The 57671-nt window shown below is 73.5% G+C and carries 46 protein-coding genes and 1 tRNA gene; 25 read left to right on the forward strand and 22 right to left on the reverse strand.

What is annotated here, in order from left to right; all coding sequences use genetic code 11:
* The first annotated feature begins 44 nt into the window (after positions 1-44).
* A complete protein-coding gene (locus tag ACL02U_RS23250) occupies positions 45-1232 on the forward strand; it encodes an amidase (RefSeq protein ID WP_412792839.1) in 1188 nt (395 codons plus the stop codon).
* A gap of 250 nt (positions 1233-1482) precedes the next feature.
* Here the strand turns inward: ACL02U_RS23250 and ACL02U_RS23255 are convergent, their stop codons facing one another.
* Complete coding sequence (locus tag ACL02U_RS23255) at positions 1483-2169, reverse strand: DNA polymerase beta superfamily protein (RefSeq protein WP_412792840.1); 687 nt, start codon at positions 2167-2169, stop codon at positions 1483-1485.
* A 341-nt stretch (positions 2170-2510) separates the two neighbouring features.
* Between ACL02U_RS23255 and ACL02U_RS23260 the strand changes: the two genes are divergently transcribed.
* The 6 genes from ACL02U_RS23260 (at position 2511) to ACL02U_RS23285 (ending at position 8655) form a co-directional block, all read left to right on the forward strand.
* Positions 2511-3584, forward strand: a complete 1074-nt coding sequence (locus tag ACL02U_RS23260; RefSeq protein ID WP_412792841.1) for a phytanoyl-CoA dioxygenase family protein — start codon at positions 2511-2513, stop codon at positions 3582-3584.
* Positions 3566-4861: a DUF6271 family protein gene (locus ACL02U_RS23265; protein ID WP_412792842.1), complete on the forward strand. Its 1296-nt coding sequence runs from the start codon at positions 3566-3568 to the stop codon at positions 4859-4861. The genes ACL02U_RS23260 and ACL02U_RS23265 overlap by 19 nt, the downstream gene beginning before the upstream one ends.
* Positions 4858-6024: a type III PLP-dependent enzyme gene (locus ACL02U_RS23270; RefSeq protein ID WP_412792843.1), complete on the forward strand. Its 1167-nt coding sequence runs from the start codon at positions 4858-4860 to the stop codon at positions 6022-6024. Before ACL02U_RS23265 ends, ACL02U_RS23270 begins: the two co-directional genes overlap by 4 nt.
* A 3-nt stretch (positions 6025-6027) precedes the next feature.
* Complete coding sequence (locus tag ACL02U_RS23275) at positions 6028-6540, forward strand: GNAT family N-acetyltransferase (protein WP_412792844.1); 513 nt, start codon at positions 6028-6030, stop codon at positions 6538-6540.
* A complete protein-coding gene (locus ACL02U_RS23280; protein WP_412792884.1) occupies positions 6540-7712 on the forward strand; it encodes an MFS transporter in 1173 nt (390 codons plus the stop codon). Before ACL02U_RS23275 ends, ACL02U_RS23280 begins: the two co-directional genes overlap by 1 nt.
* A 178-nt stretch (positions 7713-7890) precedes the next feature.
* Positions 7891-8655 (forward strand): methyltransferase domain-containing protein, encoded by a 765-nt coding sequence (locus ACL02U_RS23285; protein WP_412792845.1) that lies wholly within the window; start codon positions 7891-7893, stop codon positions 8653-8655.
* Positions 8656-8943: 288 nt separating this feature from the next.
* Here ACL02U_RS23285 and ACL02U_RS23290 read toward each other — a convergent pair whose 3' ends face one another.
* The 4 genes from ACL02U_RS23290 to ACL02U_RS23305 form a co-directional block, all read right to left on the reverse strand.
* Complete coding sequence (locus tag ACL02U_RS23290; protein WP_412792846.1) at positions 8944-10434, reverse strand: glycoside hydrolase family 3 protein; 1491 nt, start codon at positions 10432-10434, stop codon at positions 8944-8946.
* A gap of 7 nt (positions 10435-10441) precedes the next feature.
* On the reverse strand, positions 10442-11272 hold the full coding sequence (locus tag ACL02U_RS23295; RefSeq protein WP_412792847.1) for a carbohydrate ABC transporter permease: 831 nt from the start codon (positions 11270-11272) through the stop codon (positions 10442-10444).
* A complete protein-coding gene (locus tag ACL02U_RS23300) occupies positions 11269-12267 on the reverse strand; it encodes a carbohydrate ABC transporter permease (RefSeq protein WP_412792848.1) in 999 nt (332 codons plus the stop codon). Before ACL02U_RS23300 ends, ACL02U_RS23295 begins: the two co-directional genes overlap by 4 nt.
* A 109-nt stretch (positions 12268-12376) precedes the next feature.
* A complete protein-coding gene (locus ACL02U_RS23305; protein WP_412792849.1) occupies positions 12377-13660 on the reverse strand; it encodes an extracellular solute-binding protein in 1284 nt (427 codons plus the stop codon).
* A gap of 294 nt (positions 13661-13954) precedes the next feature.
* On the opposite strand from ACL02U_RS23305, the gene ACL02U_RS23310 reads away from it, so the two are divergent.
* The 5 genes from ACL02U_RS23310 (at position 13955) to ACL02U_RS23330 (ending at position 18870) form a co-directional block, all read left to right on the forward strand.
* Positions 13955-14716: a GntR family transcriptional regulator gene (locus ACL02U_RS23310; RefSeq protein WP_412792850.1), complete on the forward strand. Its 762-nt coding sequence runs from the start codon at positions 13955-13957 to the stop codon at positions 14714-14716.
* Positions 14717-15074: 358 nt separating this feature from the next.
* Positions 15075-16892, forward strand: a complete 1818-nt coding sequence (locus ACL02U_RS23315) for an MFS transporter (protein ID WP_412792851.1) — start codon at positions 15075-15077, stop codon at positions 16890-16892.
* A gap of 28 nt (positions 16893-16920) precedes the next feature.
* Entirely contained in the window at positions 16921-17376 is a 456-nt protein-coding gene (locus ACL02U_RS23320) for a hypothetical protein (protein WP_412792852.1), read from the forward strand.
* 125 nt (positions 17377-17501) lie between these two features.
* The gene (locus ACL02U_RS23325; RefSeq protein WP_412792885.1) at positions 17502-18293 is read left to right on the forward strand and encodes a ribonuclease BN; all 792 of its coding nucleotides are present in this window, start codon (positions 17502-17504) and stop codon (positions 18291-18293) included.
* A 19-nt stretch (positions 18294-18312) separates the two neighbouring features.
* Entirely contained in the window at positions 18313-18870 is a 558-nt protein-coding gene (locus tag ACL02U_RS23330) for an HPP family protein (protein WP_412792853.1), read from the forward strand.
* Positions 18871-18975: 105 nt separating this feature from the next.
* Here ACL02U_RS23330 and ACL02U_RS23335 read toward each other — a convergent pair whose 3' ends face one another.
* Entirely contained in the window at positions 18976-20040 is a 1065-nt protein-coding gene (locus tag ACL02U_RS23335; protein WP_412792886.1) for an MGDG synthase family glycosyltransferase, read from the reverse strand.
* Between the two features lie 234 nt (positions 20041-20274).
* On the opposite strand from ACL02U_RS23335, the gene ACL02U_RS23340 reads away from it, so the two are divergent.
* The 3 genes from ACL02U_RS23340 (at position 20275) to ACL02U_RS23350 (ending at position 23103) form a co-directional block, all read left to right on the forward strand.
* Positions 20275-21111 carry an SDR family NAD(P)-dependent oxidoreductase gene (locus ACL02U_RS23340; protein ID WP_412792854.1) on the forward strand — a complete coding sequence of 279 codons (837 nt, stop codon included), beginning with the start codon at positions 20275-20277 and terminating at the stop codon, positions 21109-21111.
* A 43-nt stretch (positions 21112-21154) separates the two neighbouring features.
* A complete protein-coding gene (locus tag ACL02U_RS23345; protein WP_412792855.1) occupies positions 21155-22075 on the forward strand; it encodes a DMT family transporter in 921 nt (306 codons plus the stop codon).
* Between the two features lie 209 nt (positions 22076-22284).
* Complete coding sequence (locus ACL02U_RS23350) at positions 22285-23103, forward strand: polysaccharide deacetylase family protein (RefSeq protein ID WP_412792856.1); 819 nt, start codon at positions 22285-22287, stop codon at positions 23101-23103.
* 88 nt (positions 23104-23191) lie between these two features.
* Here the strand turns inward: ACL02U_RS23350 and ACL02U_RS23355 are convergent, their stop codons facing one another.
* Positions 23192-24061: a dienelactone hydrolase family protein gene (locus ACL02U_RS23355; RefSeq protein WP_412792857.1), complete on the reverse strand. Its 870-nt coding sequence runs from the start codon at positions 24059-24061 to the stop codon at positions 23192-23194.
* A 110-nt stretch (positions 24062-24171) separates the two neighbouring features.
* On the opposite strand from ACL02U_RS23355, the gene ACL02U_RS23360 reads away from it, so the two are divergent.
* The 3 genes from ACL02U_RS23360 (at position 24172) to ACL02U_RS23370 (ending at position 26633) form a co-directional block, all read left to right on the forward strand.
* Entirely contained in the window at positions 24172-25185 is a 1014-nt protein-coding gene (locus tag ACL02U_RS23360) for a GlxA family transcriptional regulator (protein ID WP_412792858.1), read from the forward strand.
* Positions 25186-25354: 169 nt separating this feature from the next.
* Complete coding sequence (locus tag ACL02U_RS23365; protein WP_412792859.1) at positions 25355-25963, forward strand: SigE family RNA polymerase sigma factor; 609 nt, start codon at positions 25355-25357, stop codon at positions 25961-25963.
* Positions 25956-26633, forward strand: a complete 678-nt coding sequence (locus ACL02U_RS23370) for a hypothetical protein (protein ID WP_412792860.1) — start codon at positions 25956-25958, stop codon at positions 26631-26633. The genes ACL02U_RS23365 and ACL02U_RS23370 overlap by 8 nt, the downstream gene beginning before the upstream one ends.
* A gap of 720 nt (positions 26634-27353) precedes the next feature.
* Here ACL02U_RS23370 and ACL02U_RS23375 read toward each other — a convergent pair.
* From ACL02U_RS23375 to ACL02U_RS23385, 3 genes are read right to left on the reverse strand one after another with little or no spacing between them, the layout of a single operon-like run.
* Entirely contained in the window at positions 27354-30296 is a 2943-nt protein-coding gene (locus ACL02U_RS23375) for a hypothetical protein (protein ID WP_412792861.1), read from the reverse strand.
* A 2-nt stretch (positions 30297-30298) separates the two neighbouring features.
* Positions 30299-32182 carry an HSP90 family protein gene (locus ACL02U_RS23380; RefSeq protein ID WP_412792862.1) on the reverse strand — a complete coding sequence of 628 codons (1884 nt, stop codon included), beginning with the start codon at positions 32180-32182 and terminating at the stop codon, positions 30299-30301.
* A gap of 49 nt (positions 32183-32231) precedes the next feature.
* Entirely contained in the window at positions 32232-33218 is a 987-nt protein-coding gene (locus tag ACL02U_RS23385; protein ID WP_412792863.1) for a hypothetical protein, read from the reverse strand.
* A gap of 242 nt (positions 33219-33460) precedes the next feature.
* Between ACL02U_RS23385 and aac(6') the strand changes: the two genes are divergently transcribed.
* Complete coding sequence (gene aac(6'), locus ACL02U_RS23390; RefSeq protein WP_412792864.1) at positions 33461-33934, forward strand: aminoglycoside 6'-N-acetyltransferase; 474 nt, start codon at positions 33461-33463, stop codon at positions 33932-33934.
* Between the two features lie 106 nt (positions 33935-34040).
* Here aac(6') and ACL02U_RS23395 read toward each other — a convergent pair whose 3' ends face one another.
* The gene (locus ACL02U_RS23395; RefSeq protein WP_412792865.1) at positions 34041-34343 is read right to left on the reverse strand and encodes a hypothetical protein; all 303 of its coding nucleotides are present in this window, start codon (positions 34341-34343) and stop codon (positions 34041-34043) included.
* Between the two features lie 447 nt (positions 34344-34790).
* Positions 34791-34878: transfer RNA gene (locus tag ACL02U_RS23400), tRNA-Leu, on the reverse strand.
* A gap of 138 nt (positions 34879-35016) precedes the next feature.
* Between ACL02U_RS23400 and ACL02U_RS23405 the strand changes: the two genes are divergently transcribed.
* The gene (locus ACL02U_RS23405; protein WP_412792866.1) at positions 35017-36348 is read left to right on the forward strand and encodes a DUF2254 domain-containing protein; all 1332 of its coding nucleotides are present in this window, start codon (positions 35017-35019) and stop codon (positions 36346-36348) included.
* A 79-nt stretch (positions 36349-36427) separates the two neighbouring features.
* Here ACL02U_RS23405 and ACL02U_RS23410 read toward each other — a convergent pair whose 3' ends face one another.
* The 4 genes from ACL02U_RS23410 to ACL02U_RS23425 form a co-directional block, all read right to left on the reverse strand.
* Entirely contained in the window at positions 36428-37375 is a 948-nt protein-coding gene (locus ACL02U_RS23410) for a beta-ketoacyl-ACP synthase III (RefSeq protein ID WP_412792867.1), read from the reverse strand.
* Between the two features lie 182 nt (positions 37376-37557).
* On the reverse strand, positions 37558-38409 hold the full coding sequence (locus ACL02U_RS23415; protein WP_412792868.1) for a class I SAM-dependent methyltransferase: 852 nt from the start codon (positions 38407-38409) through the stop codon (positions 37558-37560).
* Positions 38410-38459: 50 nt separating this feature from the next.
* On the reverse strand, positions 38460-39374 hold the full coding sequence (locus ACL02U_RS23420) for an alpha/beta fold hydrolase (RefSeq protein ID WP_412792869.1): 915 nt from the start codon (positions 39372-39374) through the stop codon (positions 38460-38462).
* 342 nt (positions 39375-39716) lie between these two features.
* On the reverse strand, positions 39717-41384 hold the full coding sequence (locus ACL02U_RS23425) for a LuxR C-terminal-related transcriptional regulator (RefSeq protein WP_412792870.1): 1668 nt from the start codon (positions 41382-41384) through the stop codon (positions 39717-39719).
* A 412-nt stretch (positions 41385-41796) separates the two neighbouring features.
* On the opposite strand from ACL02U_RS23425, the gene fdhD reads away from it, so the two are divergent.
* Positions 41797-42648: a formate dehydrogenase accessory sulfurtransferase FdhD gene (gene fdhD, locus ACL02U_RS23430; protein WP_412792871.1), complete on the forward strand. Its 852-nt coding sequence runs from the start codon at positions 41797-41799 to the stop codon at positions 42646-42648.
* A 47-nt stretch (positions 42649-42695) separates the two neighbouring features.
* Here the strand turns inward: fdhD and ACL02U_RS23435 are convergent, their stop codons facing one another.
* Positions 42696-43820, reverse strand: coding sequence for a bile acid:sodium symporter family protein (locus tag ACL02U_RS23435; RefSeq protein WP_412792872.1), 1125 nt, complete (start codon positions 43818-43820; stop codon positions 42696-42698).
* A gap of 161 nt (positions 43821-43981) precedes the next feature.
* Here ACL02U_RS23435 and ACL02U_RS23440 point away from each other — a divergent pair, with 161 nt between their 5' ends.
* The 3 genes from ACL02U_RS23440 to ACL02U_RS23450 all read left to right on the forward strand — a co-directional run bounded on the left by ACL02U_RS23440 (position 43982) and on the right by ACL02U_RS23450 (position 48285).
* Positions 43982-44845 carry a LysR substrate-binding domain-containing protein gene (locus ACL02U_RS23440; protein WP_412792887.1) on the forward strand — a complete coding sequence of 288 codons (864 nt, stop codon included), beginning with the start codon at positions 43982-43984 and terminating at the stop codon, positions 44843-44845.
* Positions 44846-45468: 623 nt separating this feature from the next.
* Entirely contained in the window at positions 45469-47295 is a 1827-nt protein-coding gene (locus tag ACL02U_RS23445; protein ID WP_412792873.1) for an AMP-dependent synthetase/ligase, read from the forward strand.
* A 153-nt stretch (positions 47296-47448) separates the two neighbouring features.
* Positions 47449-48285, forward strand: a complete 837-nt coding sequence (locus ACL02U_RS23450; RefSeq protein WP_412792874.1) for an aldo/keto reductase — start codon at positions 47449-47451, stop codon at positions 48283-48285.
* Between the two features lie 194 nt (positions 48286-48479).
* Here the strand turns inward: ACL02U_RS23450 and ACL02U_RS23455 are convergent, their stop codons facing one another.
* The 5 genes from ACL02U_RS23455 to ACL02U_RS23475 all read right to left on the reverse strand — a co-directional run bounded on the left by ACL02U_RS23455 (position 48480) and on the right by ACL02U_RS23475 (position 54351).
* Positions 48480-49181 (reverse strand): SDR family oxidoreductase, encoded by a 702-nt coding sequence (locus ACL02U_RS23455; RefSeq protein WP_412792875.1) that lies wholly within the window; start codon positions 49179-49181, stop codon positions 48480-48482.
* An 86-nt stretch (positions 49182-49267) separates the two neighbouring features.
* Positions 49268-50194, reverse strand: a complete 927-nt coding sequence (locus tag ACL02U_RS23460; RefSeq protein WP_412792876.1) for a class I SAM-dependent methyltransferase — start codon at positions 50192-50194, stop codon at positions 49268-49270.
* A gap of 5 nt (positions 50195-50199) precedes the next feature.
* Positions 50200-50523 carry a hypothetical protein gene (locus ACL02U_RS23465; RefSeq protein WP_412792877.1) on the reverse strand — a complete coding sequence of 108 codons (324 nt, stop codon included), beginning with the start codon at positions 50521-50523 and terminating at the stop codon, positions 50200-50202.
* A gap of 438 nt (positions 50524-50961) precedes the next feature.
* A complete protein-coding gene (locus ACL02U_RS23470; protein WP_412792878.1) occupies positions 50962-52791 on the reverse strand; it encodes a glycoside hydrolase family 6 protein in 1830 nt (609 codons plus the stop codon).
* Positions 52792-52848: 57 nt separating this feature from the next.
* On the reverse strand, positions 52849-54351 hold the full coding sequence (locus tag ACL02U_RS23475) for a cellulose binding domain-containing protein (protein ID WP_412792879.1): 1503 nt from the start codon (positions 54349-54351) through the stop codon (positions 52849-52851).
* A gap of 255 nt (positions 54352-54606) precedes the next feature.
* Between ACL02U_RS23475 and ACL02U_RS23480 the strand changes: the two genes are divergently transcribed.
* Complete coding sequence (locus ACL02U_RS23480; RefSeq protein WP_412792880.1) at positions 54607-57528, forward strand: glycoside hydrolase family 48 protein; 2922 nt, start codon at positions 54607-54609, stop codon at positions 57526-57528.
* Positions 57529-57671 lie beyond the last annotated feature (143 nt).

Below are 57671 nucleotides of genomic sequence, written 5' to 3' on the forward strand. Positions count from 1 at the left end.
CGCAGCCACCGGATCAGCGGCTCGGCGCGCGAGGGGGAGGACCGGTGATCAGTCCCATCGAGTACGCCGCCCTGTCCGCCCTGGACATCGCCGGCCTGGTGCGGCGCGGGCAGGAGACGGCCGTCGATGTCGCCATGGCCGCTCTGGCCCGAATCGACGCCCTCGACCCGGAGTTGCGCGCGTTCACCGAGGTGTGGGCGGAGCAGGCGCTGCCGCGCGCCGCCGACGTCGACGCACGGCTCGGCCGTGGAGCGCGCCTGCCGCTGGCGGGTGTGCCGATCGGTGTGAAGGCCGGCGAAGGCCCCGGCTCCTACCAGAACACCCGGCTGGCGGCGGCCGGTTGCGTGCCGCTGGGCGCCACCTCGGTGCCCCGCCCCGGCCCGGGCTGGCAGACCTACGGGGTGACATCCCGGGGCCGCACCCTCAACCCGCTCGACCCGGCCTGGTCGCCCGGCGGCTCCTCCGCGGGCTCGGCGGCCGCGGTCGCCGCCGGCCTGGTTCCCCTGTCGAGTGGATCCGACGGTGCCGGATCGGTGCGCATCCCCGCGGCCTGGTGCGGCGTCGTCGGCTTCAAGCCCACGAACGGCCGGCTCCCCGCCCGCGACCGCGCGGGCCTGAACTCGCCCGGCGTCCTGGTCCGCGACCCGTCGGACGCGGCCGCCTATCTCGCAGCGGTAGACACGTCCCCGGCTGCCGCGCCGCACGACACGTATCCCCTGACGGCGGTCTGGTCGCCCACCCTGGGATACGCCGACACCGACGCCTCCGTCGCCGCCACCGCTCGTCGGACCGCGGAACGGCTCGCCGCCGCCGGACTCGTCACCCTGGACGAACGCGCCGACCTCACACTCCACGACCCGGCCCCCGCCTGGACTGCCCTGCGCACAGCGGCCCGGTCCCCGTCCTCCCGCCCCGGCAGCGACATCGCACGCCTCAACCAAGCGCGCCTAAACGCATGCTTCCGGCACGCCGAACTCATCCTGACCCCGACCACTCCCCACCCGCCCCACGGTCACGACGGACCGGGACGGCGCATGAGCGTCGCTCTGACCTGGGCGTTCAACCTCAGTGGGCATCCAGCGCTGAGCCTGCCGGCAGGGGTGACGGCGCAGGGGGCACCCGTCGGACTCCAACTCGTCGCCCGCCCCCACCAGGACCACCGGCTCCTCGCCCTCGCCGCCAGGGCGACCCGCATCCCGGGCGCGCGGGAGAGTCAGCCCCCTGAACCGTGACCGGTCGGCGGCACGCCCCGCCACCGTGCCCACCGGCGCCGACACACGCGATGCCCTCGGAGGCCGGGAGGTTCTCGTGGGCCGCCGGATGCGACGGCACGGCCATGCTCGAGGAGTCGTCGCGCTGGTATCGGGGCCGCCTGGTCCTGACCGCGGCGGCAGGCGTGGGTGAGTGTTGCCCGGCAGCGCGGGTGGCAGCAGCTCGGGCCGCGCGGCTGCGCGCACCGGCGCCCGGACGGGTCCCGGCCGCTCAGCCGGTGTAGAAGCGGCGGCGGACCCGCCGCAGCCATGCCTCGGCGGCCGACTCGTCGGGACGGTCCGGCAGCGCGCTCGGCGTGCCGGCGAAGGCGTCCTCGAAGCGGCGCAGCAGCGGCTCGGCGGACCGGGGGTCGGCGGCGGCCTGCTCGCCGAAGCGGTGGTAGGCGCCGGGGTCGTCGACCCGGAGGGTGAGCCGGCCGGTGGCGTACAGCTCGAGGCCCTGGGTGCACAGCCGTTTGAGGTGGCGGGCGTGTTTGGCGGTGCGGTGGCGGACGCCGGAGGAGAACGTGCCGTCGTCGCGGCCGAGCAGCTTGCGGAACTGCTGGGTGGCGTAGCCCAGGTAGGCGTTGCGGACGCGGGGCGCGGAGAGGAAGGACCGGCGGATGCCGATGAGTTCGTCACCGAGGGGGGTGCGGACCTCGTACAGCTCCTCGGGGAGCCAGACGAGTTCGGTCACGGTGGGGTTGCCCTGCAGTGCCAGCCGGCACCACTTGGCGGCCTCGTGCAGGGTGCGGTCCGGGGCGGTGCTGACGTGGGACTCCTGGGGCCGGTGCAGTCCGTGGAGTTCCTCGGTGGGCGAGGCGAACAGGCCGAGCCGGTCGATGTCCGAGTCGGCGTGGGCGAGGCCGTAGGCGGTCGAGCCGACCACGCCCGAGAGCAGGATGTTGGTCGCGGTCACAGGTCCCCCCGAGGTGGTGCGGCCGCCCCCGGGCGGGGGTGGGAGGGTCCATGATGGCGGTCCGCGCCGTCGTACACCCGGGATTTTTCGGCGGGCGGCAGTCCGGGCTTCGCCCGCGGCTCACGCTTCGTCAACTCACTTGTCACGGTGAGCGCTTCCTCGTCCTCCTCATCACCGGACTCGCCGGTTCACGCTTGACACACCAATTGGTATAGGCCAATACTCTCATTGGCCTATACCACAGCGGATTCCGAACACGTGCCCTGACCACGCACGACGCGGCGCGCGGCCCCGGCATCGCCCCACCGGCGCACCCCGTCTTCGATCCCCGGAGTGAAAGCATGCCGACCCCCCATCCCTCGCCGTACCTCCACCGAGCACCCTCCGAACGCCCCTACTTCAGCGCCGACGGCGAGTCGTACCTCGCCCCGACACCCCTGCGCGACCTGACGAAGTCGCGGCCGCTGCGCGTGCTGTCCGAGGAGGACTTCGCCTCCTGGCAGACGTACGGCTACGTCGTGGTGCCGGAGGCGATACCCCGGAGTGCGGCGCGGCGGCTGCTGGAGTTCACCTGGGACTTCCAGGGCCTCGACCCGGACCGTCCCGAAACCTGGTACGGAGAGCGGGAGTTCCGCTCCGACCTGGAACGCGACCTGCACGTGTACGGGTTCGTGGAGGCCTACCACCACCAGCTCCTGTGGGACAGCCGGCAGGCGCAGCGGGTCTACGACGCCTTCGTCGACGTGTGGGACTGCGAGGAGCTGTGGGTCACCCTGGACCGGCTCAACCTCAACCCGCCCAACGTCCGGGACCGCGACCGCGCCCTCGTCGCACCCACCGACGAGGGCTTCGACATCGAGCTGCACTGGGACGTGGACAGCACCCTCACCGTGCCTCCGCAGCGGGTGCAGGGCATCATCGCGCTCAACGACACCGCACCCGACACCGGCGGGTTCCAGTGCTGCCCCGAACTCTTCCGCGACTTCGACGCGTGGCGGGTCGCCCAGCCCGCCGGCCGGGACCCGGTGCGCCCCGCCGTCGACCGGTCCGAGTACCCCGTGGTGCGCCCCCGGCTCCGGGCGGGCGACCTGCTGATCTTCAACGGGCTGCTGGCGCACGGCGTGGCCCGCAACACCTCGCACGGCGCGGTGCGCGCGGTGCAGTACCTCGCCATGATGCCCGCGCTGGAGGGCCACGACGGGCTGCGGCGGTCCCGGATCGACTCCTGGCGCCACCTCACCACCCCGGACTGGAACCCGACCCTGGTCGGCGACGCCCGCCGGCCCGAATCCCTCAGATACGGACCGGCCGAGCTGACCCCGCTCGGCGAGCGGCTGCTGGGACTGGCGTCCTGGCGCACGGACAGGACCGCCGAACCGACCCGTGAGGACCTGGCATGCGCTCCGTCTGCCTGACCCTGCCCACGAACCGGGAGTGCGCCGCCACCGTCTCCGCGATCGGCGCGGAGGCCGACCACGCGGCCCGGCACTTCGGCGTGCAGGTGCACCTGCTGATCCTGGACTCGGCCGACCCGCGCGCCCGGGCAGCGCACGCCGAGGTGCTCGCCGCCGAGCGCCGCGCGCCCGGGGTGCAGGTGCACCACCTGGACGAGACCGCGCAACGCGCCTTCCTGCGCCGGGTGATCGAGCGGTCCGGCGCCGTCGAACCGGAGCTGCTGCTCGACCTGATGCTGCCGTCCGGCGTCTCCTACGGCGCCTGCACCAACCGCGCCTTCCTGTACGCCGCCGCGCTGGGCTGCGACTCGGTGCACCGCAGGGACTCCGACAGCCGCTACCAGGTGCGCGACGGCCGGCCGGTGTTCCCGGTCCACCAGGAACTGGCGGCCCTCGGTCGACGGGCGCGGGACGCGGCGGGCGACGTGTCCCGCACGGTGCTCGACGCGTCCCGGGCCGAGCGGCGGGTGGTGCTGGCGGGCGGGTCGTTCGTCGGCGAACTGTCCGTGGACATCGGTGGGATCCAGCGACTCGACCCGGACGTCTACCACGACGTGGTCAGCCTGTGGGCGCCGCTGGACTGGCCGGAGGAACTCAAACGGGACCTGGTCGCGGAGTCCTTCCGCGGGGCCGGGAACGAGCCGTTCACCGGCGACCTCACCACGCTGGGCCCGGTCGACCCGATGCGGGTGGACATGTGCAACATCAGCCTGCACCGGGAGGTGTACGAGCGGGTGCCGCTGCCGCCGGCCACGGACACCATCGGCAGCGACTACTTCCTGCTGCACCTGGTGCACGACGCCGGACTGCCGGGACTGCTGCACAACCGCCACATCGTCAACTACTACACGCCCGAGCGGCGGACGGACTCCGGGTTCACCGCCTACCAGACCCGGCTCACCAAGTTCTTCCTGTCGATGCTGTACCTGAACGCCGTCTACGACCGGATGGCGGAGGCGGGGGCCGCGCTGCTGGACGGGGCGCAGCAGGTCAGACCGGCGGAGGTCGCCCGGCTGGTCCGGGACAGCACGCGCCTGGACCGGGCCGAGAACGAGCGGCGGCTGGACCTGCTGACGGGCTGCTACCGCAGGCTGGGCGGCCGGTACGGGCGGTTCACCGAGCTGCTCGCGGAACGCCGGGGACGCCTGCTGGACGAGGCGCAGCGGGACATGGAGGACTTCGCCCTGCTGATCGAGGACTGGGACGCGCTGACCCGGGCGAGCCGGGGCGCCGCATGAGCGCGGCGCTGCGGCGGGCGCTGGCGGCCGCCGACGACGACCGGATCATCTACGACCTCGCCGGCATCCGGCGGCAGTACACCGCGCTGCGACGCGAACTGCCCTCCGTGGCGGTGCGGTTCGCGGTGAAGGCCTGCCCGGAGGAGGGGGTGCTCCGTTCCCTGGCGACCGCCGGCGCGGGGTTCGACGCGGCGAGCCCCCGGGAGATCGCACTGGCCCTGCGGACCGGAGTGCCGATGGAGCGGATCCACTACGGCAACACCGTGAAGTCCGACCGGAACATCGCGGAGGCCTTCCGGCTAGGCGTCCGGCACTTCGCCACCGACAGCGTGCAGGACGTCGCCGCCGTCGCCGCCCACGCGCCCGGTTCGCGGGTGTTCTGCCGGGTGGCCACGGACGGGGTGGGCGCGCTGTGGGGGCTCAGCCGCAAGTTCGGCTGCTCCGCCTCGGACGCGGTACGGGTGCTGGACTCGGCGAGGACGCTGGGGCTGGTTCCCTCGGGGCTGTCCGTGCACGTCGGGTCGCAGCAGATGACCTCGGAGGCCTGGCACGGCGCCTTCGACTCCCTCGCCGACGTGATCGAGGCGCTGGGGCACCGCGGCATCCGCGTCGACCACGTCAACCTGGGCGGCGGTCTGCCCGCGCTGGGCTGCCTCGACGCCCGGGGCCGGCCGCTCGACCCTCCGCTGGACAAGATCTTCGCCGCGATCCGGGAGGGGACGGAGCGCCTGGCGGAGGTCGCCGGGCACGCACCGGCCTTCCTCATGGAGCCGGGCCGGCACCTGGTGGCCGACCACGGCGCGGTGCGCGCCCACGTGTCGCGGCTGACCCTGCGCCGCCAGCCGGACGGCGTGCGGGAGCACTGGCTGTACCTGAGCTGCGGGAAGTTCAACGGCCTGTACGAGATGGACGACATGCGCTACCGGCTGGAGTTCCCCGCCGCCGGCCCGGGCGCCGAGCTGGTCCCCGCGGTCGTGGCCGGCCCCACCTGCGACGGCGACGACGCCTACGCCCACCACCGGCACCCGGTGCGGGTGCCCCGCACGGCGGCGTCCGGCGACCCGGTGTGGGTGCTGTCCTGCGGCGCCTACGCCCTGAGCTACATGACGCAGGGCTTCAACGGGTTCAGCCCGCTGCCCGTCGCACTCGTCGGAGGGGACTGACCCGTGGACGGCACCGTACGGGTACGGCACCTCGCCGAGGAGGACTGGCCGTCCGTCACCGCGCTGGAGGCGCGCGCCTACGCGGGCAGCGGGCTGTCCGAGGGCCCGGACGCGCTGCGGTCCCGGGCCGCCGCCTCACCGGAGACCTGCTTCGTACTGGACCGCGACCGGCAGGTCGCCGGGTATCTGCTGGCGCTTCCCTACCCTCCCTCGCGCTACCCGGACCCGGAACGCCCCGAGGAGCGGGGGTTCCGCTCCCGCAACCTGCATCTGCACGACGTGGTCGTCGCCGAGCGGCACCGCGGGCAGGGACTCGCCGGCAGGCTGCTGGCCCGGCTGACGCGGACGGCCGCGGCACGCGGCTACGAGCGGATCTCCCTGGTCGCCGTCGGCCGCAGTGCCGCGTTCTGGTCCGCCCGCGGGTTCTCCGCGCACCCGGAGGTCGAGGTCTGTCCCGGCTACGGAGACCACGCCCAGTACATGTCCCAGGCGACACCGACCCCAGGAGTGCCTTGATTCCCGCGACGCCCGTCCGCGACGACTTCCGCCGTGCCCAGCTCGCGGTCGCCGCCCTGTTCTGCTTCCTGGGCTTCCAGTACGCCACCTGGGCGGCGCGGCTTCCGACGCTGCGGACCGGGCTGGGACTGTCCGAGGCGGACGTGGGCCTGCTGCTGACGGCCTGCGGCGCGGGGGCCGCCGTCTCCTTCCCCCTCGTCAGTGCCCTGATGAGACGGCTCGGCTCACGCCGGCTGTCCCTGCTGTCGGCGCTCTGCCTGGCCGTCCTGCTGCTCGCCCTCGGCGCGGCCCCCGACTACCCGGTGGCGCTGCTGGTCGCCTGCTGCGACGGGGTCGCCGTGGGGTGCCTCAACGTCGCGATGAACGCGCAGGGCGCCGCGCTGGAGGAGGTGTACGGGCGCACCACCATGGCCCGGCTGCACGCCACGTTCAGTGCCGGCTCGCTCGCCGCCGCACTGCTGGCGTCCGGGGTGAACTCGTTCACGACGGCGCTCTCCGCGCACTTCGGGATCGCCGCCGCGGTGCTGTTGCTGCTGGTCGGCCTCGCCCGCGGAGGGCTGCTGACGGAGGATCAGCGGCCGGTCGAGCAGCCCGCCGACCGGCGCCGCCGCCTCGTACGGCCGTCCGCCCTGACGCTGTGGATGGGGGCGGCCATGGTGTTCGGCACCGTCACCGAGGGCGCCATGAACGACTGGTCCGCGCTCTACCTGCGGGACGTCGCCGAGGCGACGGCGAAGGTGGCGCCGCTGGGCATCGCGGTGGTGTCCGTGATGATGGTGCTGGCCCGGCTGGTCGCGGACGGCGTGCGCAGCCGGTGGGGCGACGGCCGGGTCGTGCGGGCGGGCAGCGCGCTCGCCGCCGCGGGCCTGGCGCTGGGCCTGCTGGCCGGCGGGGTGGTGCCGGCGCTGGTCGGCTTCGCCTGCGTGGGGCTGGGCATCGCCGCGGTGACGCCGTGCGTGTACGTCGCCGCGGCGCGGCAGGGCGCCGAGGCGCTGGCGCTCGTCGCGGCGATGGGCACGACGGGGCTGCTCGCGGGCCCGGCGGTGATCGGTTTCGTCGCCGGCGGCAGCAGCCTGGCGTGGGGCATGGGGGTGGTGGCCGCCTCGGCGGGCCTGGTCTCCCTCTGCGCTCAGCGGATCCGCTGGGCGCCCGTCGCCGAAGGCGAGGCCTGAGGCGCGCTGCCCCGCCACGGCGGGGCGGCGGGGCAGCGGGGCGGCGGCCGAACGGGTGGCGTGCCCCTCACGAGGCAGCGGTTCAACCGCTTCCGTACGCCGTTCCGGTCAGCGCCGGCCGGCGGCCGCAGCGGAAATCCGCGCGCGTACGGGTGGACCGGGGCGCGATGATGTGGGGATGCCACGTCCTTTCGAAGAGCTTGTCGCCGAAGCCGAGTCGGTCTCCGTGGAGGGTTGGGACTTCTCCTGGCTGGACGGCCGGGCGACCGAGGAACGCCCGTCGTGGGGCTATCAGCGGGCGATGGGGCGGCGGCTGGCCGCGGTGTCGGCGGCGCTCGACGTCCAGACCGGTGGCGGTGAGGTCCTCGCCGGGGCGGAGAAGCTGCCCACCGTGATGGCCGCGACGGAGTCCTGGCCGCCGAACGTGGACAGGGCGACCAGGCTGCTGCACCCGCGCGGGGTGGTGGTCGTCGCCACCCCGGACGAGCCGCCGCTGCCGTTCGCCGACGAGGCGTTCGAGCTGGTGACCAGCCGGCATCCCGCGACGGTGTGGTGGCCGGAGATCGCGCGCGTGCTGCGGCCGGGTGGGACGTACTTCGCCCAGCACGTCGGGCACTCCAGCGTGTGGGAGCTGGTGGAGTACTTCCTGGGGCCGCAGCCCGAGGCGAGCCGGACTCGGCACCCCGACGACGAGAGCGCGGCGGCGAAGGCCGCCGGCCTGGAGATCGTCGGCGTGCGCGCGGAACGGCTGAGGATGGAGTTCTTCGACGTCGGCGCCGTGATCTACTTCCTGCGCAAGGTGATCTGGACGGTGCCCGGCTTCACCGTCGAGCGGTACCGCGGCCGCCTGCGCGAGCTGCACGAGAAGATCGAGGCCGAGGGCCCCTTCCTCGCCCACTCCTCCAGGACCCTCGTCGAGGCGCGCAAGCCCGAGCGCGCGTAGGAGCTCGCGGCGGCAGGCGCGCCCTCGGAGGCACACGCGCCCTCTCGGAGGCGGGCCGGCCCTCGTGGACGGCGGTTCGGCCGGTCGTCCCGGCGGTGAGGGGTCCGTGCCCGGCAGCCCAGGCCGTCCGTGCGCGGCGGATCGGGCCACGGACGGTGGTGAGGGTGCGTGCCCGGCGGATCGGGCCGCGGACGGTGGTGATCGTGTCGGCGAGGGTCGTCCGCCGGTACCTCCGCCGGTGCCCTGGGTACCGGCGGAGGGCCGCTCGTCGTCCGCCGCGCGGGGGTGTCAGCCCGCGGCGATGTGCTCCGCCGCCGCGAGCGCGCACACCCGGGCGGCGCCGTGGGTGGCGAGGTACGCGGCGCCGCGCGGTGCGGACTGCGGGACGCCCATCTCGACCACGACGGTGTCGGGCCGGGCCGCGAGCAGCGTGTCCAGGGCGCGGCGCATCCACGGGTGGCGGTGCTCGTCGCGGACGACCGCGACGATGCGGCGGCCGTCCGCGGCGGCCAGGGCCTCGCGGCCGGCTCCGTCGCCGGTGAAGGAGCCGGTGCGGGTGCCGGGCAGCAGCCGCTCCAGTTCGGCGCCGACACCCCACGGGGTCTCGTCGCCGACGGCGATGTTGGCGACGGGGCTGAAGGTCGCGACGTACACCGGCCCGGAGACCGGCGGCGCGTCCTGCGGGCGGGTGACGGTCAGCGCGCGGCGCGCCGCGACCAGCCCGATCTCCGGCTCCGGTGTGATCCGCGCCCGGTCGCCGCCGCGCGCCTCGGCGGCCCAGCGGGCCAGCCCGCGGACCCGGGCGGCGGCGTCCGCGAGGCGTTCCTCGGGGAGTTCGCCGGAGCGGACTGCGGCGACGAGCGCGTCGCGCAGCTTCAGCACGGTGCCCTCGTCGCACAGGCCGCCGCCGACGCAGATCGCGTCGGCTCCGGCGGCGATCGCGAGGACGACGCCGTTCTCCAGTCCGTAGGTGTCGGAGATGGCCCGCATCTCCATGCCGTCGGTGACGATGACCCCGTCGTAGCCCATTTCGCCGCGCAGCAGTTCGGTCAGGACGCGGTGGGACAGGGTGCCGGGGCGGTGCTGGTCCAGGGCGGGCACCAGGATGTGCGCGCTCATCACGGCGCGGGTGCCGGCCTCGATGGCGGCGCGGAAGGGCACCAGTTCCCGGGCGTGCAGCGTGTCGGCGTCGACGTCGATGCGCGGTACGGCGTGGTGCGAGTCGACGTTGGTGTCGCCGTGCCCGGGGAAGTGCTTGGTGCAGGCTGCGACGCCGGTGGACTGCAGGCCCTGGACGTAGGCGGCGGTGTGCCGGGCGACCAGCCGGGTGTCGGCGCCGAACGAGCGCACGCCGATGACCGGGTTGTCCGGGTCGGCGTTGACGTCGGCGGAGGGCGCCCAGTTGAAGTTGACGCCGCAGTCGGCGAGGCGGCGGCCGAGCTCGCGGGCGACGGACCGGGTGAGGGCCGGGTCGTCGACGGCGCCGAGGGCGTGGTTGCCGGGGAAGGAGGAGCCGGTGCGCACCTCCAGCCGGGTGACGTCGCCGCTCTCCTCGTCGATGGCGACCAGCAGGTCGTCCCGCTCCCCGCGCAGTTCGGCGGTGAGGGCGGCGACCTGCTCGGGAGAGGTCACGTTCCGGCCGAAGAGGGCGACGGAGGCGAGGCCCTCGCCGAGCCTCCGGCGCACCCAGTCGGGTGCGGTGGTGCCGGCGAAGCCGGGCTGGAGGACGGCGAGCGCGTCGCGGGTGAGGATGTCGTCGCCGGTGGTGAGTGTGGTCATCGGGCGGTCATCCCTTCACGGCGCCTTCGGTGAGTCCGCTGACGGCCTTGCGTTGCAGGAAGATGAAGAGGATCAGGATGGGCAGCGCGAACAGCGAGGAGGCCGCCATGGTGGCGCCCCAGTCGTCGCCGAAGGCGGTGCGGAACTGGGAGATCCACAGCGGCAGCGTCTGCTTCTCGACGTCCTTGTTGAGGATGAGGACCAGCGGGTACTCGTTCCAGGCGGTGATGAACCCGAACAGCGAGGTGGCCATCACACCGGGCGCCAGCAGCGGGAAGATCACCCGGATGAACGCCTGCGTCCGGGTGCACCCGTCGACCATGGCGGACTCCTCCAGCTCCTTCGGCACCGCGGCGACGTAGCCGCGGAGCGTCAGGATGGTCAGGGGCAGCACCATCATCGTGTAGAAGACGGTGAGCGGGACCAGGCTGTTGAGCATCTCGCTGTCGCGGACCAGCATGTAGATCGCGATGATCATGACTTCCCAGGGCGCCATCTGCGCCAGCATGAAGACCACGATGATGCCGCGCCGGCCCTTGAACCGCATCCGGGACAGGGCGAAGGCCGCGAGCAGGGCGATGACCATGGAGAAGACCACGGAGAGCGCGGTGACCGTGACGGAGTTGCGGACCAGGGTCCAGAAGTGGTCGGCGTTCACCGCCTTGCTGAAGTGCTCGAAGGTGAAGTCGGTGGGGAACCAGACCGGGTTCTCGGCGATGATGTCGCCGGTCGGCTTGAAGGCCGTGGCGAACATCCAGTAGACGGGGAAGGCGAAGGCCACGCACAGGACGACGGCCGTCGCGTTGGGCCAGAAGCGGCCGAAGATCGAGCGCTTCACAGCTCGTCCTCCTCTTGCTTGAGCACCGTGCGCAGGTAGTACGAGGTGATGACGAGCAGGACCAGGATGGTCAGGAAGGAGATCGCCGCGCCGACCCCGAAGTGCTGGTTGCCGACGCCCTCGACGAAGGCGTAGATCGGCAGTGTCTCGGTGAGCCGGTCCGGGCCGCCCTGGTTGATCGCGAAGAACTGCGGGAACGCCTTGAAGATCCAGATGACCTCGAGGAAGGTCGTGGCGTAGAGGAAGGGCCGCAGGAAGGGGAAGGTGACGGAGGTGAAGTTCTGCCACGCGCCGGCGCCGTCCAGGGACGCGGCCTCGTAGAGCTCCCTGGGGATGGTCGTGGTGGCGGCGTAGAGGTTGATCGCCACGAAGGGGACGGACTGCCAGACGAGCAGCAGCGTGATGACGGCGAAGGTGGAGAACTGGGTGCCGAGCCAGTTGTGGTGGGCCATCGAGTGCCAGCCGAGGTCGTCCAGGACCGCGTTGACGACACCGAAGCGCTGCGCGAACAGCCACTGGTAGACGGTGGTGGCCGCGATGATGGGCATGGCCCAGGCGAGGACCAGGGCCAGCATCAGCACCAGCCGCATCTTCCTGCCCAGGCGGGCGAGCAGCAGGCCGCACAGGGTGCCGAACACCATGATGAGCACCACGTTGACCGTGGTGACGATGATGGAGCGCTCGACGACGTGCCAGAAGCCGGAGGACGACACGACCTGCTGGTAGTTGTCGAAACCGTTCCACTCGGTGAGGTGCTGGATGAGCTGCCGGGGGTTGAGGTTCTGGAACGACAGCATGCCGTTCTTCACCAGCGGCCAGCCGAGCAGGACCGCGGTGGCCAGCAGCGCGGGCAGCAGGAGCAGATAGGGGGCGGCGGCACGGCGGGCGCCGGATCCGCCCGGCCCGCGTGCGTCACCACGCGAAGGGGCCGGTGTTCCGGCCGTGTGGACAGCGGGCTCCCCGGCCGTGTCCGTGCCTTCGGTCTGCACTGACATGAGTTGCCATTTCTTCCGTGGCCGTACGAATACTTCGGTGGCCGTCGGCTGTGCGAACGACACCAGCGGGCCGGGGGCGACCGCGCTGCGGCGCCCCCGGCACGGTCCGTCAGTTCTGCTGGGCCAGGCGCTTGTTGATCTCACCCTCGACCTGCTTGGCGGCCTCCGCGGGCGTCTTGCCCTTGAGGACGGCCGTCATGTAGGCCTTGATCGGGTTCGGGTCGTTCTCGACCGCGGCCCATTCGGGGATCAGCGGGGTGGTGCCGCCGACCGCGGCGCCCGGGGCGGCGGCCTCGGCCACCACGTTGCCCTGCAGGTTGCTCTCCAGGGACTTCTTGTTCGGGATGACGCCGTTGAGCTTGGCCAGCTCGCCCTCGAACTTGTCGGACAGGGCCAGCTTCAGGAACTCCTTGGCGAGCTCCTTGTGCTTGCTGCCCTGGGCGACGGCGAGGTTGGAGCCGCCGAGGAAGACGCCCTCGGGCTTGTCGGCCGTCTCACCGGGGATGGTGAAGTAGCCGAGGTCCTTCTCGATGGCCGCGTTGGCCTTGATCGCCGTACCGGCCTCCCAGCCCATGCCGATGAAGGCGCCGGTCTTGCCCTTGGCGAACACCTCGGCCTGCTGCGGGTTGGCCTCGTCCTTGTCCTTCGGGGCCTGGGAGTAGGAGGCGTACTTCTTGTAGATCTCCATGGCCTTGGCGACCTTGGGGTCGTCCAGGTTGGAGACGTACTTGTCGCCTTCCTTCTTCACCAGGTCGGCACCCTGACCGATGGTCAGGCCGTCGAAGAAGTACCAGTTCTGACCGGGCATGTAGATCGGCTCGGCGTCGGTCTTCTTGCCGATGGCGTCGAGGTCCTTGAAGAACTCGTCCCGGGTCTTCGGGGTGTCCTTGATGCCGGCCTGGGCCCAGATCTTCTTGTTGTAGATGACGACGCGGTTGGCGAAGTACCACGGGGCCGCGTACTGCTTGCCGTCGTAGACCGAGGACTGGGAGACCGACGGGGTCCAGTCGGTGCCGACCGCCTGCTTGACGTCACTCAGGTCGGCGAGGCCGCCGGTGGCCGCGTACGCCGGGGTCTGGGTGTTGCCGACCTCCAGGACGTCCGGCGGGTTGGACTCCGAGAGGGACGTGGTGATCTTCTGCTGGATGCCGTCCCACTGCTGTTCCTCGAACTTCAGCTTGGCGCCGGTCTTCTGCTCGAAGGCGGCCTGAAGGTCCTTGGTCCACTGCTCGGGGGCGGAGCCGGTCATCACCCAGACCCGCAGCGTCTGACCCTTGAAGCTGTCCGGCCCGGCACCCTTGCTGGTGCTGTCCTTGCCGTCGTCGCTGCCGCATGCCGCCACGGACACCATCAGGCTCGCGATTCCGATCGCGGTTATGAGCTTGCGCTTCACGCCACCCTCCTCAGGGATGCCACGGACCCACGCCGTCGACGGTGGCCTGGTGCCTGTCGCTGCTGTACGTGGGGCTGGGGACCTGGCCACTAGTGGTGTAGACCAGTACGCTGGAGCTTGGCCTAGACCTTTGGGGGTGTCAAGGGTCGCCCGCGGCCCAATCCCGTCCGTTATGAGAAAGTCATCAGTCCGCTCTTCCGGCGACGCCGCCCCGCACGCGCTCCAGTTGGCCTAGACCATAGGGCAGTTGGGGGTTATAACGGGAACCCGCCGACAGAGCCGGGAAGGCAGGCCATGACTACCGACGTCAGCAGCGCCCACGGCACGAGGGTGCTCGGGCGCACTGCGCGAGTGCCGAAGTACTACCGCATCAAGCAGCAGATCCTGGAGATCTCGGCGGCGCTGCGGCCCGGCGCGCCGATGCCGGCGGAACGGCTGCTCGCCACCCGGTTCGACACCTCGCGCACCACGGTCCGGCAGGCCCTGCAGGAACTGGTGGGCGAGGGAAGACTGGACCGCATCCAGGGCAAGGGCACCTTCGTCGCACGGCCGAAGCTGTACCGCAGCCTCCGGCTCACCTCGCACACCGAGGACATGCGGGCCCAGGGACTCGACCCCGCCTCGCAGATGCTCGGCATCGGCCACGTCCCCGCGGACGCGAAACTGGCGGCGCTGCTCGGCGTCGGAGTCGGCGGGAAGGTGCTCCGCATCGAGCGGCTGCGGCTGGCCAGCGGCGAGCCGATGGCCATCGAGACGACCCACCTGTCCGCCCGGCGCTTCCCCGACCTGCGTGGGCAGCTCGACACGTACACCTCGCTGTACGCCGCGCTGACCAGGGTGTACGGCGTCCAGCTCGCCGAGGCCGAGGAGACCATCGAGACCTCGCTGGCGACACCCCGCGAGGCCCAGCTGCTCGCCACGGACGTGGGGCTGCCGATGCTGCTGCTGTCCCGGCACTCACGGGACGCCGAGGGCAGACCCGTCGAGTGGGTCCGCTCGGTGTACCGCGGCTCCCGCTACAAGTTCGTCGCCGCACTGATGCGCCCCCGCGAATGACGCCGCCGGCGGTGTCACCTTCCCCAGGACCTCGGGGTTCCCCCGACGACCCCGCAGGTCCGTGAGCCGGGTCGCCGAGCGGCACCGTCGAGGACGTGTTCGGCGCCGGGTGCCGGAAATCGCGGACCCGCAGGTGCGACACCGCTCCCCCGGGGGCACTCAGACGATGCGCCGCCGCACGGCGCTCCGCCGGTCGGCGCTCGTCCGACCGGCACCCCGGAGGAAGAGGAAGCAGACGTCCATGCCGCGTCCCGACGTCTCCCACCGGCCCCGGACCCCGCGCGCGACCGCGGCCGCGGTCCGGCCCGGCCGCCGCCCCTGACCCGGGGGACCGGCGTGCCGGTCCCCCGCACGGGAGGTGAGCACGCTGAAGCGGGACCACGGCCGCCCGGCGGGGCACCCGCCCGGCGGCGGAGCGCGCAATCCGGTGGCCGGTGCCGCCGCAGCGGTGGCCCGTGCCGCCGAACGCTCCGTCGGCGGCCGAGCCCGGCTCCGCACCCTCACGCTGCTCTCCATGGCCGTGGCGCTGGACGGGGCCGACAAGGCGACGGTGGCGGTGAACGCGGACAGCCTGGAGCAGGTCTTCGGCATCGGCCACACCGGCATCGGCCTGCTGGTTTCCGCGACCTCGGCGGCCGGCGCGGCGGCCACTCTGCCCGCCGGCGTGCTCACCGACCGGTTCGACCGCACCCGTCTGCTCAGCATCAGCATGCTGCTGTGGGGGGCGGCGATGCTGGCCGCCGCCACCGCCGGCTCCTACCCCTTCCTGCTGGCGGCACGAGTCGGCCTCGGCGTCGTCACCGCCACCGCCGGACCGGCGGTGGCCTCCCTCGTCGGCGACTTCTTCCCGGCACGGGAGCGGGCCCGGCTGTACGGCTACATCCTGGCCGGGGAACTCCTCGGTACCGGCCTGGGGTACGTGGTCTCCGCCAACATCGCCGAGCTGCTGTCCTGGCGGGTGTCGTTCGGGTGGCTCATCCTGCCCGGCACCGTACTGGCATGGCTGTTCAGCCGGCTTCCCGAGCCCGCCCGGGGCGGCGGGGACCGGCTGCCGCGCGACGACGACCGCGAGGCACCCGCCGGACACGGCGGGGACGCCCGCGGCGCCGGGCACGACGACGACGGACACGGACACGGCCACGGGCGGGGGCGGAGGCGAGGCTTCGGCGACAGCCGGGGCGGGCGGGGCAGCAGACGGGACCGCGGTCCGGAAGGCCACGACGATCGGAGGGCGGGAGACATCGGAGAGGCCCGGGAAACCCGGGAGGACCGGGAGGACCGGGAGGACCGGGAGGACCTTTCCGCGGCGGGCGGCTCCGCCCAGGCGGTGGTGCGCGCCGCCGGCAGCGCACCGGATCCGGAGCGGGTGCTCCGCGAGGACCCCCGGCGCATGTCGGCCTGGCGGGCCTTCCGCTACGTCCTGGGTATCCGCACGGTTCTCCTGATGATCGTCGCCTCCGCGCTCGGCTACTTCTTCTTCGCGGGCGTCCGCTCCTTCGGCATGCTGTACCTGACCCACCACTACGGCGTGAGCAAGTCGACCGCGAGCGGACTGATCGTCGTGATCGGCGCCGGCATCCTGGCCGGCCTGATGGCGGGGGCACGGCTGCCGGACGCGGTGCTGCGCCGCGGCCACGCCGGCGGGCGGGTCCTCGTCCCGGCGGTGGCGCTGCTGGCCGTGGCGCCGGTCATGGCGCCCGGCATCGTGATGACCTCCGCCCTGGCCGCGCTGCCCTCACTGACCCTCGGCGCGGGTCTGCTGGCGGCGGCCAATCCGCCGCTGGACGCGGCCCGCCTCGACATCGTGCCCCCGGGCCTGTGGGGCAGGTCCGAGGCGGCCCGCACCCTGGTGCGGGCGGGCGCGGAGTCGAGCGCGCCGCTGCTGTTCGGGTACCTGTCCGCCCAGGTGTTCGGCGGGCGCGGCTCCACCGGCGGTCTGGAGGCGGCCTTCCTGCTGTGCCTGCTGCCGCTGACCGCGGCGGGACTGCTGGCCCTGCTCGCGCTGCGCACCTACCCCCGGGACGTGGCGACCGCGCTGGCCTCGGCGCAGGCCGACCGGGACCGGGAGCGGCAGTCGACCCCGGAGCGGGAGGCGAGCCCGGACGGCAACCCGGAGCGGGAGGCGAGCCCGGACAGCGGCCCGGAGCAGACCGGGGACACCCGAATGCCGGAATGACCCCTGATGTACTGGTTAACCGAGAAGGATGATGCAGAAGCCCCTCACCGACGGCACCTCACCCCCGGTCCGGAGGCGCACCCGAGTCCGGCCGGGGGCCCTTCGGGCGGAACCGCTGACGGTGCTCATGCTGCTGACCGGCGTCTGGCTGCTCGTCACCCCCTGGTTGCTGCCGTACCCGGTCACCTACCGGCTTCCGCACCTGGTGGAGACGTGTGTGGGCGTCGTCGTGAGCATCGTCGCACTGGTCCGTCTGGCCCACCCCCGAGGCCGGGTCTCGGACCTGGTGGTGACGGTGGCCGGCGCCGGACTGATCCTCACCGCCTACCTCGGCGGCTACGGCGGCGACGACGCCACGCGCGTCATGCGGGTCAACGAAACGGCCGCCGGTTCGGTGCTCGTACTTCTCGCACTGGCAAGTACGCTGCTGCTGACCCGCTCGCGTTCCGGTCGCCCCCGCGCCCCGGACGGCCCGCCGCGGTGAGCGCGGCCGAGGCGTCCGCCGCCGCACCCGCGCGGCCCGTGTCCTCCGAGGGGCCGGCCGCGGGTCACCGAGCCCGCTGTGCGTGCCCCGCGTGAGGAGTCCGCCTGGTGAACCGCATCGTGCGCATGATGCGCCACGCAGTGCGCTGGCTGGACTCCCACCTGCTCTACCGCCGGGGCCGCGAGCTGGAGCTGATGCACCGTGCCATGGGCTTCGCCACCCTCGCCCTGGTCACCCTGGCGCCGCTGCTGATCGTGGTCGCGGCCGCCGACCCGCTCGCCCGGGGCGGCTTCGCGGCCTGGCTCGCCGACGGCATGGGGCTCTCCGGTCGCTCCGAGCGGGTGCTCACGAACATCATCAGCCCGCCGCCCGAGGTCGTGAGTACGACCAGCGTCTGGGGCGGCATCGCGCTCGCCGTGTTCGGCGTGTCCTTCGGCGGCAGCGTCCAGAACGGCTACGAGCGGATCTGGCACCTGCCCTCCGGCCCCTGGCACCGGGTGTGGCGGCAGGCCGTGTGGCTCGCGGTGCTGACGGGGTACCTGTACCAGGAAGTGCAGACCCGGGCGGCGCTGGGCGGGCCGGAGCGGATCGCACTGTCGAGCGCGACGGGGATCCTGTTCTTCTGGTGGGGGCAGTGGTTCCTGCTGGGAAAGCAGGTCCGCCTGCTGAACCTGCTGCCGGGCGCGATCGCCACCATGGTGGGCCTGGTGGGCCTGAGGGGGTTCTCCTACCTGGTCTTCACCCCGCTCATCATCGAGCAGGCGATCAGCTACGGCACGGTCGGCATCGTGCTCGTCGTGGAGTCCTGGCTCATCGGCGTCGGCTTCGTCGTCTACGGCGGGGCGCTGTTCGGGCACTGGGTGCTCCATCACCACGTGCTGACCCGCACCGACCGGGCACGCGGGGACGGCAAGTGACGTGTCGGGAGGAGGACCGGTGACCGGCAGGAGCCCGCGGGCCCGGAGTCAGCGGGCCCGGAGTCAGCGGGCCCGGGTCGCCGACGGCGCGCGCCTGTTCCTGCTGTCCGCCATGCTGCTGACCGCGCTCGGCATCATCGGCCGGAACATCGGCTGGGTGGTCCTGACCACCACCGTCGGCCCCACCGCCTACCTGCTGCTGGCCCGTCCCGGCTCGCTGCCGAGCCGCTGGCGGAGCGCGGCGCGGGCTCACGCCGTCGCCGTCGCGGCCGGTCTGGCCTGCCTGGCCGCCTTCGGCCTGTGGAACCACCCGTCGACCTCCGCCACCGGCCACGAGACGCCCCGGCAGATCGGCGCGCAGGCCCTCGCGGTGGGCGCGACGTTGTTCCTGCTGCACGTACTGGGCGCCGACCACCCGCCGGCCGCGGCGACCGCGCTGCTGATCACCTCCGGCCTGGCCCGCCCCGGCCCGCCGCTGTACGGGATGCTGGCCGGCCTGGCCGTCGTCCTCGCGGCAGCACCGCCGCTCGCCCTGCTGGTACCGCGGCCCCTGGAGCGGCGGAAGCGCGGCGAGTGAGAACTCGCGGCGTGCGGCCGGGATCCGGGGGCAGGTCCGGCATCCGGGGGCGCGGCCGGCATCCGGGCGGGGGCGGGGGTGTGTCGGGGCCGGCGGACATGCCGCTCAGTACCGTGCTCCGGCCGCCAGCTCGAGGACCCGGGCCGAGACGTCCCCCCGGAACAGTGCCCGGCCACGCGCCACCAGGCGCTCCCGTGGCGGGCCGTCGGCCGCGACCGTGTGCAGCGCCGCCCGCAGGGCCGCCGCGTCGGCGGCATACTCCGCGACGCCCAGCTCCGCCATCCGGCGCGCCCCTTCGGCCCCGTGCCCGGGCAGGGGCCGGTAGGCCACCACGGGCAGCCCCGCAGCCAGCGCCTGCACCGCGGTCTGACCGGCCGCGTTGTCCAGCAGCGCCCGCGCCGCACCCATCAGCCCCGGCATGTCGGCGACCCAGCCCAGGGCGAGGACGCCCGGCACCGAGGAGAGGCGGTCGAGCAGCCGCCGGTTCCGGCCGCACAGCACCACCGGGAGGAAACCCGCCTCCCGCAGCAGCCGCGCGGTCTCCGCCGGCCGGGACGCGGCACCCCAGGCTCCGGCCGACAGCAGGACCGGCGGCCGCCCGGGAGCACGGCGCGCGAAGGCGTCCCGCCAGTGCGGTGCGCCGGGAGCGGGACGGAAGAACTCGGGGGCGACCAGCGGCCCGGTCGTCTCGGCCGGCGTGCCGAGGTCCTCGGAGACGACGCGGGCGGCCTCGTCGGTGAGGCAGAGATAGCGGTCGTTGCCGGGATGCAGCCATTGCCGGTGGACGGCGAAGTCGACCAGGAAGACGGCGCTCGGCACCCGCAGCCGCCCCCGCTGCCGCAGGTCGCCGGTGAGCTGGGCCGCCAGGTGGAACACGGGGACGACCACGTCCGGGCGGGTCCGCTCCACGATCGCGGTCAACCGGTCCGCGGCGAGCCGGGCCAGCGGCACCCCGCTGGGACGGCTCCCCGCGCCGGGGCGCAGAAACGCGCGGTACAGCCCCGCGTACAGGACCGGCACATGCCGGACCGAGGCCTGGTAGAAGGCGCGCAGCCCGGTGCCCAGTCCGCAGGGCAGCAGCGGGAGCAGGTCCACCACGTCCGCCCGGTGGCCCCGCGCCCGTACCCGCCGGGCGAGCTCGGCGGCCACGGTGTCGTGTCCGGCGCCCATGCTCGCGCTGACGATCAGGAGGCTGCGGGCGGCGCCCGAACGGGAGGATCGGGACGGCGGCGAGGAGAGGGGCACAAGGTGACGGTTTGACGCCTGCCGCGCCGTCCAAACTATCTTCGCCTAGTTTGGTGGCATGTGATCGGGAAACTCCGTGACCACTCGTTCCGTCCGAGGCCGGGAGGCGTCCGCAGTCGGGCCGACTCCCGTCGCTCGCCGTCGCAGTCGAGGTCAGCCATGTCGCACGCCCCGTCCCGCTCCGCACCCCGACGTCCGGCGGCGGGACCGCTGCCGGACGCCGCTGACCGCGCCGCGACCGGCTCCGACCGTCCGGGGACGGCGCTGGTGACCGGCGCCTCCTCGGGTATCGGCGCGGCCGTGGCACGTCGGCTGGCCGCGGACGGCGGCTGGCGCCTGGTGCTGAACGGGCGGGACCGCGGCCGGCTGGCGGACATCGCCGAGCAGGCACCGGGCTCGGCGTTCCCCGCGGACCTGACCCGGCCGGGCGCCGAGCGGGAACTGGTGGACTTCGCCCTGGCCGGCACCGGCCGGATCGACCTGCTGGTGGCCGGGGCGGGCATCGGCTGGGCCGGGGACTTCACCACCATGCCGCGGCCCGCGATAGAACAGGTGATCGACGTCGACCTGCTGGCCACGATCCGGCTGGTCCGCCAGGTGCTGCCGCACATGGTGGCCGCCCACTCCGGCCGGGTGGTCCTCATCGGCTCCCTCGCGGGTTCCGTCGGGGTGCGCGGGGAGGCGGTCTACTCGGCCGCTAAGGCGGCGCTCGCCGCGTTCGCCGACGCGCTGCGGTACGAACTGCGGGGCACCGGGGTGCGCGTCAGCCATGTCGTCCCCGGGGTGGTGGACACGCCGTTCTTCGAGCGGCGCGGCGTCCCGTACCGGCGGGCCAGGCCGAGGCCGGTGCCGCCCGAGCGGGTGGCGGACGCGGTCCGGGACGCGGTGGCCAGGAACCGGGACGAGGTGTACGTCCCCGGCTGGCTGCGGCTGCCCGTGCGGGTGCGCGGGGTCGCGCCCGGACTGTACCGGCGACTGGCCGCGACGTTCGGATGAGCATCGCGGTGCGCCCGGCCGCGGGCGGGACGGGGAGCGGCCGGTGAAGGCGCTCACGGTCGTCCTGGCGCTGCTGGCCGCGCTCTCCAACGCCTCCTCCTCCGTCCTGCAGCGGCGGGCCGCCGTGGACGAGCCGACCGGCGGGCGAGGCCTGCGCACCGCTCTGCGCTGGCTGGGGAACGTGCTGCGGCGCCCGCACTGGATCGTGGGCGCCGGACTGCTGATCGTGTCCACGGTGCTGCAGGGCTCGGCACTGTCGGTGGGCAGTCTGTCGCTGGTGCAGCCGCTGATGGCGAGCGAACTGCTGTTCACCCTCGTGATCGGCAGTCTGGTCTTCCACCGGCGTCCGGACGGCCGCACCTGGTGGGCGTTCGCGGCGCTGGCCGCGGGCATGGCGCTGTTCCTGAGCTCCGCCGCGCCCTCGCCCGGCCGGGACACCGCCTCCGCGGGGAGCTGGCTGACCGCGGGCGGGACCCTGCTCGGCGTCGTCGTCGCCCTCGTCGCGGTGTCGAGGCCGGTTCGCGGTTCGCCGCGGGCCACGCTGCTGGGCCTGGCCTCGGCGGTGTCGTTCGCGGGGACGGCCGCGCTGCTGAAGGAAGTCACCGGCCGGCTGCCGGAAGGCCTCGGGGCGGTGCTGTCGCAGTGGCCGCCGTACGCGTTCGCCGCCGCCGGGACGGTCGCCTTCCTGCTCCTGCAGGCCGCGTTCCGGGCCGGTTCGCTGACCGCCTCCCAGCCGGCCCTGACCCTCGGTGACGCGCTGACCAGCGTGGCGCTGGGCTGGGCACTGTTCGGTGAGCGCGTCGAGCTGGGGGTACGGCTGCTGCCCGAGGTGATCGGCGCGGCCCTCATCGGCCTGGGCAGTATCGGCCTGGCCCGCGCACCGTCGGTGAGCGGCGAGTGGGACGCGGCCCCGCGGGCACGGGACGGCCCGGAGAGCGAGGCGCAGGCGCACGCCTCCCCGTAGGCCGTGCCGGGAACGCCGCACCACCGCGCCCCCGCGCCCCGCGCCCGCCGGCCGCCGGGCCCCGCCCACCGGCCGCCGGTCGCCGGTCGCCGGTCGCCGGTCGCCGCCACAGCCGCAGCCGCCCCCCGGCCGACGCCGCGCACCTCGGCCCCGGATCTCCACCGCACACCTCAGCCCCGGTCGCCGCCCACCTCTTCGCAAGGAGACCGATGCCCCACCACGCCCGGTCGACCGTCGGCCGTCGCAGCGTCCGTCGCGCGGCGGCCGGGCTGCTGCCGTTCGCCGTGGTCGCCGCCGCGCACATCGTCCCCGCCGCCACCTGGCTGCCCCGGCTGCGCGGGCGCTGCTTCCCCGGCCTGGCCGGCGCCGGCCGCCCCGATCACGTCGCGCTCACCTTCGACGACGGGCCCGACCCCCGCACCACGCCCTGCTTCCTCGACGCCCTGGAGCGGCTCGGGGTGCGGGCGACGTTCTTCGTGCTGGGCGAGGCCGCGGTGCGGCACCCCGAGGTGCTGCGGGACACCGTCCGGCGCGGGCACGAGGTCGCGGTGCACGGCTGGTGCCACGACCGTCCCTGGCTGCCCGCCCCGGTGCGCGACGCCCGCGGTGTGGACCGGGCGGCGCGCGCCGTGTTCGACGCCACCGGCCGGTACCCCCGCTGGTACCGGCCGCCCTACGGCATCCTGACCTCCGGACGCTGGGCCGCCGCGCACCGGGCCCGGCTGCGGCCGGTGCTGTGGACCGCGTGGGGCCGCGACTGGACGGCCGACGCGACGCCCGCGTCGGTTCGCGCGGCGATCGGCGCGGATCTGCGCGGCGGCGGCACGCTGCTGCTGCACGACACGGACCGGGCGTCCGCACCCGGCTGCTGGCGGGCGGCGCTGGGCGCGCTGCCCGGCATCGTGGCCGACTGCCGGGCGGCCGGACTGTCCGTGGGCCCGCTCTCGGAGCACTGGACGGGCCCGGCGGAGGGCCTCGGGACGACGCCGTGGCACCGGCGCACCGGCCGGGGCGGCGGCGCCGGGTGACGGCTGCCACCGGGTGAAGGCTGCCACCGGGTGAAGGCGCGACACCCGGTCGGCGGCGACCGCTGCCGGGCCGGCGGGCGGTGCCCCCTCACCCACCCCCGTGGGGCGGCGGAGCCCCGCCGGTCCGCGGTGCCTGCCGCGTGGCGAGCCGCTCGGCCAGGAAGGCGATGATCTCGTCCCTGGCCCGCGCGGTGGGATGGCCCTCCCGGTCGACGAGGTGGGCCGTCACGACGCTGTGCGCGCAGCCGACGACATCGCGAAAGAAGGGCGGGGGATCCGGGTGCGCGGCCCCGGCGTCGAGTACGCGGCCGTCGAACGCCTCCCCGAGCAGCGCCCGGTACGCGGCGAACCGCCGCCCCGTGCACCAGGTGTCGCCTTCGAAGCGGTAGGCGAGCACCGTCAACCGGTCCCGTTCCACCCGCTCGGCGACGGCGGCCGCGTCCGCTTCGCCGATCTCCAGCTCACCGGGGCTGTCGAGCGGCAGCGAGGGGTGGTTGACCACGGGAGCGACGACGGCCGGCTCGAGCGTCATGCCCAGGGCGAAGTTCCCGGTGAAGCACAGCCCCACCGCCCCGACCCCCGGCCCGCCGCACTCGGCGTGCGCGATGCGGGCCAGTCCGCGCAGCCATCCGACGACGGGGCTGGTGCCGCCACCGGCGAACGCCCGGAACTCGGCGCTCACACACGCTCTCCGGACCACGTCCCGGCCCGCCTCGGTGAGCGGACGGGCTCCGTCGGTACCGAAGAGTGACGGCAGGTAGATGCGGAACCCCGCGTCCCGCATCCAACGCGCGAGACGCGCGACATCAGGACTGATACCGGGCATTTCCGGCATGAGGACGACGGCCGGTCCCGTCCCGATGACGTACACGGTCTTCTCCACGCCGTCGACCGCAACGGTTCGCCGGGTGAAGTCGTCCAGGGGGTCGTCGCGCAGCCGGTCTCTCTTGATCGTCATGCGCACGATGGTGCCGAGGTGCCCGCAGTCCCCGGAAGCGGCGGGATCGCCTGGTATCCGGGTAATGTCGCCAACCGTGCGACGGGGGCCGGAAGATACCGGGGGTGCCTGTGAGTCCGTCGAGTCCCCTGCGGGTCGGTGTGCTGGCCTTCCCCGGCTGCTTCGCCTCGGAGGTGTACGGCGTCCCCGACCTCCTGGCCATGGCCTCGCATGTCTCGGCGGCGAACGGGACGCCGCGGCCGGGCTACGAGATCTCGGTCGTCTCGCCCCGGCTCCGGGTGATCGCGTCCGGCGGCTCGTCCCTCGACGTCCGCGCCGTGCGCCCCGTGGACGTCCTGATCGTGCCGGGTTTCGAGCCGCCGCCCGCAGGCGGCCTGGACGCGGCCCTCGCGGCGCTGGCACCGGAGACCGCGGTGATCCGGGCGCAGGCGGCCTCGGGCACCGCCGTCGTGTCGATCTGCGTCGGCGCCTACCTGCTCGCCGAGGCGGGCCTGCTCGCCGGGCGCCGGGCCACCACGTCCTGGCTGTACGCGGACCGGTTCGCCCGCCGGTACACCGACGTGCGCCTGCTCCGGGAGTCCCTGTTCGTGACGGACCGCGGAGTGACGACCACGGCGGCCTTCAGCGCCATGTACGACTTCGCGCTCCAACTGATCCGCCAGCACGACGGACCCGGCGTCGCCCGCAGCACCGCGCGCATCGCCCTGGTCGACGACGCGCGCTCCACCCAGGCGCCCTACGTCGAGCCGGCACTCGTACCCACCGCGGGCGGGGATTTCTCCCTCGGCGTCAAACGCAGACTGGACCGGGACATCGCGGCGCGCTACGACCTGTCCGGGCTCGCGCGGGAGTTCCACGTCAGCACCCGCACCCTGCTCCGGCGCTTCGGCGACGAGGCGGGCGAGTCGCCGCTCACCTATCTCCACAAGGCGCGGGTGCGCCGGGCCCGGCACCTGCTCGAGACGACCGACCGGACCGTCGCGGCCATAGCGGCCGAGGTCGGATACCGCGACGCCGGGACGTTCGGCGGCATCTTCACCCGGCACACGGGGCAACGGCCGCGGGAGTACCGGGCGAGGTTCCGCCGCCGTCACGACCGCCGTGGTGGTGTCGGACCGGCGTAGCCACGGGGATCCGGGTGCGGCGCGGTCGGCGACGTCCACCGCCGCGGTCGGGGCGCGACATCGGTTCGGATTTCGTGCAACCCTCCCGCAGGGTCGGGCGTGACCAGTTGACGAGAGGGCGCCGCCGCAGCCCTCGCACCCGGAGAACCAGGAGATCGAGGGGGGTCCAGTGCGCGAAGCAGACGACTTCGACGCCTTCTACGCCGGCAGTGTGCGTCGCCTGACCGGACAGATGTACGCGATGACAGGCAGCCGTACCGAGGCGGAGGACCTGGTCCAGGAGGCCTTCGCCCGAGCCTGGCAGAACTGGGGGAAGGTGTCCCGCTACGACGATCCCGAAGCGTGGGTGCGCACCGTCGCCCACCGCCTGCGGGTGAGCGTGTGGCGCAAGGCGGTGAACCGGCTCGCCGCGCATCGGCGCCGCGGTCCGGACGACGACGTCCCGGGGGTCGGCGTCGACTACGTGGCGGTGGTGGCCGCGCTCCGCCGGATCCCCGCTCCGCAGCGAAGAGCGATCGTGCTGCACCACCTGGTCGGCCTCACCGTCGAGGAGATCGCGAGAGAGACCGGCGCCCGGCCGGGGACCGTCAAGGCGCGGCTCTCGCGCGGCCGGCGGGCCATGGCACCGCACCTGACGGAGACGACCGGGGAAGCCGGACTCCCCGCCTCGGCGGGAGCCGCCGCGCCGGCCCGGGCCACGGGGCCGGACCGCCGCCCGGCCGACGGGCGCAACCACGCTCTCGGCCCCACCCACAAGGAGGTGTTCCACCGTGACTGAGGACTTCGAGACCATCCTCAGGGCAGGCGACGCCGAGTTCGCCGCCCGGCTCGCACCCCGTCCCGCCGAGGCCGTCCGCAGCCGCGGCGACCGGCTGCTGCGCCGTCGCCGGTACGCCACCGCCGCCGCTGCCGTGGCCGTGGTCGCCGCCGTCGGCGGCGGAGCGCTCGTCGCGGTGGGCCCCTCCGGCTCCACCGCCCCGCCCGCGTCCGCCACGGTGGGCGGGACGACCGGCAAGCCGACGCCCACCGGCCCGACCACGGGCTCGACCGGCGCCCCCGCGCCCTCGACCACCGCCGCACCCTCGGGCGGGTCCGCCGACCGCTGCCGGTCACTGGTGGTGCCGCAGTCCGTGAAGGACGCCGTCACCGAGGCCTACCGCCGCTCGCAGCAGAACCTGACCCACATCGCCCCGGCGAAGGGCAGCTTCTTCTACGGCACCTGCGGCGACACCGCCTACGCGGCCACCCGGTTCGATCCCACCTCCGGGGTCTCGCCGGGCGAGGAGGTGCAACTGCAGGACGCCGGCGGCGCGATGAAGTACTTCACCAGGAGCCAGGACGGCCAGTGGGCCTACGTGGCCAGTGACGGGCTCCCGCGCGACCCGCGCGGATGCGCGGCCGTCCCGCAGATCCCCGCGGAGCTGGCCCGCCTGTGGGCGGGCTGCTGACAGCGGCGACGAAGAGGCCCGCAGCGGTGGGGGGTGCCGGGCTCCGGCACCCCCCACCGTCGGAAGGAACTCGGCGCCCCCCACCGTCGGAAGCGGCTCCGCGCCCGCCGCGCCGGCCGGCTCCGCACCCGCCGCTGCCCGTCGCGGCTTCGGCACCAGCCGTCGGTCGTGCGGTTCCGCCGCGAACGCGTCCGGCGGCGGCACCGGATCGCCGGCCGGTGCCCACGCCGGCCGCGGCAGCAGGGGCCCTGCGCCGCGGGGTACGCTCGGTGCATCGTCGGGGAGGGCGGCGTGGTCCGCCCCGGTGACGCGATCGAGGCGGAGCTCCCCGCGGGCCCGCACCGGTCCCTCGACCGGGTCTGACCGGCTTCCCGGCGGTCGGGCGGCGCGAGGCAGCGCTTCCCGACTTCCCGGCAGCCCGCGGCCCGGGACGGCGGTTGCCGGCGTTCCTGCCGGCCGCGGTCCGGGGCAGCGGCCTCTTCGACCGTGGCCCGGATGCACTCTGACCGTGGCCCGGCTGCGCTGTGACGGCCCGTGGTCCGCTGCCCGCCGTCCGGCTCACCGCAGCAAACCACGGCTCGTTTTCGGTCCACTGCCGGGCGCGCGCCTCGCGGCGGCGCGCGCCCGGCGCACGCGCGTCCGGGTCGGCGTGCCAGGCGCGTCCGGCTCGGCGGCGTCCCGGACCGCGGCCCGGCCGGGCACGGGGCGGCGCCGACCGCGTCAGTCCCTGTCGCGCAGTTGGGCCGCCAGGGAGGTCAGCGGCTCGGTCTCCTCGGTGTGGCCCAGGGCCTCGAGGGTGGAGACCGCCTCGGCGAGGCGGGTCAGGGCCGGGGCGGGGCGTTCCAGGTAGATGCCCTCCACGGCGGCCGCGAGGCGGATGCACTCGGCCCATTCGCCGGCGTGGTCCGCGTCGGTACCCGGTTCGCCGAGCAGCGAGAGGGCACGGTCCAGAGCGGTCAGGGCGGCCTCGTACTCGCGGGCGTAGGCGTTGACCCGTCCGTACTCGTAGGCGAGGGCGGTGTCCAGGGAGCGACCGCGTGCCCGGTACTCCGCGGCACGGGCCTCGTCGGCGATCCGGCCCGCGTCGGTGAGGAAGGCGAGCGCGGCGGTCAGGCCCTCGGGTCCCTGCCGCTGGGCCTGGAGCCGGGCGAGTTCGCGCAGGCAGTTGCTGAGCTGCTCGTAGCGCGGCGCCCGGGCATGCGCGGCGAGGGCCTGGTCCGCGGCCTCGCGGGCTCGACCGAACTCGCCGCCCTCGGCGAGGGCCACGGCGGTCTCCGCGGCGATCATGGCGTGGCTCCCGGGGTCGTCGTCCCAGCCGGCCGACTCGGCCGCGAGGGCGGCGAACTCCGCGGTGGCGGCCTTGAGGTCCTCCCCCGCGTGCAGCGCACGGGCCCGGGTCAGACGCAGTTGGGCGACGAGCCGGTCGTCCAGCTCTCCGGCGGCGACGTCCGGTTCGGTCAGCACGGAGTCGAGCAGCGCGATGCAGTCCTCGACGCGGCCCTGGTCGAGGCTGAGCTGGGCGACGTTGCTGTAGGTGCAGAACGCGTCGGTGCGGCTGCCGTCGCGCAGTTCCAGTTCTGCGGAGCGCGTGAGGTGCCGCAGTGCCTCGTCGGGCCGGCCCAGGTGCATGCAGGCCTGGGCGAGGTCGGCGTGGAGGCGGGCGGTGTCGCCGGTGTCGGAAGGCAGGTCGGCGGCAGTGCGCAGGCTCTCCGTCAGGTCCTCGTGGGCGGCCTGCGCGTCCCCCATGCCGAGCCGGATCCGGGCGCGCAGGCCGAGCGTGCGGGGCAGGTGCCAGCCGGGGCCGTCCGCCTTCAGCCGGTCGAGGAGTGCGTCGATCTCCGCCGCCGCCGCGGGCAGGTCTCCGGAGAGGGCGTACGTACTGGCCCGCAGCATGAGGGCGCCGGAGACCTGTCCGGCGATGTCGTGCCGGGTCGCGGTGGCGAGGAGCAGCTCCACCTCGGCCAGGGCGGGCGCGATTTGCTCCTCGCTCCTCGACTCCTGCAGACGCAGGGCGAGCGCGGTCGCCCGCAGCCGCAGCACACGGGTCTCGAGGTGGGGGGCGAGGCCGGGCGTCTCCTCGTGCAGTCGTACGAGGGCCGTGTGTGCGCTGGTCAGCGCGTCGGCCTTCGCCTCGGTTCCGTCGGCGTGCTCCGCGGCGGCCTCGGCCGCGGTGAGGAGGGCGCAGGCGCGGGCGAGGGCCGCGTGGCCCGGCGCTCCCGCCTCCTCGTAGAGGGCTGCGGCCTCCTCGTGGAGGGCGGCCGCTTCGGCGAACCGGTCCCGTCGGCCCGCTCGGCTCGCCTCGTCGTCCAGCAGGTCCGCGCGCAGTCGGCCGAGCGGCCCCAGGGCCGGATCGTCGGGGTGGACGTAGTCGGGAGCGGCGACGAGAGTGCGCAGCCGGGCCCAGCAGGCCTCCGCGTCCGGGTGCCCCTGCTCCTCCAACGCCCTTGCCCGGGTGATGAGTTCAGGCAGCGACTCGGGGACGGCGGCGGCCGGCGGGACGGCAGCGGGCGCGGCGACGGCGGGCGCGGCGGCCGGGGCCGCGTCGTCGAGGCTGCGGGTGCGCAGGGTCAGTTCGAGCGCGTCCAGGAGGGGGGCACGGTCGAGGCGGGTCCTGCGCCGGTCGGTGTGGGCCGTGGTGCCGTTGCGGGCGTCGAAGCGGGCGGCCAGGTCGGCGGCGCGGCCGCGCACCTCGGCGCGCAGGCCGGCCACCGTCCAGGTGCGCCCCGCGTATCCGGCGGCGGGCAGCTCGCCGTGGCCGAGGAGCTCCACGCGCTGCAGGAGCACCTCCACACCGGTGAGGAAGCTGAGCAGGTCGAGCGGTGAATCGACGTCGTCGAACAGGTTGCGGTTCTCGGCGAGCAGTTCCAGGCCGCGCGCCTCGTTGCCGGTCAGCGCGCAGAACTCCAGGTGCCGGCCGACCTCGCCGGACATCGACGGGTTGCGGCGGCAGCCCCGGTAGCCGGCGAGGTGCAGCGCGCGGACCTCGTCGGTACGGCCGGTGCGCAGCAGGGGGAGCAGTGCGTGCGAGACGGAGCGGGCCGGCTCCTCCTGGCAGGACTCCTTGCCCGCCAGCACGGGTTCCCAGGTGCGCAGTGCCCGCTCGTCGTCGCCGGCGGCGAGGTGGTGGAGCGCGCGCTCGCAGATCTCGCAGGCCTCGCAGTCGCTGAGCCGGGTGCGGGTGCGGGACGCCCACAGCTCGTAGGCGGCGGCGGTGTCCTCCCCCAGGTGTGCGGCGAGCTGGTACGCCTGGCCGTAGTAGGGCTGGAGGCCGAGGCCGGCCCTCTCGTACCGGTCGCGCATCTCGGCCAGCCACTGGCGCAGGCTGGCCAGGGGTATCTCGGGCAGCGCGCGCAGGGCGTTGGCCACCCACTTGAACCGCCAGAACAGCATGTGCCGCAGGCGCTCGTCGAACACGTCGGGCTGTTCGTCGAAGAGGGTGAGCAGGCGGGCGAAGGCGACGGGCGACTTCCTGGGTTCGGAGCCGTAGGTGTACGCCTCGTGCAGTTCGAGGAGGGTGTGCACGAGCGGCAGGGGGTCGGCGAACTGCTCTGCGGCGTCGACCAGTTCCTCGGCCGTGACAGTGCGGGTGCGGCCGTAGGGGCGCCGGTCGTTCTCCCGGAGCGCCTGGTACAGCTCGTCGATGGTCTGGGGTGCGGTCGGCATCGTCAGCTGTCCTTGCGGAGGGCGTGGGCGAGAAGGTCGAGGAAGGAGCGGTTGATGAGGCTCGACTCGGCGGGCCTGAGCGGGCGGCGGGAGAGCATCGCGGCCTGCCCGTAGAGGGCTTCGGCGCTGGTGCGGGCCAGTTCGGGCTCGTCGATGGTGACGGCCGTACGGACCAGCGGGTTGAGCTGGTTGAGGATCAGCTGCGCCCGGGGCGCCTCCTGGCGCAGGTGGCCGAGGATGTCCCCCCACAGGCCTCCCTGCTGCTCGCGGGCGAGTTGGGAGCGGGTGCGCTCGTGCCGGGCCTCGCGGTTGTCGAGGAGGAGGGCGGGGGCGGAGGCGGGCTGGAAGGTGCGCAGCGCGACGTCGCAGTCGAAGAGGGCGAGGGCGTCCCGGGCCAGCGCCAGGTAGGCCGCGGCGGCCAGTTCGGTTTCCCGGTCGACCGGGTCGAGGTGGGCGGTGAGCGTCGCCGGGTCCAGGTCGGCGACGCTGGTCTCGGGCCTGATCTCCGGCAACCGGTGGACCAGTTCGCGGTCGTAGGTGTAGCCGCCGTTGACGACGCCGAGGCCGGCGGCCGACGCGATCGCGGCGACCTGCCGGAACTCCTCCACGCTGGACGTCACGAGCACGCTGCGGTGGCTGCGGGCGAACTCGTCCAGCGTGGCGTGTCCGTCGGTGGTCTCGAACGGCAGCCACGGCAGCAGCATCCGCAGGATCTCGTCGTCGTGCACCGCCAGCGACTTCACGGCCAGGTGGTGGGCCTGGAGGAAGCGGCCGAGGAGGTCCGGGTCGCTGGCGGCGGTCCGGGCGATCCACGAGCGCAGCCCGTCGGCGAGGGCGTCGCGGACCGCGGCGAGGGTGTCGTCCTCGTACAGGGACTCGCGGGACGCGGTCGGGCGCAGGCTCTCGGCGTCGATGACGCAGCGGACGAAGAACGCCCACTCGGGCAGGATCTCCTCCGCCTGCTCGGACAGCAGCATGCCCTTGACGTGCACGCGGTGGCCGTGGCGGCGCCCGGCCGGTACCGCCTCGGGGAGCACGCAGGCGATGCCCTTCAGGCCGACGGCCGGCAGGTCGAGTTCGATGGTGTCAAGCGGAACGAACCCGAAGACCTCCTCGCCGTACGCGGCGAGCGCGCGGGAGCGGGCTCCCGGCGTGGGGTACGCACGCGTCCAGGGTGCGGGCTCCGGGTTGACGGCCGCGCCCGGACCGCCCGTGCCGTCGTCGAAGGTCACCGGGTGGCGCAGCAGGGAGCCGAAGTGCCGGGCCAGCGCGTGCACCTGCGCCGGACGGGTCCACTCGCCCGCGTCGGCGCGGGGGGTCAGGGTGACGGTGGTGCCGGGGCGGGGCCGGGCGGAGGAGGGCAGGGTGCGGACGGTGTAGCTGCCGTCGCCGCGCCCCCGCCACTCCACGGCGGGGGCGTCGGGGGTGCGGGCGGAGCGGCTCAGCACGTGGATCTCGTCGGCGACCAGGAAGCAGGACAGCAGGCCGATGCCGAACTGGCCGATGAAATCGGCGCGTTGCTCGACGATCGGGCCCCAGCCGGGGACGGGCTCGTCCGCGGGGGCTCCCCCGGCCCGCTTGCTGCTGCGGCCGATCGTGGCGAGGAAGGTGTGCACGTCGGCCTCGGTGAGACCGACACCGTCGTCCTCGACCCGCACCACCGAGCCGTCGGCGAAGAGGCGGATACCGAAGGCGTCGGCGAAGGCGGCCGGTTCGAGACCGCGCCGGGCGGTCAGCGCGTCCACCGCGTTCTGCAGGAGTTCGCGCAGGTAGACGCGGGGGCTGGAGTAGAGGTGGTGGGACAGCAGATCGACGAGACCGCGCAGGTCCACCTGGAAGGCGCGGTCGGCACCTGCGGGGCTCAAGGGGGCGTCGGGCAGAGTCATGGGGCAGTCCGGAGTGGGTCGGCAGGCGGGTGGGTGGCGGCGCGCGGGCTCAGGCGCGGCGCCGGAAGCGGGCGTACGTCTCCTCCGGCTGCGCCATGTACTTCCACGGCCACGGGGTGTACGCGCCGCGCAGTTCGCGGAAGACGCGCGGGGCCAGGCGGCTCTCGCCGGACAGCGCCAGGGCCATGGCGAAGACGTTGTAGTCCTCCTGCCAGCCGGGGCGCAGCTCGTAGTCGTGGTGGAGGATGCTGCGCTCGGCGGCCTTCCTCAACTCCTGCTGGATGACAGGATTTTCGAGGCAGTCCGGGTCGGACGACTCGACCCACTCCTCGATGTGTGCCGTGGCGATCAGACAGCCGAGGCGATGGCCCTCGGGTGCACCGGCGGCGGCCTCACGGGCGAACGCCAGGGCCTGGCCGGGTTCACCGCCCCAGCGGGGCTGGAGCTGCAGCACGCGCTCGACCCGACTCTCCAGGTCCAGCGGGTCGCGGCGCAGGGCGGCGTCGAACCGGGCCTCGTGGACGGCGGGACCGAGCGACATGCCTCGGCCGGAGGTGAGGAGGCCGCACCAGGGCGTGATCCACTCCGGCCGCAGCTCCGCCGCCTGCAGCAACTGCTCCTCGGCGATGTGGAACCGCTCGTGGAACACCCGCCACTGCTCCTGCGTGACGTGGACGGCGCGGGCGGCGGTACGTGCCTGCCAGCCCCATCTGATGTGCCTCGCCCCGGATATCAGCAGGGCCGTGGCCCGGTGCTCCTCGTCCTCCTCGACGGCCCGGCCGATCCAGTCCTGCACTCCGTCCACTTCGGCCAGTTCGGCGAGGACCCGGTGGTCGCGGCCGAGGTCGAAGGGGGCCAGCGCTGTCTTGACCGCCGCCCAGTCGCCCTCCTCGGCCGCCTCCACCAGCGCGAGGACCTGCTCGTCGCCGAGCGCGTACAGCTTGAACACCGCGTTCTTCCGTCTGCGCAGCACGTTGAGGGCGTGCGGATCGTCCGCCGATCTCTCCCCACCTCTGCCGAACAGCTTCTGGAACATGCCGCGCCCTCCCCAGGTCCCGCGTGATCGTCCGGTGCAGCATAGGCGGCACCACCGACACCGCTTCCACAGGGTTTTCACCGCAGGTCCACGGGACGGGCCCGTCCACCGGCAACGCGGCGCACCGAGCCGAAGGGCGGCGGGCGGCGGGCGGCGGGCGGCGGGCGGCGGGCGACAAGGCAGGACGGGGTCGGGGCCGATCGGGCGCTGAAGTCGCTCCGCCGTTACGGGAGTATGGGGGAATGGAGTTGCACGGGGAGAAGGTCGTACTTCGGCCGGTGACCGAGACCGACACCGCGATCCTCGAGAGGATCGTGCGGGAGGCGGAGGTCGCGGCCTGGTGGCCGCCCCCGGACGACTACGGGGACATGCTGGCCGTCGTCTTGGAGGGTGAGGTCATCGGCGCCATCCAGTTCGACGAGGAGACCGATCCCGAGTACCGCCGTGCCGGCATCGACATCTTCCTGACGGCGAGGTGCCATGGGCAGGGGCTCGGTGCCGATGCGGTGCGCACACTGGCCCGCTGGCTGGTGCAGGAACGCGGCCACCACCGGCTGACCATCGACCCCGCGGCGGCCAACACCACGGCGATCCGCTGCTACGGCAAGGTCGGGTTCAAACCCGTGGGGATCATGCGGGCGTACTGGCGCGACCCCAGGTCGGGCACCTGGCAGGACGGCCTGCTGATGGACCTGCTCGCCGACGAACTGACCTGAGGTGAGGGGCGCGGCCCCGCGGGGACCGGGGACACTTCGTCACACCCCACCAGCGCGGCCGCGATTCCAACAGACTCCCTCTCGAAGGTACTGACGGCGGAATCGGTCAGTTGGGGTGCCGAGCAACTGTCCTGAGGTGTTCCAGAAGGAAGGGGTCGTCGAGACGTGCGTCGGTGACGCGGTCGCGTACATCGGTGAGAAGCCAGCCCAGCAGCTCGGCAGTGGCGGAGTACTCACCGTAGAAGCCCATGCGCAGGTCGGTGATCTCGAACTCGAACGTCACGTCGTCAACGAGTTCTGCGAGGTGCGTATCGGCAGCCGGTGTACGGGTCGCGGTCCATACGTTCAGCCAGGGACGCAGGCTGTCGGTGGCGACGGTGATGAGGCTGAGGGCGTCCCTGGCGGGCACCGGGCTGGGGTGGGTGTGCAGAGTGCTGCCCGGAGAGTTCGGCGAGGTCCTGCTCGGCGTAGCAGTACGTGCACCCTGTGACGAGGAAGGGCTCCTCTGAGGCAAAAGCGGCGTCCAGGGCATCGAGAACTGTCATGAGCTGCTTGGAGCAAGACATGGAGACCTGCCGGGGGACTCCGCCGGGCGACCGGCGAAGATCGCAGGCTATCAGTCCGTGCCCCGTCTCACGCTCGATGTCCTGATGGTGCGGGCCGAGCGTGCAAGTAGCCGACCGAGCTGCGTAGTGGCCGTCTGAAGCGCTCGGTCACGAACAACCGATCCGGTCATCCGTGAAACACGGAGCTGGCAGACCGTGCGGGCCGAGATCACCCCCCGATCCGAACGAACGACCGACCGACCGCCACAACAAGAAGTACCCACGCCCTCAGCGAGAACGCGGGTAATCGTTGGTGTCCGAGGGGGGACTTGAACCCCCACGCCCGATAAAGGGCACTAGCACCTCAAGCTAGCGCGTCTGCCATTCCGCCACCCGGACCAGGTGTGCCGCCCGGCGGGGAGCTCCCCGCGGCGACACGGACAACAATACCAAGCTTTGGCACTGCCCCTCACCTCGGTATCCGGGCCTCCGGAGCGGGTCCGCCGGGCCGGAGTGCGGGAGATCTACAGTCTCACCATGGGTGACTGGATGACTACCGGGGGCTTGCGGGAGGGGCGGCGACCGAAGCCGTTGTCGCCGTTGCGGGAGCACCTGCGGGACACGTTCTGGTTCGCGCCCGCGGCGACCATGGTGGTGGTCTTCGTGGTGTGGACGGGGGCCTCGGGGCTGGACACCAGGATCGTCGAGACGCTGCGGGACGCGGGCGAGTACGACGCGATCCGCGATCTGGTCGGTATCGCCGAGGACGCGCGCACGGTGGCCAACACGATCAGCTCGGCGATGATGACGTTCATCGGTGTGGTGTTCAGCATCTCGCTGGTGGCCGTGCAGATGGCGAGCGGCCAGTTCACCCCTCGCGTGGTGCGGTTCTATGTGCGCAGCCGCATCACGAAGGCCACCTTCGCCGTCTTCCTGTCGACGTTTCTGTTGTCCCTGCTCGTCCTGACGTCGGCGACCACGGAGACCGACCCGCGACGGGTGACCTCGGTCCCGCTGGTCCAGTCCCTTCTCATGATCGTCATGTTGGGGCTGAGCCTGGTGCTGTTCGTGATGTACGTGAACGCGACGCTGCGGCTGATGCGGGTCAGCCATGTCATCGACCGGATCACGGTGGAGTCCTTCCGCATGGTCGCGCTGATGCCCACCGAAGGGGCCGCGGACGCCGAGGAGGAGCTGGGGCCGGTGACGGCGTGGGTGGCGCACCGGGGACGGGCCGGGGTGCTGCGCGACGTCAACATCTCCCGGCTGGTCAGGGCGGCCCGGCAACGGGACGTCGTGTTGCGGCTGGTCCCGCGGATCGGCGACTTCGTGGTACCCGGCACGCCGTTGCTCGCCGTGCACGGTGGACCCGTGCCGTCGGCGCGGTCGCTGACCTACACCGTCTCCGTCGGTGTGGAGCGGACCTTCCACCAGGACCTCGCCCTGGGGCTTCGGCAACTGGTCGACATCGGGTTGCGTGCGCTGTCCCCGGGGGTGAACGACCCGACGACGGCGGTGCAGGCCGTCGACCGCATCGTGCAGTTCCTCGCGACGCTGTCACGCCGCCCGCTGAACGCGTCGCTCCACCGCGACCGCCGGCGCGCCGTGCGGCTGGTGCAGCCGGTGCCGAGCTGGTCCGAACTGGTGGATCTCGGATTCGCCGAGATCAGGGGGGCCGCCGTCGGCAGTCCGCAGGTGACCCGGAGGCTCGTCGCCGCGCTGGACGACCTGCTGCTGGTCGCCCCGGAGGAGCGCCGGCCGCCACTGGAACGCCACCGCGAACTGCTGGCCGAGGCGGTGCGGCGGTCGGTGCACGTGGCCGCGGACCGGGCCTTCGCCCTGCGGCCCGACCGGCAGGGGATCGGGTAGGCGCCGGGCAGCCCCGCGTCCCACGGGCCGGCGGGGCGCCGGCCGGGCAGGCGGGGCCGCGGTGGACGGGCCGGGCCGTTCAGGGGCAGCGCACGACCTGTCCCGCGTACGACAGGTTGCCGCCGAAGCCGAAGAGGAGCACGGGGTCGCCGGTGCTGATCCGGCCCTGCTCGACCAGCTTGGACAGGGCGAGCGGGATGCTGGCGGCGGAGGTGTTCCCGGACTCGGTGACGTCGCGGGCCACGACGGCGTCGCGGGCGCCCAGTCGCCGCGCCAGCGGTTCGATGATGCGCAGGTTGGCCTGGTGCAGGACGACCGCGGCGAGGTCCTCCGGTGCGAGCCCGGCCCGTTCGCAGGCCTGGCGGGCCAGCGGCGGGAGCTGCGTGGTGGCCCAGCGGTACACGCTCTGGCCCTCCTGCGCGAACCTGGCGGGCTGCCCTTCGATCCGTACCGCGTGCCCCATCTCGGGCACCGACCCCCACAGCACCGGCCCGATTCCCGGCTCGGCGCCCTCGGGGGAGGCCTCGACGACGGCGGCGCCCGCGCCGTCGCCGACCAGGACGCAGGTGGTGCGGTCGGTCCAGTCGGCCACGTCGGACATCTTGTCGGCGCCGATGACGAGTGCCCGGTGCGCGGCGCCGGCCCGCACGGTGTGGTCCGCGGTGGCGAGCGCGTGGGTGAAGCCGGCGCACACGACGTTGAGGTCCATCGCGGCGGGCTGCGGCACGCCGAGACGGGCGGCGACCCGGGCGGCCGTGTTCGGGGAGCGGTCGACCGCGGTGGAGGTGGCGACGAGTACCAGATCGACGTCCGCGGGCGTCAGCCCGGCCGCGGCGAGTGCCTTGGCGGCGGCGTGCGCGGCGAGCTCGTCGACCGGCTCGTCCGGGCCGGCGATGTGCCGCGTGCGGATGCCCACCCTCGTTCTGATCCACTCGTCACTGGTGTCGACCATGCCCGCCAGTTCCCCGTTGGTGAGCACCCTGGCGGGCTGGTAGTGGCCGACGGCGGCGATCCGCGAGCCGTTCATCGGGTGGTTCCCCCTCGTTGCCTCGGTAGCGGGAGCCACTAGTCTGATCAGTGACTCACGGGTACGAGGGCAGGTGAAGCCACAGGAATCGGGGCGCGACGTTGTCGGCTTCCGTCAGGCCCGTGGCACCGTCAGGCACGTGACACCGCCGGGCGTGGCCCGGCGGCCGTGCCGCCGGCACCTCAGTCCGCCGGCACGGTACCGGTTCCGATGTTCAGCTCGTTGTGCAAGACGGCGCCGGGGCCGCCTACGGAGCGTTCGCGGAGCATGCCCTCCAGGACCTGCCGGATCTCGGCGGACTGCTCCTCGGTGAGTGCGGCGAGCCAACGGGCGCCGATCGGGTTGCTGCCGCGGACCATCTCCAGCAGTGCCTGCGCGGACGGGACGGAGGCGTCCATCGCCTCCTGGCGGACCGTCACGTTCCGCAGGCCGGCCCCGGCCAGTACGGCCGCGAACCGGTCCGGATCGGCGAGCTGGAACGGCAGCGGCGGCGCGTCCTCGGGCAGTGGGGAGGCGCCGGGGACGACGGCCCGCAGGGCGCCCACGGCCCAGGCGATGAACTCGGCCTTCTGCGGCGGGCCGAACGCCGCGACCAGTACGGTGCCGCCGGGCCGGGTGACACGGGCCATCTCGGCGAGCCCCCGCGGGAGGTCGGGGAAGAGGGACACCCCGTTGAGCGACGCGGACACGTCGAAGGCGTCGTCGTCCAGCCGGAGGTGTTCGCCGTCCATGACGAGGACCCGGACCCGGTCCAGGCCTTCCCGGCGGGCGCGGGCCGCCAGCCGCTCCGCCATCGCCGGGGAGATGTCCACGGCGGTGACCTCTGCTCCCCGGCGTGCCGCCGGCAGGGCGAGGGCTCCGCTGCCCGCGGCGACGTCCAGGAAGCGGGTGCCGGGTCCGACGCCCACCGGCTCCAGGATCCGCGTGCCGAAGGGCATGGAGTGCGGGGTGACGAACCGGTCGAAGTCCGGGGCCACGGCGTCCCAGGCGGCGCGGATCGTGCCGGGGGCGGCGTGCTCGGTGGGGGCGTTCATGGCGGCTCCTTCCCTGTCCATGGTCCACCCGTCGTGCCGGGCCTGTGCGGTCAGGCGGCCGGAAGTGCCGTGCGCAGGGCTGCGACGAAGGCGTCGGGGTGCTCGAGGTCGGGGTCGGCGCCGCAGTCGTCGATGACGTGCAGCGGCCAGCCGTACCGGGCCGCGGCGCGCTCCCCGTACTTCAGCCGTGTCTCGGGGTCGTCGCGCCCCCAGACGAGCGTGGTCGGCACCGTGATGCGGTCGAGTTCGGCCTCCGGGATGACGGGACGCACGAACGCCTTCGTCAGGGTTCGGCCGGCGGCCTTCACCTCGGGCGTGCGGGCCCGGTCGAGGACGTAGTCGGCGATGCCGTCCCAGTCCTCCCCCAGGTCGTCCCGGACCGTGTCGAAGTCCGTCATGCACCGGCCGAGCATGCGGTCCCGGGTGCGTTCGGTGGTGTGCGCCTGGAACGCGGCGACGGCGAGCGCGAACCGGGGTGCCGGGCGGAACGGCCCGAGTCCGTGCGCGTCGGCGAGGACGAGTCCGGTGACGAGGTCGCCGTGGGCGGCCGCGAACCGGGCGGCGATCGCGCCTCCGATGTTGTGGCCGACGAGTACCGGCGGGGCGGGGCAGGTGGTCCCGATGAGGGCCGCGAGCCATGCGGTGACCCGGTCGGCGGTGGGCGGGCGGCCGTCGTGGATCTCGGAGGCGCCCTGGCCCGGCAGGTCGGGGACGATCAGGGTGCAGGTGGGCGCGAGTCTCCTGATCACCCGGAGCCAGACGGCGGAGGTCTGCCCGATGCCGTGCAGGAGCACGACGGGTGGGCCGCTGCCGCCCTTGAGGTAGGAGGTCGACACGCCGTCGAGGTCGCTCCGGTGCTCGGTGAGCGGGATGTCCTCCAGCACTCGCCGCCGCGCCTCCTGGGCGGCGGTGTGCTCCGGAGGGTGCGGGGTCACCGTGCGGTCCGCAGCGCGGGTCCTGGTCATCGCTGCCTCCTCTCGCTCCGCGGCGCCGAGGTCTCGGGACCTCCGGGCCTCCGGGCCTCCGGGGCCTCGCGACTCTTCAGGCCTCGGGGCCTCGGGGCCTCCGGGCCTCCGGGCCTCCGGGCCTCCGGGCCTCCGGGCCTCCGGGCCTCCGGGCCTCCGGGCCTCCGGGCCTCCGGGCCTCCGGGCCTCCGGTGCCTCGGCACCTGGTGCCTCGTGCCTCCGCGCCTTCGTGAAGGCACGCAGCCAGCCTCGTCGGGGTGCGCGGCCCGGCGCATCGGGCGAACGGCGCATCTCCGGGCGGGCCCGGACGTGGGTGGAACGACCCATGCGCGCGTACCGCGGTCACACCAGGTCGTGCTCGTAGGCGTACGCGGTGGCCGCGGACCGGGTGGAGACGCCTAGCTTGACGAACATGTTGTTCAGGTGGCGGCCTACGGTCTTCTCACTGATCACGAGCGTGGCGGCGATCTCGCGGTTGGTCGCGCCGCCCGCGACCAGCCGCAGCACCTGCGTCTCGCGCGGTGTGAGCCCGCCGGGCCGGCCGGGGCGCCGCGCGCGGCCCACCGACCTCGCCAGCCGGTCCACCCGCGCCAGCTGCGGGGCGGCGCCGACCTGTTCGAAGACCTCCCGGGCGGCGTCCAGTTGCAGCGCGGCGGTGTCGTGGTCGCCCTGCAGCGCACAGGCCTCGGCGAGCAGCACGCGCACGCGTGCCGCCTCGTACGGCGCCCGCAGCTCCTGCCAGGTCGCCCAGGCGGCCCGCAGGACGTCCTCCGCCGCGGCGGCGTCCCGTTCGGCGAGCAGCACGGCGCCGCGGGCGGCACCGGCCACCGCGCGCAGGTACGGCGAGGCGAGGTCGCCGGCCGCCTTGCCGAGTTCGTCGCAGGCGTCCCGGGCGGCCTCGGCGCCTCCCGCCGCGAGCTCGATCTCCACCTGGGCGGCGAGGATGCGGCAGCGTTGGACCCGGTCGCCGTCGGCCTGGGCCGCGAGCCTGCGGATCGCCGCCTCGGCGTCGTCGGTCCGGCCCTGGGCGAGCCGCAGCAGCGCCAGTCCCGGCTGGGTGGGGTGGCCCCACCGGTCGGCCTGGCGGTACGCCTCCTCGGCGTGCGGGTGGGCGCCGCGCAGCCGGAGCAGTTCGGCCCGCTGGTACTGGGCCATGCCCAGGGCGGGATCGGCGGTCGGGGCCGCCATGTGGGCGCAGGCCTGCTGCGCCTCGGCGAGCGCCCCGGACCAGTCACCGCGCAACTGCATGATCTCCGAGCGGTGGACCAGGCACTGCCCGCGGTAGGGCTTGAGGTCCGGTTGGGCGTCGCACCAGCGGCTCAGTGCCGCGGTCCACTCCGCGGCGCGGTGCACGTCGAAGGTCTCCCGGCACGCGATGATCACGGCGCAGTAGACGAGGCCCGCGGCGATCGGCGAGACCTCGCCGGCCGTGACGGCGACCATCGCCTCGTCGAGCAGCGCCGTGCCCGGTCCGGGGTCGCCGGCGCTGATCAGCGCCTGCCCCTGGCCGAGCCGGGCGAGGGCCGTCAGGTCGGGGTCGCCGAACCGGTCGGCGATGCGGGCGGCGCCGGCGAACTCGGCGCGGGCGGCCTCGTGGTCGCCGCACTCCAGGGCCTGCAGGCCGCGGGGGACGAGGAGGTAGCCGCGTTCGACGCAGTCCTCGGCCGCCTCCTCCAGGAACCGTGCGGCCCGGGCGAACCAGCCGCCCGCCTGGGCGTGGCGTCCGTGCCGGGCGAGCGCGACCCCGAGCCAGAAGGCGCAGCGTACGGCGCGGGCGGTCCGGTCGTCCCGGTGGAAGGCGAGGCAGGCCCGCTCCCAGGTCCGCACGGCCTGTTCGTCGCGCCCGTTGAGGTAGGCGGCCACGGCGAGTCGCTCCGCGTCCGGTGCGGTGAGGGGGGCGAGGTCGTCGGCCGCCGACAGCCGGTCGCAGGCGTCGGCCCAGGCACGCCGCCGGTACGCCTCCCGACCCTGCACGAGGAGGTCGGAGGCCGCTGTCGTCCGCTCCGCCATCGCCTGCTCCTCGGGCGGAGGTGTTCGCTGGTCCTCACGTCCACCGTACGCCCAGCGGGTCGCGGGCCGTGCAGGGCCGCGGGCCGCACCGGGATGTACGGGAGGGAGGTACGGGAGGGAGGTACGGGAGGGAGGTACGGGTTACGGGGGTGCGCGGCGGGGGCGGAGGGTGCGCGGCAGGTGCGGGTGGAGTGCGTCCCAGGGGGTGGGGTAGCCGGGTGCCGGTGCGCGGGTGCGGGTTGCGGGTGCCCCGGGTGCGGGTTGGCGGAGGTGGGGGCTGTGTGCCGGTGGCGGGTGTGCAGGACAATGAGGGCGTGAAGGTCGCCCGGCCGCTCGACCGACCGGCGGCGCGCGGCGCCTTCGGCTTCCAGGGCCGCTTCGGCCTCCAGTACGCACAGGACCGGGACAGGGCATGGGACGAGTCACGGAACGACGCAAGGTGATCCGCGTCCGGGACGGGTCCGTCTCCGCGCGCCCCGACACGCTGGTCGCGGAGGAGCCGCTGGAGATCCGGCTCAACGGCCGGCCGCTCGCGATCACCATGCGCACGCCCGGTGACGACTTCGCGCTGGCCGTGGGCTTCCTGGTCAGCGAGGGCGTGCTCGGCGACCGGGCGGATCTGCGCAATGTCGTGTACTGCGCGGGCGCCACGGGGGAGGGAGGGGAGAACACCTTCAACGTGGTGGACGTCAGGACCGCGCCGGGGGTGGAGCTGCCCGACATCACCCTGGAACGCAACGTGTACACCACCTCGTCCTGCGGGCTGTGCGGCAAGGCGAGCCTGGACGCCGTCCGCACGACCGCACGCTGGCCGATCGCCGACACTCCCCCGGTGCGCGTCGAGCCGGAGACGCTGACGCGCCTCCCGGACCGGTTGCGGGCGGCCCAGCGGGTCTTCGACCGGACCGGGGGCCTGCACGCCGCCGCCCTGTTCGACGAGAGCGGCGAACTGCTCGACGTGCGCGAGGACGTGGGCCGGCACAACGCCGTCGACAAACTGGTCGGCCGGGCGCTGCAGCACGGGGAACTGCCGCTGTCCCGAGCGGTGCTGCTGGTCTCCGGCCGGGCCTCCTTCGAGCTGGCGCAGAAGGCGGTGATGGCGGGCATCCCGGTGCTGGCCGCGGTGTCCGCCCCGTCCTCGCTCGCCGTCGACCTGGCCGCGGAGACCGGCCTGACCCTGGTGGGCTTCCTGCGCGGCAGCTCCATGAACGTGTACGCGGGCGAGGACCGGGTCGCCCTGCGGGCGGCGGCCGCGCGGCACTGAGCGCGGGTCGGCCGCAACCGGCGTGCGCCGGGTACCGCCGGAGCACGTCAGCGGGCGGGCGGTCCGCTGCCGACCGCGGTCCGCGCCGCGCCGGTACCGGGTGCCCCGGCCGGTCCCGGGAGCGGATCGCGGGCCCGGCGCCGCGCGATCACCGCGCACACCATGAGCTGCATCTGGTGGAACAGCATCAGCGGCAGCACCGCCAGCGAGGCGTGCGCGCCGAACAGCACACCGGCCATGGGCAGCCCGGAGGCCAGGGACTTCTTCGAGCCGGCGAACTGGATGGCGATGCGGTCCTCCCGGCCGAACCGCAGGGCTTTCGCGCCGTACCAGGTCAGCAGCAGCATCACGGCGAGCAGCACGGCCTCGACGGCGAGCAGGCCGCCGAGCCGGGCCGGGCTGACCTGGTGCCAGATGCCGCGCACCATGCCCTCGCTGAAGGCGGAGTAGACGACCAGGAGGATCGAGCCGCGGTCGACGTAGCCGAGGAGCCTGCGGTGCCGGGTGAGGAATCCGCCCACCGCTCCCCCGTCGCCGCCCTGCCCCGGGCCGGGTCCCGCGCTGCCGGCCTGCCGCGCGGCGCGGCGGCGGGCCCGGCCGGCTCCGCGGTTCCGCAGGAGCTGGCCCGCGGCGAACGGCACCAGCAGTTGCAGCACGATCTTCAGCAGTGAGTCGGCGGAGAAGCCGCCGGTGCCTCCGCCCAGCAGCAGCGCGGCCAGGAGCGGGGTGACGACGATGCCGACGAGGGAGGAGAAGGAGCCCGCGCAGATGGCGGCGGGCACGTTGCCGCGGGCGATGGAGGTGAAGGCGATGGAGGACTGGATGGTCGACGGTACGAGGGTGAGGAAGAGCAGGCCCTGGTAGAGCGGCTGGGTCAGCAGCACCGGTACCAGAGCGCGGGCGGCCAGCCCGAGCAGCGGGAACACCAGGAAGGTGCAGGCCAGCACGGTGGCGTGGAGCCGCCAGTGCCGCAGCCCGTCCAGGGCCTCCCGGGTGGACAGGCGGGCCCCGTAGAGGAAGAACAGCAGTGCGATCGCGGCGGTCGCGGCCGCGGAGACGACGTCGGCGGCCGTGCCCCGCGCGGGCAGCAGCGCGGCCAGGCCCACCGTCCCGAGCAGTAGCAGGACGTACGGGTCGATCGGCAGCCGACTCGGCCACTGCAGGCGTTTCACGGTGCTCCACGTGCTGTTCGGGCGGTGCGCGCGGAAGCCGTACGGGCTTCCTGCCGAGGCGGGGGCCTCTCCCCCATCGTCTCCCTCGGGCGGGCGATCGGGAATCCGGGATACCGCTCTGACTGTCATCGCATTTCGTGATGAGCGGCTACGGTGGCGGCATGTACGACCCCGCCCAGCTACGGACCTTCCTGGCCGTGGCGCAGACGCTGAGCTTCACCCAGGCGGCGCGGCGGCTCGGGCTGCGCCAGTCGACCGTCAGCCAGCACGTCCGGCGTCTGGAGGACGCCGCCGGACGGGCGCTGTTCAGCAGGGACACCCACTCGGTGGAGCTGACCGAGGAGGGCGAAGCCATGATCGGCTTCGCGCGGCGGATCCTGGAGGTGCACGAGCAGGCCGCCGCGTACTTCGCCGGCACCCGGCTGCGCGGCCGGCTGCGGTTCGGCGCCTCGGAGGACTTCGTGCTGACCCGGCTGACGGACATCCTGGAGTGGTTCCGCCGCGACCATCCGGAGGTCGACCTGGAGCTGACGGTGGAACTGTCGGGGACGCTGCACGAGCGGCTGGCGGCCGGGCAGCTGGATCTGGTGCTGGCCAAGCGGCGCCCGCAGGACCCGCGGGGCGACCTGGTCTGGCGCGACGAGTTGGTGTGGGTCGGCGCGGAACGGCTGCGCCTGGACGTCGGCCAGCCGGTGCCGCTCATCGTGTACCCCCCGCCCGGGATCACCCGGGCGCGTGCCCTGGACGCGCTCCAGCGGCAGGGGCGGACCTGGCGGATCGCCTGCACCAGCGGCAGTCTGAACGGTCTGGTCGCCGCCGCCCGCGCCGGCCTCGGCGTGATGGCGCACTCCCGGGGCCTGGTCCCGCCGGGACTGGTGCGGGTGCCGGAGCGGGCCGGGCTGCCGGAACTCGGCCGGATCGACTTCGTCCTGGTGCACGGCAACGGCCGCGGGTTGGCCCGGGACGCCGCGCAGGCGCTGGCCGCGGCGATCCTGGCGGGCGGGGATCGGCTGCACCGGCACTGAGCGGGACACCGGACGGTTCCCCGGTCGATTCCCCGGACGCCGCCCGATCAGCGGGTCCGGCGGCCGAGCAGCGGCGGCGGAGGCCGAGCGCGGTGGCGGCCGGGCGGGCGGCAGGCGAGTCGCCGGCAGGCGAGCAGCGGCCGAGCGGGCGGCAGGCACGTCGGCGGCAGGCGAGCAGCGGGCGGGCGGCAGGCACGTCGGCGGCAGGCAAGCAGCGGCCGAGCGGACGGCAGGCACGTCGGCGGCAGGCGAGCAGCGGGCGTTAGGCGAGAGGGCAGCGGGCGGGCGACGGTGACGGAATCCGGCCGGACGGCGCTGAGAGAGGTGGAGGCGGGTGGCCCGAAACGGGCGTGCCTCCGCTGTGAGCGGGTCGTACAGATTCCGTGGAGAAAACCGCAACGGTACTCACCGAACCGTCGGTTTTCTGTCCGGCCCTTCCGCATGTGCGCCCATTTTCCTCCGCTGACCAGGGCTGATGCGGGATACCGCCAGGCGTGCGCCCCCTCCCCGCGCCGGGCCGGGTGGGGTAGCTTTCACGGCGCTGTGCGAAGCGTCCGGAAAAGCCCCCGGACACGCGCCGCAGGAAGCCGATCACTTGAGGAGCGGAGAGCGGAGAGCCGGGATTGCGCGAGTACACCAACCCTCCGTCGGCGTCGGCACCGCCGGCGGGTGGTCTGGCCGACGCCGTCTTCCGGCATGCCGAGGAGGAGCCGGAACGCGTCGCGCTGGGCCGCAAGGACGAGACCGGCCGGTGGCGCGAGGTCACCGCGGCCGGTTTCCGCGACGAGGTCCTCGCCCTGGCCAAGGGGCTGCTGGCCGGCGGGATCCGGTTCGGCGACCGGGTCGCCCTGATGTCCCGCACCCGCTACGAGTGGACCCTGTTCGACTTCGCCCTGTGGACGATCGGCGCTCAGGTGGTGCCGGTCTACCCCACGTCGTCGGCCGAGCAGTGCTTCTGGATGCTCCACGACTCCGAGGTCACGGCGGCGATCGTGGAACACGAGGACCACGCGATGACCATCGCGACCGTGATCGACCGGCTGCCTCGGCTGCGCCGGCTGTGGCAGCTGGACGAGGGCGCCGTGCAGGAGCTGTACGACGCGGGCGCACACCTGGACGACGAGGTGGTGCACCGGCACCGGGAGGCGGTCACCCCGGACACCGTCGCGACCGTCATCTACACCTCCGGCACCACCGGCCGGCCCAAGGGCTGCGTGCTGACGCACGGCAACTTCATGTTCGAGGCGGACACCGTCATCGAGCGCTGGCAGCCGGTGTTCCGCTCCGGGCGGGGCGACGAGGCGTCGACCCTGCTGTTCCTGCCGCTCGCGCACGTCTTCGGGCGGATGGTGGAGGTGGCCGCGGTCCGCGGCCGGGTCCGCCTGGGCCACCAGCCCCAGCTCAACGCCGCCGCCCTCCTTCCCGATCTGCAGACCTTCCGGCCGACGTTCATCCTCGCCGTCCCGTACATCTTCGAGAAGGTGTTCGCCGCCGCCCGCCGCAAGGCCGAGCAGGAGGGCCGGGACGGCGCGTTCGGGAAGGCGGTCGAGGTGGCGGTGAACTACGCGGACGCGGTCGAGGCCAAGGCCTGGGGCACCGGGCCCGGGCCGTCGGCGGCCCTGCGGATGCAGCACCAGTTCTTCGACAGGCTCGTGTACGCCAAGGTGCGCGCGGCGATGGGCGGCCGGATCCGCAACGCCATGTCGGGCGGTTCGGCGATGGACCGCAGGCTCGGGCTGTTCTTCGTGGGCGCGGGGGTGCAGATCTACGAGGGCTACGGACTGACCGAGACGACGGCCGCGGCCACCGCCAACCCGCCCGGCCGCACCCGCTACGGCACCGTGGGCCGGCCCGTGCCGGGGGTGACCGTGCACATCGCCGAGGACAACGAGGTGTGGCTGCACGGCGCCAACGTCTTCCAGGGCTACCTCAACAACCCGAAGGCGACCGGCCGGGCCCTGCACGACGGATGGCTGGCCACCGGCGACCTCGGCGCGCTGGACGAGGACGGCTACCTGACGTTGACCGGCCGCAAGAAGGAGATCCTGGTGACGTCCGGCGGCAAGAGCGTCTCGCCGGGCGTGCTGGAGGAGCGGGTGCGCGAGCACCCGCTGGTGAGTCAGTGCCTCCTGGTCGGCAACGACCGGCCCTTCATCGCGGCCCTGATCACCCTGGACCAGGAGGCCGTGGAGCACTGGCTCCAGATGCGCGGAAAGCCGCGCATGGCGCCGGGCGAGCTCGTGCGCGACGCGGACCTGGACATCGAGGTGCGCCGCGCGGTCGTCGCCGCCAACACCCTGGTCTCGCAGGCGGAGCAGATCCGCGCCTTCCGGGTCCTGGCGCAGCCGTTCTCCGAGGAGCAGGGGCTGCTGACCCCGTCGCTGAAGCTGAAGCGCAGGGCGATCGAGAAGGCGTACGAGCGGGAGGTCCGGGAGCTGTACGGCGCCTGAGGCGCGGCGTGACCCGGCGGCGTGACCCGGGCGACGTGACCCAGGCGACGTGACCCAGGCGACGTGACCCGGGCGACGGGGAATGCCGCGGGACCCGTGATCGTTGACGATGGGAGACGTATCCCTGACGGACAACCGAAGGATCAAGAGCCCGTGAGCAGCAAGGTCCCCCCGATCATCCTCAACAACGGCGTGGAGATGCCCCAGCTGGGCTTCGGTGTCTGGCAGGTACCGGACGACGAGGCGGACCGGGCGGTGGCCACCGCTCTGGAGGCCGGGTACCGCAGCATCGACACGGCGGCGATCTACGGCAACGAGGAGGGCACCGGACGCGCGATCGCGGCCTCCGGGCTGCCCCGCGAGGACGTCTTCGTCACCACCAAGCTGTGGAACAGCGACCAGGGCTACGACGCCACCCTGCGCGCCTTCGACACCTCGCTGGCCAAGCTGGGCCTGGATTACGTGGACCTGTACCTGATCCACTGGCCGCTGCCGGGCCGCGGGAAGTACGTCGACACCTACAAGGCGTTCGAGAAGCTGCACGCCGACGGCCGGGTCCGGGCGATCGGCGTCTCCAACTTCCTGCCGGAGCACCTGCGGCGGCTGATCGAGGAGACCTCCGTCGTGCCGGCGGTCAACCAGATCGAACTGCACCCGTACCTCCAGCAGCGCGCGGCCCGCGAGTACCACGCCGAGCAGGGCATCGCCACCGAGGCGTGGTCGCCGCTCGGCCAGGGCAAGGACCTGCTGGAAGTGCCGGCGATCGTGGCGATCGCGCGGAAGCACAACCGCACCCCGGCCCAGGTGGTGCTGCGCTGGCACCTCCAGATCGGCAACGTCGTCATCCCGAAGTCGGTGACGCCGTCCCGTATCCGGGAGAACATCGACGTGTTCGACTTCAGCCTGGACCAGGAGGACCTGGCGGCGATCGGCGCACTCAACGAGGACCGGCGGATCGGCCCGGACCCGGCGAAGTTCGACCTGGGCTGACCCGGGAGCGGGCCGTGCCTCCCGCTCCCGGCCCGGCGGCCGCGCCCGCCGCCACCGGGTGACGGCCCCGGCCGCGGCGACCCCGCCGCTCGCGCCGGCCACCGTGCCCGCCACGCGCCACGCCCGCCACGCGCATCGCGCCCGGTGGGAGGGGCACCGGTCCGGTGCCCCTCCCACCGGGCCGGGCCACCGGCTCAGTTCGGCTGGCCCAGCGGTCGTACGACGACGGTGTTCACGTCGACGCCGTCCGGCTGCCGGACCGCCCAGACGACCGAGTCGGCGATCTGGTCCGCCGTCAGCAGGCGACCGGGCGGCAGGGTGCCGGTGGCGTCCCAGAAGGGGGTCTCCACCCGGCCCGGCGCGACCAGCGTCACGCCGATACCGAACTCGGTCACCTCGCGGCGGGCGTTCTCGGCGAGCCCGGTGACCGCCCACTTCGTCGCACCGTAGATGTTGCCCGGCGTGTTGACGAAGCCGGCGACGCTGCCGATCAGCACGATGCGGCCGCCGGTCTCCTTCAGCGCGTCCACGGACGCGCGGATCAGCAGGGCGGGGCCGAGCACGTTGGTCAGCACCATCTGCGTCCAGCCCGCCGGGTCGCCCTGGGCGACCGAGTCGTGGGTGGCGAAGCCCGCGTTGGCGACGACGGTGTCCAGCCGGCCGAAGGCCTTGACCGTGCGGGCCACCGCCTCCTGCACGTCGCCGTACTCGGCGGCGTCGCCGGGAACCGTCAGCAGTTCCGCGGGTTCGCCGAGTTCCGCGGCGAACCCGTGCAGCCGCGCCGCTCCGCGGCCGGTGACGGCCACCCGCCACCCCGCGTCCAGCAACCGCCGCGCCACCGCCGCGCCGATGCCGCTGCCGCCTCCCGTGATCAGTGCGACCGGTGAGTCCTTCATGAGTGCCCCCCTTGGTGTGCGAAGAGCGTGCAGTCCACCACTTGGAGCGCTCTCGAGGTCAAGTGCCGCCGGCTCCGGCCTCCCCGCTACACCGGCTTGACCGCGGTGTGCACGGTGTGGGCGGCCAGCACGAACACGTCGCTCCTGCGGTGCACGCCCGCCGGGTCCTGCGGATCGAGCAGGCGGTCGAGGACGGCCCGGTCCCCGGCGGCGAGGTCGTCACCGAACCGCTCCCGCAGCCGGCCCAGCGAGGCGGCGACGTAGGCGCGGACCCGGTCGCCGGCCGGGGCGGGGAGGTCCAGCAGGAAGGTACGGCTGCGGGCGTGCTTCAGCCCGGTGGAGGCCAGCAGCGCGGGCCAGTCCTCGGCGACCGCGACGCTGCCCGGCAGCTCGGTGCGCATCCGGTCGAACCACTCCTCCTCCAGCACGTCCAGGCGCGCCTGGAGCCCCGGGCGGCCGAGGCCGATGTCCCGGGGCAGGAACCGGGCCGGCAGGCCGCCCTCCATCAGGGCGAGGGTGCCGCCGGGCGCGAGCCGTTCGGCGAAGGAGGCGATCCCCGCCAGCTGGTCACCGAGGTGGTGCAGGCTGCGGCTGGCCCACAGCAGGTCGGCCGGATAGTCCAGGTCCGCCAGCACATCGGGGAGTTCGCCGGTGAGGGTGCCGAAGCGGTCGGCGAATCCGGCCCGCTCGGCGCGGGCGGCGGCGTGCTCCAGCAGCGGTCCAGAGCCGTCCACCGCCAGCACCCGCGCGCCCGGGAACGTCTCCGCGAGCAGGCAGGAGACCACGCCGGGTCCGCTGCCCGCGTCGACGATCAGCCCCGGCTCGGTCACCTCCCTGCCCAGCCAGGCCAGGGCCCGCTCGTACAGCGGGGTGAACAACTCCGCCTGGTGCTGGAGCAGTTCGGCCATCTCGGCCCAGTCGATGTCGGTGCCGTCGTGCCCGTGAGGCCCGTCGTGCCCGTGGTGGTCCTGGGAGCCGTGCGGGTGCGGGGAGCGGTGGTGGTCGTGCGCCATGGTGGTCAGCCTCTCGTCCGGTTGCCGCCGGAGTGCGGCGACGCACCGGCCGGGGGCCACTCGTGTTGCGGGGCCGGCAGGAGATCCGGTGCGAGGTGGGTGCGGAGCAGGTCGTCGTGGCGGCCCGGGAGGACCAGTTCCAGGCGGTGGGGCAGACCGTGCGAGGAGAGGGGTGGAGGCGGTGTGCGGTGCCGGGTGAAGTACAGGGCGGTGCGGCCGGCCGCTCCGTCGGCGGGGTTGTGGCCACCGCCGTCGGGGTGCAGCCCGCCGTGGTCGCGGAGCAGTGCGCACAGCGCGGGCAGGTGCCGGGGGGACGCTTCGCTCGTCACGGCGAGGTGGTCCTCGCGGCGGTGCAGTTTGTGCAGGCCTCAGGACGAAGGTGCCCGGACGTTCGAACCCGGTGCTTGGCGGCGGGGGCGGAGCACTCCGCGGGCGCGGGCGACGACCGGTCGAGGCGGGGCGGGCTTCCGTAGCGGCGGGAAGCCCGCGGTTGAGCCACGAGCCGGCCCGGCCCACCTACGCGGGACGGGCCGCAGGCCCGGGGTCTCCACGACCCGCCGGAGCCGCAGGCGGCGCCGGGAACCGGCAGGCGCACGCCCGCGCACGGCCGCCGCCCGGCGCACCACGGCACGGCGCCCCGGCGCAGCCGCCGCTGCGTCGGGGCGCCGTGCGAGGTGGTGCGGCCGGACTGCGGCCGCGGGGCGGTGGGATCGGCGATCCGCCGGGGGCTCCCCTGAGGGCCGGGCCCCCGGCGGACGCTCACGGTGTCACGGCAGCGGAGGGTAGGCGTTCTGCATCAGCTGCTGGAACTGCGCGGAGAACCAGTGACCGGCCACCGGCGCGTCGGGCAGCGCGCCCGTAGGGTTGTTGCCGTTGCGCGAGTTGCCGCCGTACGTCGGGTCGCACATCCGGTCGAAGCCCTTGCCCTCGTCGTTGGCGATGGCGGAGCTGGACCCGTCGGACTCGCCCGGGGGCTTGACCCACACGTAGGCGTCGATCCCGGCGGCGGGTGCGGCGGTGGGCCGTTCGCCGAGGCCCGCACCGCTCTGGTTGCACCAGTTGCCGGCGTGGATGCGGCGGTCGATCCGGCTGCCGTCGACGTAGTCGTCCACCGAGGTCGTCGGACCGGGGCCGGTCGGACGGGCGGAGCCGCCCCAGCCATCGCGCGAGGTGTCGATGAGCATGCCGAGGCCGGAGTTGAAGCCGGCCGAGACCAGGCTGCTGCGCAGGGCCTGGGCGAAGCTCTGCTCGTCCACGTACTGGTTCCAGTCGACCCACTTCGACTGGCGCACCGTCTGCCCGTTGACGGAGTCGCCGATCGAGAAGTACGGCTCCTTGACGGGGCTGTAGTTGGCGGTGTTCACGATGAACCCGGCGACGTCGTCGACGCTGGCGCCGTTGGTCGTGGCGACCTTGGCGAACTCCTGCACGGACGGGTCGAAGTTGGAGTCCCAGCCGAGCCAGCCGTGGTGGCCGGCGTCGATGTAGTTGTAGACGTTGGGGATGGCGCCGAGCTTGTCCAGGGCGTAGCTGACGCCCTTCTCGTAGTTGCCGTTGGACTTCATGGTCACGCAGTTGTCGGTGGTGGTGTTGGTACCGCCGGCGTTGGTGACCAGGTTGGGCAGCGAGTCGGGCTCGATGACGGTGGCGATGCGCAGGCCCGCGTAGGCCGGGTCGGACAGGATGTCGGCGATCGGGTCGATGTACTCGGACTTGTACCGGTCGAGGTCGTCGGGGCCGAGCTCGCCGTTGGAGGCGAGGGCCGCGCAGTCGCGGCCGGGCAGGTCGTAGATGACGAGCTGGATGGTCAGCTCGCCGCTGCCCTTCTGGGCGAGGGCCTCGTCGAGGTGGTCGCGCAGGCTCATGCCGCCGTTGACGCCCTGGATGGCGGCGATGCGGTCCAGCCAGACCGCGGTGGGCTCGTCGGCGATCCGGCTGCCGCCCGGTTCGGCGGCGGCGTTCGCCGACCACTCCGGGTTGACGTACACCTTGGCGCCGACGTAGGGGTTGTCCACCCGGCTGCCGTTGCCGCCTCCGTTGTCGCCGCCGGTGCTGCCGCCGGTGTCCCCGCCCGTACTGCCGCCCGTACTGCCGCCGGTGTCTCCACCGGTGCTGCCGCCGGTGTCCCCGCCCGTGCTGCCGCCCGTGTCGCCGCCGGTGCCGCCGTCGTCGACGTTGCAGGTCACACCGTCCAGCGTGAACGTGGCCGGAACGGCGTTGGTGCCGCTGTAGCTGCCGTTGAAGCCGAAGCTGACCGTGCCGCCGCTCGCCAGGCTCCCGTTGTAGGACTCGTTGTCGGCGGTGACGTCGGCACCGCTCTGGCTGATCTTCGCGTTCCAGCCGTTGGTGATCTGCTGGTTGCCGGCGTACGACCACTGCACCGACCAGCCGCTCTTGGCTGCGCCGTTGTTGGTGACCGTGACCGCGGCGGTGAAGCCGCTGCCCCAGTCGTTCTGCACGGTGTAGTCGACGCTGCAGGGGACGGATTCGGCGGAGGCGGCGGCACCGGGAGCGGCGGCGAACGCCGTTCCGGTGGCTCCGGCCACCACGGCCAGGGCGGCGAAGAACGCCGTTCTGCTGGTTGTGGTACGGCTCATGAGTGCGGGTTTCCTTATCCTTGCGGGTTCACGAAAGGGTGTGCCGTGCGGGATGGTTCAGGGATTGATCGCGGCCAGGTGGTCATGCAGCCCGGCTCCGTACGACGTGGGTGTGCCGTCGTAGTCGGAGATGAGCGAGGGCCCCGAGGAGCAGTCCCAGGTGTTCCAGGTCCAGCCGAGGTAGGACAGGTCCCGGTCGTCGAACCACTGCATGACCCGGTCGACGAAGGAGTGCGAGCAGGTGTTCTCGCCGATCTCCCCGGCCACCAGAGGCACCTGGGCCGCGACGGGGGCGAGGGTGGTGTTCCAGCAGCTCTCGCTCGCACAGGTGTTGAAGTTGTACACGTGGTACGCGGCGGCGAGATCGCCGGCCGGGTCCTGCGGACGGTACGTCAGCCACTGGCTGAGGTCGTTCGCGTACGCCAGGCCGCCGACCAGGATCGGGTTCGTGGAGCCCGCTGACCGGATGCTGTCGACGAGATCCTGCATACCGGCCACCTCGTAGTCGATACCGGGGCAGCTCCCGCCGTCCCGCCAGCACTCCCAGGCCTGGGTGGCCGTGGAGGTGGCGCGGTCCGGGTAGGGCTCGTTGAACAGGTCGAACACCACTGCCGGATCGTCGGCGAAGGTGCTCGCCACCGAATGCCAGAACGACGGCGAGTACCGCGCGTCGGGCATCGGCTTCTGGCAGGTGGCGTGCACGTCGGAGCAGCCCGCCGAGTTGCCGGTGTACTGGCCCCAGCTCCAGTGCAGTTCCAGTACCGGGGTGAGGTCGTGCGCCTCGAGCCTCGTCACCAGGTCCTGCACGGCGGCGACGTAGTTGTCGCCGGCGTACGCGGGGTCGACGTTGGACAGGCCGAGCCAGCACTCCTCGTTGAGCGGCACGCGGACGGTGTTGGCGTGCCAGTCCGCGATGGCCTGGATGGCCGCGTCGTCGACCGGGCCGTCCCAGATGCCGTACCCCTGCACGCACATGAACTCGCCGCCGGAGCGGTTCACGCCGAGCAGGCGGTGCGGGGCGCCGTCGGCGTCCACGAGCTCGTTGCCCGAGACGTGCAGGGCCGGCGGCCCGTCACCACCGCCGCCGGGCGGGTCGGTCGGACCGCCCGGGTCGGTGGGGCCGGTGGGATCCGGTGTCGGTCCGGGCTCCTCGTTGCAGCTGGTGCCGTTGAGCTTGAACGCCGTGGGCGCGGTGTTGGCACCGGAGTACGACGCCAGGAAACCGGCGCTGACGCTCGCACCGGTGCCCAGGGCACCGTTCCAGCTCTCGTTGGCCGCGGTCACGGTGGTGCCGGACTGGGACCACTCGGCGTTCCAGCCCTGGGTGACCTCCTGGCCGTCGGCGAAGTCGAAGGTCAGGGTCCAACTGCTCAGGGGCGCAGCGTTGTTCGTGATCTGCACGGCGCCCTGGAAGCCGCTGTCCCACTGCCCGGCGACGGAGTAGTCCACCGTGCAGGCGGGTGCGGCCGCCTGTGCCGTGACGACCGGGACGATCGCGCTCCCGAGGAGCGCGGCCGCCCCGGCGACGGCTAAAAGTACTGAACGCGGGGGGTGTCGCATGAGCGACTCCTTGCAGTTTGGCGCGCCGGGACCGACGCGTCGACTGATGGAACCGCTCCCACTGGTGGGACAGGAAGGTAGCGCCAAGTGACCGCAAAGAACAGGGGCGTTGCCCAACTTTTCGACAACCGGCCCGTCGAATCATTTCGAGTATTCGAAGACCTTGACCGATTCCGGGGTCGTCCTCACTATGGGAGCGCTCCCACTGGTTCAAGCCTTGACTTCTCCGAGCCGCACCGAGGAGGAACCAGCACCATGCATCCCCCACCCAGGAGACGCTCAGCCGCCCGCCGATGGTGGACCGCAGCCGTCGCCGCCCTGGCGCTCCCGCTGTCGATGCTCGCCGCCGGCGCGACCACCGCGCACGCGGCGTCGCTCCAGTGCAGCGTCGACTACACCACGAACGACTGGGGCTCCGGCTTCACCGCGGACCTGACGCTCACCAACCGGGGCACGGCCGCCGTCGACGGCTGGACCCTGACCTACGCCTACTCCGGCGACCAGCAGCTCTCCAACGGCTGGAACGGCGTCTGGAGCCAGTCCGGCAAGGCGATCACGGTCGACAACGCCTCGTGGAACGGCACCATCGCCGCCGGCGCGGCGGTGACCACCGGCGCCCAGTTCTCCTACAGCGGAACCAACACCGCCCCCACCTCCTTCGCCATCAACGGCACCACCTGCACGGGCGCGCACCAGCCGCCGGTCGCCGTGCTGACCAGCCCGGGGGCGGGCGCCGTCTACTCGCAGGGAGAGGCCGTTCCGCTCGCCGCCACCGCCGCGGCCGCCGACGACGCGACGATCAGCAAGGTGGAGTTCTACGACGACACCACCCTGCTGGGCACCGACACGAGCGCTCCGTTCCAGCTTTCGGTCTCCGACTTGACCGTGGGCAGTCATTCCCTGGTGGCGAAGGCGTACGACAGCCTCGACGCCTCCGCGGAGTCCACCCCGGTCGGCATCACGGTCGCCCAGGGCCCCTCGGTGGTGGCCTCCACCAACCAGCTCGCCGTCCAGCAGGGCGAGTCCGCCTCGTACGAGCTGAAGCTGTCGACGCAACCGTCCTCCGACGTGACCGTGGCGACGGCCCGCACCGACGGCAACACCGGGCTCTCCGTCGCGGACGGCGCCTCGCTCACCTTCACCCCGTCGAACTGGGACACCGCGCAGCAGGTGACGATCGCCGCCGACTCCTCCGGCACCGGTGCGGCGACCTTCACCTCGACCGCCCCCGGCATGGTCGCCGCCTCGGTGACGGTCAGCCAGATCGGCGCGACGAAGGACTACGACGCCCGCTTCCTGGACCTCTACGGGAAGATCACCAACCCTGCGAACGGCTACTTCTCCCCGGAGGGCATCCCGTACCACTCGGTCGAGACACTGATCGTCGAGGCGCCCGACTACGGGCACGAGACGACCTCCGAGGCATACAGCTACCTGCTGTGGCTGCAGGCGATGTACGGCAAGGTGACGGGCGACTGGTCGAAGTTCAACGGCGCCTGGGACCTCATGGAGACGTACATGATCCCGACCCACGCCGACCAGCCGACCAACTCCTTCTACGACGCCTCGAAGCCGGCGACCTACGCGCCCGAGCTGGACACGCCGGACCAGTACCCGGCGCAGCTCGACAGCTCCGTCTCCGTCGGCTCGGACCCGATCGCCGGGGAGCTGAGGTCCGCCTACGGCACCGACGACGTCTACGGCATGCACTGGATCCAGGACGTGGACAACGTCTACGGCTACGGTGACACGCCGGGCGGCACCTGCGAGGGCGGTCCGGACGCGACCGGGCCCTCGTACCTGAACACCTTCCAGCGCGGTGCCCAGGAGTCGGTGTGGGAGACGATCCCCCAGCCGACCTGCGACGCCTTCAAGTACGGCGGCGGCAACGGCTACCTGGACCTGTTCACCGGCGACAGCAACTACGCCAAGCAGTGGAAGTACACCGACGCCCCGGACGCCGACGCCCGTGCCGTGCAGGCCGCCTACTGGGCGGACGTGTGGGCCAAGGAGCAGGGCCAGGGCGCCGAGGTGAAGTCCACGGTCGCCAAGGCGGCCAAGATGGGCGACTACCTGCGCTACTCGATGTACGACAAGTACTTCAAGAAGATCGGCGACTGCGTCGGCCCGTCGGCCTGCCCGGCCGGCTCCGGCAAGGACTCCTCGCACTACCTGCTCTCCTGGTACTACGCCTGGGGCGGCGCCACCGACACCTCCGCCGGCTGGGCCTGGCGGATCGGCTCCAGCCACGTACACGGCGGCTACCAGAACCCGCTGGCGGCCTACGCGCTCAGCTCGTACCCCGACCTGGAGCCCAAGTCGGCGACGGGCGCCGCGGACTGGGCGAAGTCCCTCGGCCGTCAGCTCGAGTTCTACCGCTGGCTGCAGTCCGACGAGGGCGCCATCGCGGGCGGCGCCACCAACAGCTGGGAGGGCCGCTACGCCACCCCGCCGGCCGGCACCCCGACCTTCTACGGCATGTACTACGACTGGGAGCCGGTCTACCACGACCCGCCGTCCAACCAGTGGTTCGGCTTCCAGGCATGGTCCATGGAGCGCGTCGCGGAGTATTACCAGCAGACCGGTGACGCCGACGCCAAGGCCGTGCTCGACAAGTGGGTCGCCTGGGCCCTGTCCGAGACCACCGTCAACCCCGACGGCACCTACCAGATCCCGTCCACCCTGCACTGGAGCGGCCAGCCCGACACCTGGAACCCGTCCGACCCGGGCGCCAACAGCGATCTGCACGTCACCGTCGCCGACTACACCAACGACGTCGGCGTGGCGGGCGCGTACGCCAAGACGCTGACGTACTACGCCGCCCGGTCCGGCGACACCGAGGCGAAGTCCACGGCGAAGGCGCTGCTGGACGGCATGTGGGACAACTACCAGGACTCGCTGGGCATAGCGGTCCCCGAGACCCGCTCCGACTACAACCGCTTCGGCGACGCCGTCTACGTGCCGAGCGGCTTCAGCGGCACCATGCCGAACGGCGACGCCATCGACTCCTCGTCCACCTTCGCCTCGCTGCGCTCGTTCTACCAGGACGACCCGGCCTGGTCGAAGATCGAGGACTACCTCGCCGGCGGTGCCGCGCCGGTGTTCACGTACCACCGGTTCTGGGCCCAGGCGGACATCGCCCTGGCCATGGGATCGTACGCGGAGCTCCTCGAATAAGTCCCCGCTGAAACTCCGCGTGCACAGGGGCCCGGCACCGGCGCCGGGCCCCGACCGGGCGGCCCCACCCGCATTGGGGGCCGCCCGGCTCTCACACACCCGGGCCTGTTCGGCCAACCGATCAGGCGGCCAACCGATCAGGC

Source organism: Streptomyces sp. MS06 (assembly GCF_047200655.1).
In the GTDB taxonomy this organism is placed as follows: Bacteria; Actinomycetota; Actinomycetes; order Streptomycetales; family Streptomycetaceae; genus Streptomyces.

Bases quoted from the DNA above. Each gene is read 5' to 3' on its own strand.
- fdhD (WP_412792871.1), top strand. From the start codon at position 41,797: ATGGGACGAGTCACGGAACGACGCAAGGTGATCCGCGTCCGGGACGGG.
- ACL02U_RS23270 (WP_412792843.1), top strand. From the start codon at position 4,858: ATGAGCGCGGCGCTGCGGCGGGCGCTGGCGGCCGCCGACGACGACCGG.
- ACL02U_RS23410 (WP_412792867.1), bottom strand. From the start codon at position 37,375: ATGAACGGCTCGCGGATCGCCGCCGTCGGCCACTACCAGCCCGCCAGG.
- ACL02U_RS23380 (WP_412792862.1), bottom strand. From the start codon at position 32,182: ATGACTCTGCCCGACGCCCCCTTGAGCCCCGCAGGTGCCGACCGCGCC.
- ACL02U_RS23455 (WP_412792875.1), bottom strand. From the start codon at position 49,181: ATGAAGGACTCACCGGTCGCACTGATCACGGGAGGCGGCAGCGGCATC.
- ACL02U_RS23325 (WP_412792885.1), top strand. From the start codon at position 17,502: ATGATGCGCCACGCAGTGCGCTGGCTGGACTCCCACCTGCTCTACCGC.
- ACL02U_RS23405 (WP_412792866.1), top strand. From the start codon at position 35,017: ATGGGTGACTGGATGACTACCGGGGGCTTGCGGGAGGGGCGGCGACCG.
- ACL02U_RS23300 (WP_412792848.1), bottom strand. From the start codon at position 12,267: ATGTCAGTGCAGACCGAAGGCACGGACACGGCCGGGGAGCCCGCTGTC.
- ACL02U_RS23355 (WP_412792857.1), bottom strand. From the start codon at position 24,061: ATGACGATCAAGAGAGACCGGCTGCGCGACGACCCCCTGGACGACTTC.
- ACL02U_RS23460 (WP_412792876.1), bottom strand. From the start codon at position 50,194: ATGGCGCACGACCACCACCGCTCCCCGCACCCGCACGGCTCCCAGGAC.
- ACL02U_RS23415 (WP_412792868.1), bottom strand. From the start codon at position 38,409: ATGAACGCCCCCACCGAGCACGCCGCCCCCGGCACGATCCGCGCCGCC.
- ACL02U_RS23350 (WP_412792856.1), top strand. From the start codon at position 22,285: ATGCCCCACCACGCCCGGTCGACCGTCGGCCGTCGCAGCGTCCGTCGC.
- ACL02U_RS23385 (WP_412792863.1), bottom strand. From the start codon at position 33,218: ATGTTCCAGAAGCTGTTCGGCAGAGGTGGGGAGAGATCGGCGGACGAT.
- ACL02U_RS23440 (WP_412792887.1), top strand. From the start codon at position 43,982: ATGTACGACCCCGCCCAGCTACGGACCTTCCTGGCCGTGGCGCAGACG.
- ACL02U_RS23335 (WP_412792886.1), bottom strand. From the start codon at position 20,040: ATGGGCGCCGGACACGACACCGTGGCCGCCGAGCTCGCCCGGCGGGTA.
- ACL02U_RS23340 (WP_412792854.1), top strand. From the start codon at position 20,275: ATGTCGCACGCCCCGTCCCGCTCCGCACCCCGACGTCCGGCGGCGGGA.
- ACL02U_RS23425 (WP_412792870.1), bottom strand. From the start codon at position 41,384: ATGGCGGAGCGGACGACAGCGGCCTCCGACCTCCTCGTGCAGGGTCGG.
- ACL02U_RS23420 (WP_412792869.1), bottom strand. From the start codon at position 39,374: ATGACCAGGACCCGCGCTGCGGACCGCACGGTGACCCCGCACCCTCCG.
- ACL02U_RS23290 (WP_412792846.1), bottom strand. From the start codon at position 10,434: ATGACCACACTCACCACCGGCGACGACATCCTCACCCGCGACGCGCTC.
- ACL02U_RS23310 (WP_412792850.1), top strand. From the start codon at position 13,955: ATGACTACCGACGTCAGCAGCGCCCACGGCACGAGGGTGCTCGGGCGC.
- ACL02U_RS23260 (WP_412792841.1), top strand. From the start codon at position 2,511: ATGCCGACCCCCCATCCCTCGCCGTACCTCCACCGAGCACCCTCCGAA.
- ACL02U_RS23480 (WP_412792880.1), top strand. From the start codon at position 54,607: ATGCATCCCCCACCCAGGAGACGCTCAGCCGCCCGCCGATGGTGGACC.
- ACL02U_RS23265 (WP_412792842.1), top strand. From the start codon at position 3,566: ATGCGCTCCGTCTGCCTGACCCTGCCCACGAACCGGGAGTGCGCCGCC.
- ACL02U_RS23285 (WP_412792845.1), top strand. From the start codon at position 7,891: ATGCCACGTCCTTTCGAAGAGCTTGTCGCCGAAGCCGAGTCGGTCTCC.
- ACL02U_RS23375 (WP_412792861.1), bottom strand. From the start codon at position 30,296: ATGCCGACCGCACCCCAGACCATCGACGAGCTGTACCAGGCGCTCCGG.
- ACL02U_RS23470 (WP_412792878.1), bottom strand. From the start codon at position 52,791: ATGAGCCGTACCACAACCAGCAGAACGGCGTTCTTCGCCGCCCTGGCC.
- ACL02U_RS23320 (WP_412792852.1), top strand. From the start codon at position 16,921: ATGATGCAGAAGCCCCTCACCGACGGCACCTCACCCCCGGTCCGGAGG.
- ACL02U_RS23475 (WP_412792879.1), bottom strand. From the start codon at position 54,351: ATGCGACACCCCCCGCGTTCAGTACTTTTAGCCGTCGCCGGGGCGGCC.